The following is a 57,671-nucleotide window of genomic DNA, read 5'->3' on the forward strand; positions in this document are numbered from 1 at the left end:
CTTGACTCGTTAGCAACTAATGGCAGGGGTTGCGCTCGTTATAGGACTTAACCTGACACCTCACGGCACGAGCTGACGACAACCATGCAGCACCTTGAAAACTGTCCGAAGAAGGAGGTATCTCTACCTCTGTCAGTTCCCATTTAAACCTTGGTAAGGTTCCTCGCGTATCATCGAATTAAACCACATGCTCCACCGCTTGTGCGGGCCCCCGTCAATTCCTTTGAGTTTCACACTTGCGTGCGTACTCCCCAGGTGGGATACTTATCACTTTCGCTTAGCCACTCAGATTGCTCCAAACAGCTAGTATCCATCGTTTACAGCATGGACTACCAGGGTATCTAATCCTGTTCGCTCCCCACGCTTTCGTCCATCAGCGTCAATAAATTGTTAGTAATATGCCTTCGCTATCGGTGTTCTGTGTAATATCTAAGCATTTCACCGCTACACTACACATTCCAACTACTTCACAATCATTCAAGACTGACAGTTTCAAAGGCAGTTGCTTAGTTGAGCTAAGCGCTTTCACCTCTGACTTATCAGCCCGCCTACGGACCCTTTAAACCCAATGATTCCGGATAACGCTCGCATCCTCCGTATTACCGCGGCTGCTGGCACGGAGTTAGCCGATGCTTATTCGTAAGGTACCGTCATCAAAGTACACGTACTCCTTATTCTTCCCTTACAAAAGCAGTTTACAATCCATAGGACCTTCATCCTGCACGCGGCATGGCTGGATCAGTCTTCCGACCATTGTCCAATATTCCTCACTGCTGCCTCCCGTAGGAGTCTGGTCCGTATCTCAGTACCAGTGTGGGGGACATCCCTCTCAGAACCCCTATCTATCGTCGCCTTGGGGAGCCGTTACCTCTCCAACTAGCTAATAGAACGCATACTCATCTTTCACCACCGTAGCTTTAATATAAAAACGATGCCGCTCCTATATACCATTAGGTATTAATCCAAATTTCTTCGGGCTATCCCTATGTGAAAGGCAGATTGTATACGCGTTACGCACCCGTGCGCCGGTTTTGGTTACCCGAAGGTAACCTCTCCCTCGACTTGCATGTGTTAGGCCTGCCGCTAGCGTTCATCCTGAGCCAGGATCAAACTCTTCATCGTTAAAATCTTTAATATCTTTAACCGAATTTTAAGTTATTGACTTCAGGTTTCACTCAATTCTTTAAATCTTCTTTTTGTGCTGTACAACATTATGTCAATGTACGTGTTGTTTTTCGCTTTCTGAGAGCGGCTGTCCGTCTCATTTGCGGGTGCAAAGGTACGGCGTTTTTTTTATCCTGCAAATTTTTTGAGAGTTTTTTTTAAGATTTTTTTAATTTATTTTTTAAGTGGTTGAAAATCAATTGAGATTTACAAGAGAATCTCGGAGGGACTGGGAGAAACTCCGAGGGATGGGAGCGGTGAGAGTTGTGGGAGCGGTGGGAGCGGTTGGAGGGATTAGGAGAAACTCGGAGGGACTGGGAGAGGTGGGAGGGACTGGGAGAGGTGGGAGGGATGGGGTGCGAGCCGCACGGGCAAGGATGGGAGTTGTGGGAGGGATGGGAGCGGTGGGAGTGGTGAGAGGGATGGGATAACCCCCGACTCACTTACTCGACAATTGCCGACAACCCCGAAGGGGGACTAGCCGGAAAAGGGATGTGAGTTGTGCGGGCAGGGCGGAATTTTTGGAGGAGAAACTCGGAGGGACTAGGGGGGTGAGAGAATTAAGGAAAGAGAGGGTGGTGATAGAGGTTTGGCGGTTGGAAAACAGAGGGTGGTACATTTTTTTTTGGGTGGGATTAATTTACTAAGGTGATATAAAGTAATCTGCCGCCTTCGTCGTTTGAGAGTATTATCTTTTTCTCATTGGTGAGCTCTACCATTGTACCAATGGGAATGGGTTTGTTTTCGGTAACGTCTTTCATATCGGGGAGGGATTGATTGACGAGCACCCATCTGTTTTGATAGAAGGTGAAATAACCTACAGGTTTTTTGTCGTCGTTAGTGAGATTCTCGTTACGGATGAGTTTGCGCGATACGTGCCACTTGAAAAGGAATTGGTTGTGATATACCATCAGGCGATGGTTTTCGGGTTTCCACACATTGTTACCTGCATTGTAATACAAATCGGCGATGGGGAGGCTACCGCGATGAGGGGTACCACAAAATGGACACTTAGGGCGAGCGGTATTATCGAACACATACCACTTTTGAGTACAACTTGGGTTACTACAAGGTTGTATCAAATCTACAGTTTTGAGCAATGCTGTTTCCCATTCATTGGCGATAGGGCGCAACATTGGGTTGTGCAATCCGTCGATGAAAGCACGGTTGAAAAGTTCGGTGAGGTAGGGACCTGTGATGGTATAAGGCAATTTAGCAGGGTCACCCCAAAAGGCGTCCCATTTGCGCAACTGGTCGGGTTTTACACGATTGGTGGCATCGGTGGGGTGTTCTATAAAGAGTGCCTTCTCCCCCATCGCTAATAATTCATCCTTTTCAGCATCTAAATCCCATACTTTGCTACCTTTGAGCGGGTGGCGGCGCAACAGATACATATATATAAGTACTGCCAAAGCGTGCAAATCAGTTTTTTGGTTAGGCAGTGCACGTTTAGGGTCTTTGATATCTAAATGTTTGGTGCTAAGTACTTCAGGAGCTATAAAATCGGCGGTACCGATAACCTCTGGAGGGAACATTCCAGGTACAACCAAACCATCTAAGTCGATGATATTTGCCGATTTGGTAACGGGGTCGATGAGGATATTATTGTAAGAGAGGTCGGAATGGGCGAGCCCCATTTGGTGCATTTTCTTGATGCCGCGACAGATATTGATAGCGATTTGGAAATAGCTAAGCCAATCGCCTAACTCCGAAGGTGCCAAACAGAGTGGATACTGAGGATCGCGGAAAGAAGGGGTAGTGAACCACTTACCTTTTTTTTCCTCGCCTTTGAGTCCGTCGTCGGCAACACGTCCTTTGGCAAAGAAGAACTTACGGTCGTAGATAGGAACAATCACCCCTGTTTTGCCGTCTTTTTCAACAGCATCGTAGGGCCAGCGGAAAATCTCGTTGAGGAAATAATCGGGGGCGTTACCTTTTTTGATATTCTCCAAATACAGAGAGACGATGCGCTTGATGCGTTCTTTTTGGTTAAAATCTAAGGGGTCGCGGAAGAAAGCTACCACATAACGACGATCGGGAGAGAAGTACACATCTTTCACTCCTCCACGTTTGGGGTTGCCATCATCTACATATTGGTAGGATTTGGATGTATCTATAATTGATTTTACAGTAATTGTATTCATTTTAATAAATAATCGCGAGGGTTCTATCGTCGGAATTGCCTTTGCTCCAGAAGTCGAGCCACTGGAGGAGCTGCTGGTCTATTTGGTTATCGTTTTGGAAATCGACTTGACAACAATCGTCGTTCTCTCCATTGAGGTCGGCTAAGAAATCATTCCAACGTTCTATTTTAGTAAGATTATTTTCCACTACAAACTTAGGGTCGTAGATGCCGTCGGTCATTAGGAATAGTTTGGAAAAATCGTTAAAGCGATGAATACCAAAGCGTTTACCTACGGGTATTTCGGCATCGTTAGAATAAATCTCGGGCATAGTGATGAAACGCGTACCTCCGCCAAATTCACCTATATCTAATAGATTTAGCAATTGCACTTCGGTTTGAGCTTCATTTAGAATACAAATAGGGCAATCGCCCACACCAAAGGTGAGTAGCACGTAGCCAAAATCGTATTTTTTAGCCAAAGCAAAAATAAGTGTTGTATGAAGGTCTTTCAGCGCAATTTCTTCGGCGTTAGCAAAATCTTCTAAATGACGGAAAAGTTCTCGCAACTTGCGATAAATGGCATTTACAATATTGCTCTTGTGCGTAAGGTCTTCCGCTGTTGCGAAATAAGCAACTACCTCTTGGTCGATTGTGTTTAGAAAACCGCTATCATTAAAACTATCACAAATAAAACGAGTGGCTATTTCGGATCCTTTGCGAGCAAACTTAGCTGAGCCTGCCCCATCGGCGACAGCTATCACTTGCCAATCGTTGGGCAAAGGCAAAGTGTAGAAATCGTCGTCACGAGCACCTCCTTGGTGAGCGTGCGACCTACCACGTTTAGAAGCAACTACGAGTTTTTTGTCTAAGAAAGAGGTTTTTAGGGTAGCTTCTTCAGTTTTGTAGAAACGCGCTTCTTTATGTAAAGGAATATTTTGCCAAAGGTCTTTGGGATCGGGATTGATGATGAAAGGCACTCGTTTTACCCGTTCAATCAAATCGGGGTCGGTGGTGCAATAGAAGTGAATTTCCAACTCGGTACTCGCTGCCATAGTAGGTTTTCCCTCGATAGTGCGAGTATCGGGGAAGAAAGTAAGCCCAAACTCTTCTAAATGACTAATGCGAGAGATGTGTATATGTGGAAATTCCTCTAAATTAAAACTGAAATTGTAGTCCTTTTTAGCATTAGCATTGGCAATTGGCAAATGAGCATCTTGAAAAGACTCAATTTCGTAGTGTATTTGGTATTTTTCTTTCACTTCTTCTTGTAGTTGATGTGCTAAACTGCTTATTTTTTCGGATTGAGAGAGTATAGAGAGTACTTTGGCTGCTACACGCGGATTAGGTTGCGCATTGGGATATTCAGCATTGATGATAGTTTGTATAATTTCGTCCATTATCCTAAGGTTCTATTGATGTCAAACTCTTCATCGGACATACCGTAGTTAGCCACAGTGCCACACCACGGACAGCTGTTCTCGCCTTCGCCAGAAATGCAGTGTACCCCACCACAAGAGCAGGTTGCCAAAGCATAGGCATTGCCACAACAAGGGCAAGAAGGGTTACCCATCAACTCGTCCGATGACACTTTGAGAGCATAGTTCGTTTCATTTGAGAATTCTTTATAACTATTCTCGTCTATTTTATAAGCCCCTTGTAGCATATAGATACGGGTTTGCATTCCGTAGATGCCCGAACTGCGAGAGCTTTTTTGGAATTTGATAAGGTATTGTTTTTGGGTATTAGAACACTTTCCGCGAATGACCACGAAGTTTTCATCGGGGACATCGTGGCGCTTGGTGAGGTCGATGCTTTCGATGAGGTGATGATCGGGTTTGGCGAGCTTGATAACATCGGTATTGGTGTTGTTCACCTGCTCGCTGGTGGTTTTGATAGAGGCTGTAATCCACTTAAAAAACTCTTTGTAGGCAGCTGCATTGGTGTTGTTGAACTGCAAGACTTGATCGGTGAGTTGCCCCAAGAGGTTGTAGTTTGTGTTCTCACCTAATGAAATTGCTACTAAGTTCACTTTACGGCGATAATGAGCATTCCAACGCTCGATAGCTTGAGCGGGGTCATCGGTAGGGATACCATCGGTGAAGAGGAAAACGAGAGGTTTCCAGTCGCCTTTGCGTTCGAGGGTAGTTTTCACCACCTCACGGTCGATAGCGTTCATCAGTTCGTTGAGCCCACTAGCGAGGGAAGTACCTCCGCCGATAGGAATCTTGGGTGGATAAAAAGTGATGATATCCTGCAAAGGTGTAATGACCTTGCTTTTGCCCGCAAAGCCAATGATAGAGAGCCAAACAGTTTCGAGTGCAAATGGATCGGCTTTGAGTTCTTTGATGATTGTAGCCATACCGTCTTGCACGTGTTCTATGGGGTCGCCGACCATTGATTCGGAGACGTCGAGGAGGAAATAAATGGGGAGTCTACGCATATTAGTGAAAAGTGAAAAGAATTATACTACTAAATTGAGTTCACGTGGTGGCGGAGGGAGGGTCATTGATTCACCGGTGCCTTGTGATTTGCCACCCATTTCTATAGATGAACTCACCCATTTGAAAAAGGTAGTAAGCATATTGGCATCGGTGGTGTCGAGTTTTACCACATCGGGGGTGAGTTCTTGGAGGTAGGACACTTCGGCTTTGGGTCCTGCGGCACAACCTACAATCACACCAAAATCTAGGGCTTTTACTTTAGGGATATATTCACGATACTTCTGTATATCAGAAGGTTTGCCATCGGTAAAGATAAACAAAAGCGGTTTCCAATCGCCTTTTTGTTGCGCTGAACCTCTGATGAGTTCGGTTTTTACCAAATCACACACCATTTCAAGAGCTTCACCTGTGTGAGTGGGTCCGCTTTCGGGACATTTGATTTCGATAGGCTGAAAAGAAGCTAAATCTATCAGCGGGATGATGTTGCGCACTTCACGGTCGAAAGTAATGACACTCAAATGGAGGGAATCCATCGCCTGAGGGTCGTTGCGTAGCATATTGATGAGCCCATAGAAGCCGTTGTTGAGGGCTTGGATAGGTTCACCGCTCATTGAGCCTGAAGTGTCTAAAAGAAAATAAGCTAAGAGTCGTCTGTTCATCGTTAGGAAACAATTACTAATTCACTTGGTGGAGGAGGGAGTTGGTCTTTTTTGGTAAGGTCGATACCTGTTTCTTCTACTTTGGTAGAGGTAGTAGCAATGGAAGCTGACACCCATTGGAAGAATTTGCCAATGCTATCGGCATCGGTATTGCTAAGGCGCACTACTTGGTCGGATATTTCCTTAAGCACTTTATCATCGGCGTTATTACCAGCGGCACATCCTACTATCAATCCTTTTTTCATGGCTTTAAGTTTTTGGAATCCCGCTTGCCAATCGTCGGTAGGGACACCATCGGTCATAATAAAAACGATAGGTTTCCAGTCGCCTTTTTGTTCGAGAGTTGTTTTGGTTACTTCATTTTCTAATTTATCGGCGAGGAGGCTCAAGGCAGCTCCAAGGGCTGTTGTGCCAGCGGCTTTGAGGTCTACCATTTGGAAAGAAGCTAAATCGGTAAGGGGTATAAGTTGTTTGGCTTCAGAATCGAAAGTGATGATGCTCACAAAAGCAGTTTCGATAGCCTGAGGGTTTTGGCGCAGTGAGTGCACCATCATCTGCACGCCATTTTTCACTGCCTCTATAGGTTCGCCTGTCATTGAGCCAGAAGTATCTAAGAGGAGGTATACGGGAAGTCGTCTCATAGTGTGATATGTTAAGAAAAGAGGCTGCCCTAAAGGGGAGAAACAGCCTCTCAGTTTTATGATATGTTGTATGTTGAATTATTGTTATTCAATCCTGCTCCATAGGTTGAAGCATTTTGGCTTAAGCCTTGCCCATACCCAGAAGCTCCATACTCAGGATCGTTCTGGTTGATAAAGCTCATCACCTCTAAAGTAACATCTTTACCACCAGAAAGCACATTGTATAGGCAACCTATGGTATAGATAGGACCCCAAGGGATACCCCACCACCCTAATATAAGGGTAAGGAAAAACCAGCCTAAACCTTGTGTAACTCTTGATTTACCAGGTTTGATAAAGTAGATGCCACTAGAACGTTTAAGAGTAACGACTACTAGTGAGATACAGTAAGTATAGATTACAAACTTACCTCCTTGATTTACCAAATCGCGAATTTGGTTTGTAGACAAGCCTTCAACGTTGTTAATATCATTCATAATAATACTTTTGAATTACAAATAGTTTTGAACAATACGGTGAATGGTTTGACCAAGGAAAGAATCGTCTACGGGATCACCGATAGCATCGAATTTCCATTCGCCATTTCTCTTGTAGAGTTTTGCCAAAATAAGAGCGCGTTTGCCAGCGTAAGCAGGTTCGGCAGCTACGTTGTAAGAGGCAAATACAGAGTTTACACGCTGTGGAGTACCTTCGAACATACGAATTTTAGCATAAGGAATTTGTGAAAAGTCTTCTTTACCTACGTTGTTGAGGAAGAAGAAGATTTTAGATACATTAGGAGCTACACGATCTAAGTTTACAGTGATAATTTCGTTATCAAGACCGTCGTCACCTCCTTTATCGCCTTGCAAATCGTCACCAGTGTGGTGAAGAGCGCCGTCATTGGAATCTAATTTTCCTTTAGGAAGACCAAATTGTTGCAAGATTTGGATATTGTACAAAGGAGAATAGAGGTGGTCACACACATTGTTATTGTCGTCGATAAGCACACAGCTAAGGTCTAAATCCACATCTTGTTTGTTTTTCATCAAACCAAAGAGAGCTTTAGTTTCGATAGCACCCCAGTTCACTCCAATACAGAAGTTTTGTAGTTTTTCACCAGATTCTTTGCGTAGGTCGATTTTTTGACCTTTTTGTAAATTGATTGCCATAAAAATAATTTTTAAATTAATCAATTAGCAGAGATTTTGCTAATTGAGAGGTTTATAATTCAGTTAATTGTATTTGTTAAGATAGTCTTCCAAGCCACCTTTCATTCCCATACCTACCGCTTCGAACTTCCATTCGCCATTGCGTTTGTAGATACGACCGAACTCTACAGCTGTTTCGATAGAAAAATCCTCTTCCAATTCGTATTTTAGCATTTCTTGATTGGTAACCGAATCGAAAATGCGGATGAATGAATTGCGTACCTGACCGAAATTTTGTCCGCGTTGAGCAGCTTCGTGAATAGTTACCACGATGCAGATTTCGGCTGCATTAGGTTCTATTTTAGAGAGGTCGACAAGGATTTGCTCATCGTCGCCATCACCTGCTCCTGTGCGGTTGTCGCCGGTGTGGACTACTGCTTCATTAGGTGATTTGAGATTGTTGTAGAACACAAGGTGGCTATCTGACAACAATTTTTTGTTTTCGCCTAAGATAAATACCGAGGCGTCTAAATCGAAATCAGTACCTGTAGTAGAGCTGTTCGTATCCCAACCCAAACCTACGGTGAATTTAGGAGCATTGATGCTCTCTCTTTGTCCTTTTTGTAAGTTGATTGCCATAAAATTAATTTATTAATTAGTCAATTAGCAAATTTGCCAATTGGGGTGTTACTTGTTTAGGTTTAAATCGAGCATAGAAGTGAGGATGTTTTTTTCTTCCTCTATATTCAATTGTTCTTCGGTAAGGTTGTTGTTATCAATGGTTTCACGATATTTTGCCAAGAGTTCTTTTACATCCTCGGGGAAACTGTTGCGTATCTCTTTGCGTTTTTCTTCTAAGTCTCTTATTTTGCGTTCCAACTCCCCTACTAACGAATGACCATTGCTCACGTTTTTTTCGCGATTCAGTTGGTGCTTGAAGGCATCTTTTAGCAAATAGAAGCCATTGGTTTGTAGGTTCCAAATAAACTCATCATCGGAGCCGAGAATTCTAAAGAGCTCAAAAATTTGGAAATCTACATTGAAACCACACATAAAACGCACTTTGAAGTTTTTGCTCGCCAAACGGGAGAGCAATAGGCGCTCAATATTCAGCCCTTCTAAGGTGTAGAGTTTCGTTCCTGGCACCACTAATAGGTGTGTGATATCATCGTCGTCGCGAAAATACTCCTCGGCATAGTGATTAGGGAAACTGCGGATTGCTGTGAGGTTGTAGGGCTTGTAGCTACCTGTGAGCGTACTATAAGCGGCTTGAAACACCGCCGATACCTCAGCCTCGTGATAACGCTGATCGGTTTCAAAACGGTTTTCGGCTTTGCCTTGGCGTGCCAGCTGAGCGATATAATCCTTATGGGCTGCTATTTCAGTATCAATATTGGTAATTGCAGCTTCCTTTTGCTTTTTGAGTTTGGTGAGTAGCTCGATAAGGCTATCGGTGTACTGCAAATGGAACAGCTCCAACTTGTTCACATCTAAGGCTTCGGTGTTTTTTTCAAAAAATGAATGGATAATCTCGGTACGTACCACTATACCTACCAAGTCGGTTTGTTTGAAAAAGTTCTCTAATATTTTGAGTTTTTGTAACCTCCGTTTGCTATCATTCAGTATTTTTGTTTCTGTTCCCAAGTGTTATGCCTTTCTATTTTGCAATTGGTTTTTAAGAGTGGTTTCTAAGTTCTGCAATTCGTTATCCAACAAGCGGCGACTTTGCTCTCCTTGTTGTTGGATTTGTTTCACCTCGTTGAGGGTATTGATGAGTGAAGTAGTGGTTTCGCGCAAGGTATCGATAGAGACGATTGTTTGTTCGTTAGCACGAGCGACATTCACGGTATTCTGTTGGAGACGCTGAGCGTTTTTGCGCAAAATTTCTTCGGTAGTTTGGGATACGCGTTGTTGTACCTCAATATGCTGTTGCTGGCGGTGTAAGGCTACAGCCAGCGTAAGTTGGTTTTTCCAAACAGGCAAAGTAGTAGTGAGGATGGTTTGTGCTTTTTCGGCTATAGACACGTTGTTGTTCTGTATCAATCGGATTTGAGGTAACGATTGCAACATAATGAAGCGCACGACTTTCAAATCGGCTAAACGGCGGTCTAAGCGGTTGGCAAAGTCGCGTTTATCGGAAATTTGATAATCTTGATACGCATCGGGGTTTGCTTCCATCAGAGCGAGTTCTTGCTTGGTTTTCTCGTAGCGCAAACTACCTGCAATGATGTACTCTTCAATTTTTTTAATCGCATCAACATTGCTGCTAAAAATAGTTTGCAATACCGCGTTATCTTTAGTAGAATTGATAACTCCTGCATTCACCTTATTGGAAATATCGGTGATGTTGTTCACTATTTTGTCGTATTTGGCAAAAATATTATCTACCGTAGTTACCATACGCCCCAAGAGCGGTATTTTGCGCAAGAATTTTTTAAATCCGTTACCTTCAAGCTCATCTACATCTACATAGTTGAGTTCGACAAGCAGTTTATTGATGAGCTCGCCTACCTCACCAGAGTTAGAGCGGCGTACATTGTTCAAAAAACTATCACTTTGTGAAGCCAATGTGTTTTGTAACTCAGCACCAAAGTTGATTACTGAATTAGGGTTTGTTTCTTCTATATTGGCAGCGATGAGTTCGTACTTAGAGGTATCGGCAGGTGTAAGATTTTGAAGGGTTACATTGCCGTTCTTATCGATTACTTGAGCATTTGTATCGAGTACTTGTAGTTCTAAGGTTTGTTCCATAGTGTTTAAAATATTTTGATGTGAGTTATTAAAAACTCGCACTAATTTGACAAATGAATTATTAATTATATTTGTTAGTTAGTTATTTAATAATTTCGCCTTTGTAGTATTTAGAAAGGAAAAATGCTAAATCTTCTTTGTAGCCAATGCCTGAGGCTTCAAATTTCCATTTGCCATTATGCTTGTAAAGACGACCAAATTCTACTGCTGTTTCTATAGAAAAATCTTCACCTAATTCGTATTTAGCTACCTCTTCGCCGTTAGCGTTATCGACGATGCGGATGTACGAATTACGCACTTGTCCGTAGTTTTGTTTGCGGTTGAGTGCATCGTGAATGGTTACCACGAAAAGAATTTCGGTTACTCGAGGGTCTACTTTCGCGAGATCTACTTGTATACTTTCGTCATCGCCATCGGCACTGTTACCTCCTGTAGGGTCGTCGCCAGTGTGGTGGAGAGCGCCATCGGGGGAATCGGTATTGCCGTAGAACACAAAGAAAGGTTCAGAAGGGATAAGGCGCTGTGCATCTATCATAAAAGCTGAAGCGTCTAAATCGAAATCGTAGCCAGTACCCTCATTAGGATCCCAGCCTAATCCTATAGTTAAATTTTGTAGACCAATGTCTATACGTTGTCCTTTTTGTAAGTTGATTGCCATAATACTGATTTGTTAATTAGTCAATTAGCTAATTAGCTAACTGAGGGGATGTTATTTTATTAATTAATATGGTGCAAAGATAATAATAATTAGGAAATTTGCAAATTTAAAAATTAGCAAATTACGAGAGTCCTGTGATAACGCCTTCATCATCTATATCCATACCTTCGGCAGCAGGCACACTGGGGAGTCCTGGCATACGCACCGTATCGCCTAATATTGGGATTACAAAGCCCGCCCCAGAGGCAAATTCAAACTCGCGCACAGTTACCTCAAAATCGGTAGGACGGGCGAGTTTTTTCTCGTCATCGCTGAGCGATTTAGGGGTTTTCACCATACAAATAGGCATTTTATCAAAGCCTAATTTATTGATTTGCTTTAACTGGTTCACTGCTTTGCCACTGTAGTTCACCTTGCTCGCTCCATAGATTTTAGTAGCTACTGTAGTGATTTTTTCTTCTATACTCGCCTCATTGTTGTACAAAGGTTTAAAATGGCTCTCACCACTCTCAGCTATAGCAACTACCGCGTGGGCGAGTTCTTCAGTTCCTTTACCTCCTTCACTAAACCCTTTGCTCACAATCGCTTGCACTCCTTTTTGAGCGCATACTTCTTTTATATAAGCGATTTCTTCCTCGCTATCGTTAGGGAAATAGTTGATTGCTACCACTGCTTTGAGTCCGAAGAGTTGTACATTCTCAATATGTTTTTCCAAATTGGCAATACCGATTTTCACTTTTTCCAAGCAAGGGGTGTTATACTCTTCTTTTTTAGCCCCTCCGTGATGGCGCAAGGCGCGGATAGTCGCTACAATCACCACTGCATCGGGGGCTAAGCCTGCTGAAGTACATTTGATATTGAGGAATTTTTCAGCCCCAAGGTCGGCGCCAAAACCTGCTTCGGTAACTACATAGTCGCCTAATGAGAGTCCCATTTTGGTAGCCAAAACAGTATTTGTACCTTGGGCAATGCTGGCAAAGGGACCACCGTGCAAGATAGCTGGATTGTTTTCAAGGGTTTGCACGAGGTTAGGTTTGATAGCTTCTTTGAGCAGTAGTGCCATTGCCCCTACTACGTTCAAATCGCGTGCAAATACGGGAGTACCATCAAACTTTTTGCCTACATAGATGTTGCCGATGCGTCTTTTTAGGTCGGAAAAACTTTCTGACAAGCACAATATTGCCATAATCTCGGAAGCTGGTGTGATATTAAAACCATCTTCGCGAGGCACGCCGTGTGTATGTCCACCTAAACCTACTACTATATGGCGCAGTGCGCGGTCGTTCATATCCATCACGCGTTTCCACACCACTGTGCGCGGGTCGATGCCTATAGAGTGGGTTTTGCTCTGGATATTATTATCGATAACCGCTGCCAAGAGGTTGTTAGCCTTCTCAATAGCCGAAAAGTCGCCCGTAAAGTGCAAGTTGATATCCTCCATAGGCACCACTTGCGAATAGCCACCACCAGCAGCCCCTCCTTTGATACCAAAAACAGGTCCTAACGACGGTTCACGCAATACCGCAATCGCTTTTTTGCCTATTTTGTTGAGTCCTTCCGTAAGACCTATGCTCACCGTAGTTTTGCCCTCACCTGCAGGCGTAGGCGTAATAGCCGTAACCAGCACTAACTTACTGTGTTTCATCTTCTCGGCATTGATAAAGTGCAACGGCAGTTTAGCCTTGTATTTTCCATAAGGGTCGAGGTCGTCCTCGCTGATGTTCAATTTTTTAGCTACCTCTCTGATGGGGAGCATCTGTGCCTTTTGGGCGATTTCTAAGTCGGTCATAAATAATTGATAATTTTGTGGCGTAGTTTTATTTTATTGACAATTCTTTGGTAAATTGCAAAAGATGTTGTACTTTTGTACCCGAAGATGAGTTAAAGTCATAGACTCGCTGGGCTAATAACCTAGAAGCGTTATCGGGCGTGTTGAGTAAGGATTTTAACTCATCTTCTATTATCTTCTCTTCTGATTTAACACTATTATACATACTTTTTAACCGTAATTTATTATTTTTACTACCAAATACTTCAATAATTACAACCGTATTATCTTCATTCTTTTTCAAAAATAAATAAGTTTCAGCTTGATGTTTTTCTATATGTCCTAATGAAATAAGTTTATCAGGTTTATCCAAAACGTCTACGATAAGAGAAATGTCTGTATCTGTGAGAGGTTTCCCTTGCTGTGGAGCCTTCTCATTTTTACCATATGTCAGATATTGATTGTAACACCACCATAGCATCTGGTGTAAGTTCTGCAATAAGGTAGTCTTTAGAAATTATCTTGTTTTGTTTTACACTAAACGTGTTTAAACTTTTTTTAGGAACTTGGAGATAAAACCTAATAAAAGCATTCCAATCCAAGTTACATCAAGATACTCGTATCTCATTATCAAAACTTTATATCCGTCAAGCCAACCATTTGCTTGTCCAATTTTAAACCTATTTTTGTACAATTCTTCATCAAAATAAACATCTGGTTGCTCTCCATTTCGGGGATTAGGTTTAATATTTGCTATAATTTCTTTGCTTTCTAAAAACTCTCTAAGAGATTTGCTATCAAATCCTGCATCAGCATTGAGAAATAGATCTTTGTGTTCTATTCCTGCTTCTTCTAATAAAGCTAAGATTTCTTTTAGTACTTCTTCTATTTCATATAAGTCATTGTGATTTCCGGCTTTAGGACTCCCCATTGCTATCATTTACCCTTTATTATCACACAAAAAAATACTATTTGTAGTTACGGATTTTTTTCTTGCTTGATAGCCTGTAGATTCTCCTTTTTGCCGACAACGTGTATGACTACCATCCAATTGAACGCAAGACATATCTAATTTTCTTTTCTTCTTGCTTAATAGATTTAACCATATTCGCTGAAAGCTACCGTCTTTACTTTCCTACACTTAAAAAGGGAATAATCCAATTATTTATTGTATTTTTGCACAAAGTTCCTGAATTTTGGTGTTCTTTTTTTCTCAAACACAAAATTACTAATTTTCGGGAACTTTTATTTTATTATAGGAAAAAGTTTAAACAGCTTCATTTTTTAAAAGTTATTTGGCTATGGGGTGGTCGGCAGGGGCATTATTACAGTCTTTCACACATTCTCCTTTTTGGTTTATATAGAACCATTTGTTATTTAGCTTTACTTGTGCTAATCCTTCTTCTGAAAATCCTTCTGCATAATCATACTTTATAGGAATCACTTCTTTGCCTGTTTTATCTATAAAGCCATATTTATCATTCAATTTTACTTTAGCTAATCCTTCTGAAGGACTTTCAGCATCATCATACTTTATAGGAATCACTTCTTTACCTGTTTTATCTATAAAACCCCATTTGTTATTTAGACTTACGGCTGCTAATCCTTCTGAAAAATACCAAACATCATCATACTTTATAGGAATCACTTCTTTACCTGTTTTATCTATAAAACCATATTTTCCATTCAAACTCACGCTTGCTAATCCTTCTGAAAAACTACTCGCATCATCATACTTTATAGGAGTCACTTCTTTACCTGTTTTATCTATAAAACCCCATTTGTTATTTAGCAGAACTTTTGCTAATCCTTCTGAAAAAAGCCAAATATAATCATACTTTATAGGAATCACTTCTTTACCTGTTTTATCTATAAAACCCGATTTGTTATTTAGACTAACCTTTGCTAATCCTTCTGAAAAATCCCAAACATCATAATCATACTTTATAGGAATCACTTCTTTACCTGTTTTATCTATAAAACCATAACTATAATTCAAACTCACGCTTGCTAATCCTTCTGAAAAACTGCTCGCATCATCATACTTTATAGGAATCACTTCTTTACCTGTTTTATCTATAAAACCATATCTATTATTCAATTTTACTAAAGCTAATCCTTCTGAAAAAACCCTAGCATTATCATACTTTATAGGAGTCACTTCTTTACCTGTTTTATCTATAAAACCATATTTTTTATCTAATATTACTAAAGCTAATCCTTCTGAAAATCTATCTGCATAATTATACTTTATAGGAATCACTTCTTTACCTGTTTTATCTATAAAACCCCATTTGTTATTTAGCCTAACGTTTGCTAATCCTTCTGAAAAACCCCAAGCATTATCATACTTTATAGGAATCACTTCTTTACCTGTTTTATCTATAAAACCATATTTTTTATCCAATCTTACCATTGCTAATCCTTCATAATATTTACCTTTCCAAGCGTACTTCTTTGTTTGTTGCACAGGCTGGGCAGACGGCTCTTTTTTTACCTTTTCTTCAGGTAGCAGACCTTGCGCATAGGTTAGGGTAGCAGTTAGTAATAGAGTGTAAAGTAATATATTTTTCATGTTTGTAATATTTTTAAAAATTATTTGGTTATGGGGTGTCCTGCTGGGGCTTCATCACAAAACTCTGCACACTCACCTTTCTTGTTTATTTCAAACCATCTATCAAGTTTAGTGGGACGAACTAAAGCTACTCCTCCTGAGAAACTTTTTGCATCAAAATATCTTGTAGGAATAACCTCTCTCCCTATTTTATCAATAAACGTGTTTAAACTTTTTTTAGGAACTTGGAGATAAACCCTAATAAAAGCATTCCAATCCAAGTTACATCAAGATACTCCCCATTGCTATCATTTGCCCTTTATTATCACACAAAAAAATGCTATTTGTGGTTACGGATTTTTTTCTTGCTTGATAGCCTGTAGATTCTCCTTTTTGCCGACAACGTGTATGACTACCATCCAATTGAACGCAAGACATATCTAATTTTCTTTTCTTCTTGCTTAATAGATTCAACCATACTCGCTGAAAACTACCATCTTTACTTTCCTACACTTAAAAAGGGAATAATCCAATTATTTATTGTATCTTTGCCCAAAGTTCCTGAATTTTGGTGTTCTTTTTTTCTCAAACACAAAATTACTAATTTTCGGGAACTTTTATTTTATTATAGGAAAAAGTTTAAACAGCTTCACTATCAAATAAATACATTATAAAGTCTTTGACTTTATCTTTTAAAGATTTCATTTTTTTGGTTTGTTTAATTTTGTGCGACAAAAGTAGTGTTTTTAGTTGGATTTTCCAAACACAATACACGTGGGTTTATCTATCTCAATCTCTTCTGGCGTTTCAGTGAGTTCGCCAGTTGCTTCATTGCGCTCAAAAACCTGAATTTTATTATCATCTCGGCAAGCTACTAAAAGGTATTTACCATTAGGAGTAATCGCAAAATTGCGGGGATGAATACCTGTGTGTTGGTAGCCTATTTTAGTTAAACTACCTTTCTTAGGGTCGATAGCAAAGATTGCAATACCGTCTTTCTTTAATCGGTGAGAGGTGTACAGAAAACGCCCATCGGGACTGATATGTATATCGGCACTACCACGCCCGCCACCTTCATCAGCCATTATGCGCTGTATCTCTTTCAGTTTGCCTTTGCGATAGCTGAGCACCACACATTCACCTCCTAATTCGTTGATAAGATAAGCAAAACGACCGTCTTTGCTAAATGTAAGATGACGAGGTCCTTGTATAGTATCACTAATGCGATAAGCAACTTTCATATCACTGAGTACTTTAACACCTTTTAAGGCTTTCCGTGCTTTGTAACGAAAGCGATACACACAATTTTTCCCTAAGTTAGTAACCAACACATAGCGCTTCTCAGGGGTAGGAATGATACAATGGATATGAGATGCACTGCCGTGCAAAGCCTCTACAAAGGATATGTATTGTACTTCAGTTTGCAATCTCCCTGTAGCATCTAATGAGAAAACACTGATATCGCCTCCCGTATAGTTAGCTGTGATAACGTATTTGCTGTAGGCTACGATATGGCAAGGGTCGGCTCCTGCTCGTGGCAAGACTTTTTTAGGAGCCGTAGGTAGGAATACAGGATTGCTTAGCTGTACTTTATCTTCACTCACATCAAAAGAATACGCTCCTTGTCGCCCGTCGTTATACTCGCTTACGGCATATAGATGTTTTCCATCGGGCGATAAGGTTACAAAAGAAGGATTGGCAGCGGTGGCACTGCTCAGTAGTTCAAAAATACCGTTCTCCTGATTGAAATGATAGGTGTAAATTCCTTTAGAATTACCCCCTTCGGTATAGGTGCCTATATACATCATCAAGTTTTTATCTTGGGCAAAGGTGATGAATGTTAATGGTGCAAAGACTATGGTTAAAAACGTTCGTAATTTCTTCATAAGTTCTAATTTTGTGCGCTATTAAAAAAATGTATGGTGTGCTCTATTTGCTTCTTGAGGGTCGTTACTTCCTCATCTGCCATAAAGCTAAGGTATTCTTTAAACAAATCAGAATGATAGTCGAATTGTTTCTTTTTCCACTGCGAAGTAGCCAAAATCAATTCAATAGCTAATATTTCTTCTATATTCTTCACTACTTGTTCACATTTGATAGCCGAACTACCTCCCATTCCTTTTATATCTATCGTTTTTTCAAACAAAATAGGACTTTCGATGCTTGCAGGGGTAGAAAGACGACGGTTTTCATTCAATATTCCTTCTATGATACGCTGGAATATAGGGTAATCTATTTCCGTTTCTATCTCTTTACCGATATTTGAAAGCAAGTAGAACACTCGCCGTTCACTGATATTGCCCAAGCTGGTGAGGGTAATCGCCAAAAAGTCCATTGCCAAGGTGAGGGGCAGGGTATGCGAGTTACCTCCAAAGATAATTTCTTGGCTCTCAGGGAAGAGAATAGGGTTGTCGGTAACCGAGTTCATCTCGGTTTTTATCACTTTGCGAATGGCTGCAATCGACTCGCGCACAGCTCCGTGTATTTGAGGGATAGAGCAAAAGGCTTCGGGCATAGACGAGAAGGCTTGCGCTTGTGTAGCGAGGGTGCTGTCTTTTAGCAGGGTGCGCAAATGCTCAGCTGTTTCTACTAAGCCTCGGTGGGGTCGCACTATTTGCATAGCTTCCGAAAATGCTGAGAGGTTCCCTCCAAAGGCTTGGGTAGAAACTGAGGCTACAAAGTCTGCCCACTGAATGATTTGCAACGATTTGCTGAGGTTGTAAATACCATAAGCGGTGGTAAGCTGAGTGCCGTTGAGCAGGGCATCGGCTTCGCGCATTTCCAAGGACAAAGGTTGCCAACCGTATTTATCTTCCAACTCTTGCGCTGAATAGATTTTGTTGTGTATACACACTTCGCCTTCACCAAAGAGGGGTAGAGCGAGGTGTGCCAGAGCAATGCGCTCATCAGGGATGTCTTTAGAATACACCACTGGCAATACTCCTTTGTTATAAAAATCGATGAGGCGTTGTACCAAAGCCAATCGCACCCCACTATAGCCATAGGAGAACGATTGTATTTTCAGGAAGAGCATCAGTTTGACAATCTCATTGGGGATACGCTCGCCTATACCACAAGCATAGTGGCGCAACAGGGCTAACGAGCCCACCGAGAGTTGATTTAGAAAATTAGGCTCTTTCTGGATATAATCACTGAGAAAGCGGTGGCACGTTTCGATATTTATCACCGCCTCTTCTGAGAGTTTTAGTTGTGTGTCGCCTTCTACAATTGCTATAAGCTGTTCCAAAAGAAGGACTTCGTTAGAAATATAGTGTTCCATATTAGGAGATAGGGGGTTAGGGGTTAGAAATTAGCTACTTCACCATATACAATTGTCCTGTTATAGATAACAATTGATATTGTAGCAGTTGGTTGCTATACAGATCTACTTTTTCAAACTTTTCGAGTTCTTCATTGCCTTTGGTAAGGTAATAAGTAGGAGTTTTTAGAGCGACAGCTTCAGATGTCCACATATAAGTATTAGCTTTAAAGGAGATAGAAGCATTGTTTAAACGCAGTTGCATAAATAGCTTTCCTTCTCCCCCTTCATCAAGAGTTCCTTCTACTAGAAAGTACTGAGGTAATATCTTACGGCGTGTGTATGTGCTTTGAAAATCACTATAATAAAAATCATCATTACCCAATTTCATAAAAAGAGGAAATACGGGGGTGCGCTCAAAAAAAGTATCTTTAAAAGAGGAAATGTAATGAGTAGAACAAATATAATGAGGCTTCTCGTCTTGTATAAACACTACGATACTCTCATTATCAAAAGTAGTATAGTACTTTTGATTATCGGGGCGCCATTCTATTTTTCTAACTCCTATTTTATAACAAGTGGGTGTGGGTAGATGGTTTTTGGCTATATAAGTCTTCACATCGTCTTCTTTCCAAAAATCAGTACCCTCAACGGCTTTCATCGGACGAAATTCGGGGTTGCCATCTATAGCCCAAGTACTGTAAGAAAGTGTATAAGTATCAATGATATATTTATCTTTGATATAAAACTCTCGTTTCTGTTCTTCAGCTATATTGAGAGACAAACTGTCAATTATTTTTCCTGAAGTATCGAATTTTAGGAAATATGGTGGAAAATCAGGATTATCACCGATATAATAATCTTCTTCTCCTTTAGGCTTCACATAGTATGCAAGCAAACAATGTTGTTTATTGAAGAACTTTTCCTTAAGCGAATACTCTCCTCTTTCGTAAAGCGGGGTAATTGTCTTTTTTCCTTCTGTAAGCTCTTTTCTTGAAAGTTCAGGATAGTGTTTGAGATTTTTAGGAAGGGACATCCGTGATTGCCACACTATATAAGTTTCTTCTATTTTGTCTTTGTGATAAGTATAAAGCATTGTTAATACTGTAAGACAAACACTTACCCAAAATATTTTTTTGACAATCTTATAATAGAAACTATAATAACAAAGCAACCCTAAAACAAAAATTACAGGTGTAAATAATAGAAATACATCAATAATTCTTAAGGATAAGGAAGACTCTAAGGATAAGCCTAACCAGCAAATAGTATACAACACTATAAAGCCGAAGCCCGTTAAAATCGCTAAAAATATATTAGGTTTCTTCATTTGTCGTTAGTTTTTAGATGGTTTCACGTTTCCTTAACACTGCATACAAAAACACAAAAAACGCCAAGAAATACGCAATACGGGCAATGTAATCACCCATTTGCACATAGAAAGTTATTTCATCATTTAAGGCAATAGTGCCTTTCAAACTGCCTTGAGTGCCATAAGGTAGTGTTTTGAGCACCTCTCCCCTACCGTTGATAAACGCCGAAATCCCCGTATTAGCACTGCGGGCTACACTCCGGCGGGTTTCAATAGCTCGCAAACGGGTATAACTGAGGAGTTGCTTGTGCCCTTGTGTGTTACACCACCACGCATCGTTGGTAAGAATTGCCAAAAAGTTAGCCCCTTTCTTGATATAGCCCGTTACAAACTCACCGTAAATCGTTTCATAACAGATGATAGGTGCTGCCTTGCCCTCGGTGTCTACCCCTGCAAAAGCGGTGCGATCAGGCTGGGTGGTTTTCAGCGCTACCGTACCGCCTAAATTGATAAGGGTTTCGCCCAATATAGGTTTTAGAATATTTTGATACGGGAAATTCTCTACGGCTACTACCAATTTACTCTTGTGATACAGTGGTATTTCGGGATTGCGATTGAGCAAGAAAGCCGAATTGTAATCGTTGTACCAAATACCATAAGTAGAGAGGTAGTTGCTTTGGGAAGTGGTATGTGCTTCATCTCTCACAAACTCAATCATTGCGGTGCCTCCTACCCAATTGAGCTTAGGATAGCGCGCTACGCTAGTGCGCAACCTATCTATCTCTGGTGCATAAGGCAATTCGTTCAGTTTGATATTCTCGGCAAAGACCGTTTCGGGAGTGAGGACGAAATTTACTTTATCGTCCAACTTATCAGCGACAAGTTGCAACAACAAATTGCTTACTTCTTGATTAGAAAGTGAATATTTCTCGGCATAAGGGTCGATATTAGGTTGCAAGACTATCACATCAACTGTTTTCTTGCCTGCTTCGCTATAATTGATGTATTGAAAATACGAAATCACTACAGGAACAGCAAAAAAGAGCATTGCCACCCCTACTTTTTGAGCAAGAACCTTGCGGTTTTTAGTCGTAAGATAGTTTTCAACAGCCAAAAATAAGATGATATTCACGATCCACACCCATAGTGTGCCTCCAAAAGTCCCCGTATATTCGTACCATTGTATCCACGTAATTTGCTCAGAGAAAACGTTGCCTAAATTGAGCCAGGGCCAAGAAACATCCCAAGTGAGGTGAAATTTCTCAAACGAAAGCCATATCGCTACTAAGAAGATGAGCGACACCTTGCGGTTCATTCGTTTGGCTACAATATGATAGAGGAAGAAAGTAAGGGTCATCAGTAGCGTATTTGCCAAAATAGCAAAAACTGCCCCTATTTGAGTAGAATACCATATCCACCAAGTAGTGGGGATATTCCAAGTGAGGAACGCCAGATAAGAGAGTGCAAACACCTTGCGTTTGGTATGGCGATAATCGCGACGGATGCGCGCTTCCATTAGCAAGAGAGGAATTAAAGCGATGAATATCAAAGCTGTAAATCCGTAGGTTACCCACGCACTTGCGAGTAAAGCCCCTGAGAGCAGGGCAAGAAGTATATTTTTCTTCATATATATATTAAAAAAACGTGCCAAAAATAGTAAATAATTACGGAATAAGCAAAAAAACAAAGACTATTATTTTGATATTAGAACTGTCTCTGCTATAATTCTTACAGTTGTCGCACTTTAGATAAACTAAAAAATTTCATTCCTTTTTCACTCTAAAACTAAACTCAGTGTACAATCTCTCACTAAGTTGCTAATTTTGCTAATTTACAAATTATTTGTACCTTTGCCTTATTATTAAAATTGAGCAAAATGAATGAATTTAACCAACAGTTTTTTCACAAGAAAAATCAAACTGTTATAGTTTTTGAGGTTTTATCCTTAGTGTTAGCCATTATCAACCTTGGGATAGCATTCATACCTTGTGTAGGTATCTTAGCGATTCCTATAGGAATCATATCTATCACAATTTCGGCAATAGGATTATATATAGCTCATAAAGCTAGCGCCCAAAAGGGACTACTCATCGCTGCATTAGCGATAGGATTGGTAGGCACTGCTATTTCAGTTGGGCAGATTGTCCTTATAAAAGTCTTAGGAGAATCTTCTCAAAAAGAATCTCGTTCAGATGCTATCTACCAAAATGACTCTATCTATGATAACGACTCTATTAACGAAAGCGATTCTCTCTCTAATGGCACCTATCGTTATAACAATGAAAATTAACCTTGAAAAATAGATCTTTACATAAATATCTGTTAGTAAATAGCCTATTAATAGCATTGTATTTTGTTGGGATATTATATTTAAAATATTCTCCTACCAAAATACAATGCTATTACAAAACTCATTATGGGTTTGAATGCCCTACTTGTGGGCTTACACGTGATTTTTCACAATTTCTCTCCTTAGATTTTCACTCTCCTCTCAACCCTGCCTCTTACTATTACTTTACAGCTTTTACATTAATTTTCATCACTCGCATTCTTCACAGTTTAATTGTATATCGCAAGCCCCACCAGCTCAAAAGTTTTATTTTTTTAGATGGTGTGGTGTTTATATTTTCTATTTTTTTAATAGTTTTAGGATTTTGGTAGTATTCACAATGAATTGTATAATTTGCTAATTAACAAATTATTCTTATTTTTGTCGCCAAAATTATTATTAGAATGGATACATTTCAGAAAAACAACTCTTTTGGAGCTCCCCGCTCTCAAAGTGTTAAAAAAACTATTATCAACCTCTTAGGAGTGATTACCCTCGTTTTGGCAATTTTTGTACTTATTGCTTCATTTATTCCTATGATTGGTGAAATTGCTTTTATAGGAGGGGCAGTGGTTATTCTGTTGGCTGCTATTGGCTTGTACTTTGCTGCTATATACGGCATAGGCAAAGCTTTACTAATTGCTGCACTATCGCTTTCGATAGCTGGCACGGCTATTTCAGTGAAAAAGTTTATTGATTATAACGAGGCACACGCTTCCGAAATACATTCAGGCGGTTCAAGTGGTGGTCACCACCACAGTTGGGGCGATGATGATTAGTTAATCTCTCAAATTCGCTAATTCGCTAATTATATCTATCTTTGCACTTTAATCATTTTAAATAACTATGGCAGAAAAACACCATTACAAAGGACTTACCGATGCGCAAGTTCTTGAAAGTCGTGCCAAACACGGCGAAAACTCACTCTCATCAGTAGAGGGAGAGCCTCTATGGAAGCAATTCTTAGAGAAATTTACTGACCCTATTATCATCATTTTGTTGGTAGCCCTCGTCTTCTCATTTGGGGTATCTACCTATGAATTTACGGTACACAACGGAGGTATTCACGTATTTTTAGAGCCTGTAGGTATCCTCTTTGCCGTACTTTTGGCTACTGGAGTGGCTTTTTATTTTGAACAGAAAGCTAACAAACAGTTTGAAATCCTCAATCAAGTAAACGATGATATCTACTATAAAGTTATTCGCAATGAGCGTATTACCCAAGTACTCAAAAAAGATATCGTTGTAGGTGATGTGGTTATCTTAGAAACAGGAGAGGAAATACCTGCCGATGGAGAACTCCTTGAAGCGGTATCGTTACACGTGAACGAATCCACACTTACTGGAGAGCCTATGGTACACAAAACTACCAATCCTGCCGATTTTGAAGCCGAAGCTACTTACCCTTCTAACTACATCTGTCGCGGGACTTCTGTATCCGATGGACACTGTATTTTTGAGGTGAAAAAAGTGGGGGACGCTACCGAATACGGTAAAGTGTTTGAAGGTGTACAGATAGACAATAGCGTAAAAACACCACTCAACGAGCAGTTAGACCATTTGGCAGGAATGATTACTAAAATTAGTTATGCAATAGCTGCTTTGGTGATTGTAGGTCGCCTTATTGTATATTTCACCAATCCTGCAAATAGTTTAGACGCTATTGACTGGGTATCCTTTGGTGGTTACCTACTCAACACCGTGATGATTGCCATTACCGTAGTAGTAGTTGCCGTGCCCGAAGGCTTGCCAATGAGTGTTACCCTCAGTTTGGCATATAGTATGCGCAGTATGATGGCTACTAATAACCTCGTGCGCAAGATGCACGCTTGCGAAACAATGGGGGCTACTACCGTGATTTGTACTGACAAAACGGGTACGCTCACCCAAAACCAAATGACCATCTACGAGACTTTCTTCAACGCGGGAACCGACGAGAAACTCATAGCCGAATCTATGGCTGTGAACTCTACCGCTTATCTTGATTTCACCGATAAAGATAAACCCAGCGTATTGGGTAACCCTACCGAAGGAGCTCTCCTTTTGTGGCTCTATGGCAAAGGTATCAACTACTTGCCGATACGCGAAGAAAGCGAAGTATTACAGCAACTCACTTTCTCTACCGAACGCAAATATATGGCTACTTTGGTACAATCGCCTACACTTGGCAAACCTGTGTTGTACGTAAAAGGAGCGCCTGAAATAGTAATGACTTTCTGCCACGAAGGCGGTAAATTCCTTTCAGATATTTCACAAGCCGATTTCGAGGCTAAACTCTTGCAATACCAAAACCAAGCGATGCGTACTATCGGTTTTGCGTATAAAGTGATTGACGACCCTAAAGCAATTATCTCAGAAAACGGCAAGCTCGTAGTAAACGGCTTGCACTTTATAGGTATCACTGCTATTTCTGACCCTGTACGCCCTGATGTACCTGCTTCTATTGAAGAGTGTATGCACGCAGGCATTCAGGTGAAGATTGTAACCGGAGATACCCCTGGTACCGCAAGAGAAATTGCTCGCCAAATACATTTGTGGGACGACAGTTGCACCGACCGCAACCAGATTACCGGTGTAGAGTTTGCCGCAATGAGCGATGCCGAACTTTTAGACCGCATAGGCGACCTACGTGTGATTTCACGCGCACGTCCGCTTGACAAAGCTCGCTTAGTAAACTTACTCCAACAAAAAGGAGAAGTAGTAGCCGTAACAGGTGATGGTACTAACGATGCACCAGCCCTCAAAGCTGCCCAAGTAGGTCTTTCAATGGGTGATGGTACTTCGGTAGCTAAAGAAGCCTCAGATATCACCATTTTGGACAACTCATTCAGCAGTATTGGTAAAGCCGTAATGTGGGGACGTTCGCTTTATTTGAACATTCAGCGTTTTATCCTCTTCCAGATGACCATCAACGTAGCAGCGTGTATCATCGTGCTTATTGGGGCTTTCTTAGGGGTAGAATCACCGCTTACTGTAACCCAAATGCTTTGGGTGAACCTCATTATGGACACCTTTGCTGCTTTGGCGTTAGCATCATTGCCACCAAGCAACCGCGTGATGAACGACAAACCACGTGCGCGTGGCACTAATATCATCAGCTCTCCAATGGCAAAAGGCATCTTTGGGGTAGGAGGATTCTTTGTATTATTGCTCTTTGGTTTCATTCAGTATTTTAAGAATGAAGACATCACAAGTCTCACCGAGTTCTCTATCAGCGATTATGCAAGACATTTCTTCCATTTTGGAGCTCCCGAAGGCAGTTTATCAGCTTATGAACTTTCCTTATTCTTCTCAATATTCGTATTCTTGCAATTCTGGAATATGTTCAATGCCAAAGCCTACCGCACTGGCAAGAGCGCATTCAACAACCTCGGTAAGAGTCAAGGATTTATGCTCATCGCCTTAGCCATTGTATTAGGACAGGTGTTCATCACTACTTTCGGTGGACAGATGTTCAATGTAACGCCTCTCAAATTGGTAGATTGGGCAATTATCATTGGTGCTACCAGTGCAGTACTCTGGGTAGGAGAAATCCTTAGAGCAGTTAAGAGATAAGAGTTAAAAGACAATAAATTTTAAAAGCACAATAGCTAATCATTTTAGTTATTGTGCTTTTTTGTTTTCCAAAGTTTGCTAATTAAAATAATAGCATTATCTTTGTGAAGTTCTTTTAATCATAAAAATGAACAAGAACCCTCAAAACTATGGAACACTTCACTAAAAACTTAGAAACCTTACAAAAACTCCTTACAGAAAGTAATGGCGCTTTTATGCATTTTGGCAATGAACAATATCGTTTTACCCAACAAGCAACTGTTACCCCTGAAGAAATAGCTGATTTTGAAGCTCAGCACCACATCAAGCTGCCCGAAACTTTCAAAACTTTCCTCATTACCTTGGGAGCTTGCACCCTTTTTGAAGACGAACTAGGTTTTGCCTATCAGTTTTTTCCTCCTAATCAATGGGAAGCCTTTTCAGCTGAAGTATTTGAAGGAACTGGTGAATATCTCTTCCCAAAAGTTTTATTAGTGTGTTACCCTAATGTCGGTCATCAAGCGGGATTTATCACTACCCAACCCGATGCTTTTGGCACATTTTATTCGGATATTCCTCTTGAATACTGGGAAGAAGACACTGAATTACTGCCTTTTGCCGATTGGCTAAACGAAGAAATGGCTACACTATGAGAAAAGAAGTCATCACTATTGTTGCTATCATTTTGCTTCTTTTAGCGGGAGCAGGATTACTATTTGTTAAATATGCCCAACAGAAAACAGCTGTTTATTACGCTGAAAAAGAAAGCAGACTCTACCGCTACTACTACGATTATTACTACGCTCATAACAAACGTTTTTCGGCTACTGAATTTTTAAAAGTTCTATCACACAAAGACCCTGAACTATACGAATTGCTGAAAAACGGCAAAATCGTATATTACCCCAAAAAAGAAGGTTTTGCCTACCAAAGATACACATCGTCACAAAATTTTGTAGATTTTGAAGATTTTACCTTTGCTAAATTCCTATTCTCTGATGCCAATATAGCCATAGAACCGATAATGTCTTTTAGCAAAATAGACTATGAAACTGATGTGATATATCAGTACAAAAACGATAGTTTTATAGAAAAAGAGGTATTCAACAAACGGTTACTGATAGATAAATACACTCAGCTATTGCATTGTAAAAAACCTTTTTTAGAAGAAGATTGCCTCTCCTACAACTACAATTTATGCAAAGAGGCAACCACGGTGATTTTCCCCAAAGAAGTCGTTTTTGTAAAATCGAGTTTTGAACCTGAAAGTGAAGCGATTATCAAGCAAGTTTTGCAAACACACTACACTAATACTAACGATACACTTATGGTAGTGGTAAATTTCCCCAACCTCAGTGAAGCAAAATGCTTGAATATCAATTAACAATTGATAATTGGTTAATTGACAAATTATTACTATCTTTGCCCCAATATTAATTTTTTAAGTTAAAAAAAAGAATGAAAAAATCAACTCTTATCCTTATTGGAGCTGTAGTGCTCATAGGAATATTTGCTGTTTCAGCCTATAATGGCTTGGTAAACAAACAAGAACAATTGCACAGTGAGTGGGCGCAAGTAGAAACTCAATACCAACGCCGTTCCGACCTTATTCCTAACCTTGTGGCAACTGTTCAAGGTTATACCAAACACGAAAGCACTACCTTAAAAGAGGTTGTTGAGGCACGCAGCAAAGCGACACAAATCAACATCAACCCCGAGAAGTTAGATGCCGAATCATTAGCCCAATACAATAAAGCACAAGGAGAACTCTCTCAAGCCCTCGGTCGTTTGCTAATGGTTACTGAATCCTACCCTGACCTAAAAGCAAGTGAACAATTTACAGCCTTACAAGCAGAATTATCAGGTTGTGAAAACCGCATTGCTGTAGCTCGTAAAAACTACAACAGCGCAGCAAAAGACTATAACACCTCTCGCCGCCGTTTTCCTAACAACCTCTTCGCTTCAGCTTTTGGATTTAATGAATCTGCTTATTTTAAAGCCGATGAAGGTAGTGAAAAAGCTCCTAAAGTAAGTTTCTAAAAAAAATGAATAACAAGCTGTTACCTCTACTATTTTCGTTTCTCATTGGCATAGGGCTCACCTCTGCCCAAAAGGCTTATACGGTAAAGACAGTCCCTAATGTACAATTGCAGGACAGTCAGCAGTATACTACCGACCCTCAGCACTTGCTCACAGCTGCCGAGACTGAAAGTCTTAATGCTATCTGTAGGAATTTGCGCGCTGAAAAAGGAGTGGAAATGGCAGTGGTAGTCTTGCCTCGCATTACCGACGATTATGCCGATATACGCGATTTTGGTTATGAACTTTTTACTGAATGGGGATTAGGGCGAAAAGACCAAGACAACGGCTTACTAATGCTTTTGATCACCGAACCCGAGCAGCGAGCTATCACTATAGAAGTGGGGTATGGCTTAGAAGGGACTCTACCAGACGGCTTGTGCAAACTCATACAAACGCGCACAATGATCCCTCTGATGAAGAAAGGACAATATGGTGCTGGACTCATTGCAGGGGCTGAAGAAATACAAAAAGTCATCTCAGGTGATTCCGACCTACCACAACTACTGGAAGCACAAGAAAACTCAAGTTGGTGGGAAGAAATAAAAGAAATGTTTTCTGGAATATTCTATAGTGCCATAGCTTTTTTCTTTTTTATTCTTATGATTTTTGGAAAGACTAGAAAAGAAATAAAAGAGCAAATGGCTAATCCTGCTATATCGCCTTATGTGAAGTATTTGACTATAGAAAATGTAAGCATTTCAAAAAAATACATCCCTCTACTGATAATCTTTTTCCCTATATTACCTTTTGCTATCTACTGGCATTACCATTGCAAGCGACTTAAAAAGCAATTGCTCGCCGAGATGATTTGTGAAGAATGTGAGCGTACAGGCACCACCGTTGCCGAAAAAGTAACCCGAGACACAATAGGTGATTACATAAAAATTACAGTGCAATTCCGTTGCAAAAATTGCAACCACCTGCATACAGAAGAAAAGAGCTTCAAGATTGAACACAACCGTAATTACCGACGAGGCATAGGCTTTGGCGGAGGTAGTTCGTTTGGAGGTGGCAGTTTTGGAGGCGGTAGCTTTGGTGGTTCGTTTGGAGGAGGGCGCTCTGGAGGTGGTGGCGCCTCTACAAGATTTTAAAACAATTGATAATAAGCAAAAAAGCTGTCTAACATTTCTTTGTTAGACAGCTTTTTGTATTTCATTTTTTGTCAATTAAAAAAAGTATTCTTTAAAGGTCTTTATATCGAGATAGCCTCGCTTACCACCTTCTTCTATCTCATAGAAATGAAAAGTACATTTTTTAACCTCATTGTAAGAAGGCTCTTTTTGCTGAGGATAGAATCCTTTTTTGTTGTCTTTCTCAAAAAAGAACTGATTATTGCTTTCATAATACAATTTATCATATACTATTGGTAGCAATTCTTCTTCTGTAAATTTTTCTTCTGGAGTAAGTTTACAAAGAAGCAATCCTTTATAACCGTTCTTTTCAACTCTTAAATAATACAAGTTTTTATCGCGATGTATCTCGGTTATTGTTTCACCCATTTCTTTTACAACAGAACGTTTTTTACTGAGATACTCACCCCATAGCTCACCTATATGCAATTGCGTGTTAGAGATAACATAACAGTCATCTCCCTTATTAAGATTAGGAAGCTCTGTTACTTTTTTGCCATAAGCATCGTAGTAAGCCGCTCCACTTTCCTTGAGTACCTCTATCCCCATATCATAGAGATAAAACGCTTTTATATCACCTATATCCATCTTATCCTGATGCAGATTATAAACTTCTATCTTCCCATTATTTTCTGTAACAAATATACTCTCAGAATAGTAAATATTGTCATATTCATCAGGTAATACCTTAGCTCCCAATATGTTTACCAACTCGTATTTATCTGCTTTAGGCTTTTTGAAATACAAGTCTTTATGTCCCATAGCATCAGCTATATAGCCTTTATCAAGCTGAATAGGTTCCAACTCCCCACTGATGTTATATCCCACTAACTCATCTCTATCTTTAAAAGGAAGCAAGGCGTTGTATATACGATTCCAGCTATACCCTTTCCCTAATAGATAAATACACTTATCCTTAGATAGTTGGATTACAATAGGTACGAACGACAATGAAGTAGATTTGTACGCTTCCAAGTACTGTTCAACTATATACGATGTATTGACAAAACTGAGTATTACCCCTCCGCCTAAAGACCATTTTTTCTTATTAAAATCAGCATACGTTGTACTGCGAAGATCTTTGGTATAGAAAACTCCCTTTTCCTCTAATTCCTTTTTAATTTTTCGTTTTTTAATCGTAGCTACTTCTTTTAGAGAAAGATTATACATTTTGTTATTCTGTATATCTCTTTCCTCTTTGCATTCCAATTGATATGCAATATAATCACCCTTCTCTTTTATGTAATAAAAAGTAAAGCCTACCCGTTCATCAACAGCTATAATGTCAATTTCTTTAGGAGTGGAGAGCGTATATTGTGCTTCCACTGATAAACTACAAAAGAATAGAAAAAGAATTGTTATGAGGTGTTTCATATTCGTAATTCGTTATTCGTAGTTTGTCATTACCCTTTGGCGTTTTGCCTCAAAGATGAGTACAGCAGCAGCTACTGATACATTCATAGAATCGATTACACCTTCCATTGGGATGATGATATTCTGGGTACTATGAGTAAGCCATTCATCAGTAAGACCTTGGTCTTCAGTGCCTACTACTATGGCTGAGGCTTCACTAAACGACACTTCGTAGTAAGGCTTAGATGCCGTGAGAGCCGCACAATAACTGCTGATGTTTTTAGCTTTCAGAAAATCAATAACCTCAGCAGTAGTACCAGTGGCGATAGGCACCGTGAACACACAGCCCACACTTGAGCGGATGATATTCGGGTTATAGAGGTCGGTTTTAGGGTTGGCGATAATCACAGCATCTATATGGGCAGCATCGGCAGTGCGGAGGAGAGCCCCTATATTCCCCGGTTTTTCGGGAGCTTCGGCTACCAATAGCAAAGGTTTTTTAGTGCTGAATGCCAAAGTGTCTAAACCGTGTTTTTTTACCTCTACCAAAGCTATCACCCCCTCAGTAGAACTGCGATAGCTAATCTTCTCATAGACTTCTTTGCTGATAGCAATAGGCGTGAGTTTTTGGGTAGTATAACTGAGCAATTCATTAAGTTGTCGCTCACTGAAGATATCCGGCTGATATAGAAGATTTTCAAGGCTATAGCCTCCTTGCAAAGCCAAACGTATTTCGCGCGCGCCTTCTACTACGCATAAACCTTGCTTCTTGCGTTCGCGCGATTTCTCACTCAAAAGAGCTATTTTCTTTATTAAAGGATTTTGAGTACTCGTGATGTTCATTTTTAGATAATAGGTAAGAGATAAGAAAAAGCTACCTACTTACGTAGGCAGCTTTATTATTATTTATCCATAAGCACCTTGCAGTGGGATAGTTCGGGCTTATTTTTAGTGTAGGCATCGAGCCAAACTTTTAGTTCTTCTACTTCATAGGGCAATAGTCTATCTATTGCTTTTTTGAGTTCTTTGTAAAATAAGTTTGGATCGAAACTTACCTTTGATAAAATCATTTTTGTGTACTCAAACATTGCACGTTTCATAATAGATAGGTTTTAATGTTTTATTGTACAAATGTAGCTAATAAAAATGATATGAACAAGTTTTAGGATGTTAATTTTGTGTTAAAGTCCATAACTATTTCAGTTTCACATCATATTCTAAACGGGCTTGTACCCCGCGTTGTTGGGCGATGCGTTTTATCTGCTGATATACTTCATAAGCTTCTACCCCCATTTCGTCACGCAGGTTATTTCCTCTTAACTGAGCACCAAAACGGCGGAACATTGTTTTGAAATCCATCTCGAATACAGGATAAGAAATCGTACGATATTCTTTAAGTCCGTTATCTTTAGCGGCGTAGGCAATAGCATCGTTGAGAGAACCGAGTTCATCTACCAAACCATTAGCAAGGGCTTCTTTACCACTCCACACTCTTCCTTGTGCGATAGAGTCTATTTGAGCTACTGTTTTGCCACGTCCTTGGGCTACACGGTCTAAAAATACAGTATACACTTGTTCAATAGATTCGGTCATTTCTTTTCTGAATTGTTCAGTAGGCTTTTGATAAAGGCTATACCATTGAGCATTAGGGTGAGTGCTTACCGTTTCGGCAGTTATACCCCAATTAGTAGCTAAAGCATTTACGTTAGGAATCACGCCAAATACCCCGATAGATCCTGTAATGGTACCTTCTTCAGCAAAAATGCGATTGGCATTACAAGCTATATAATAACCACCTGAAGCAGCGTAATTACCCATAGACACATATACCTTTTTCTTCTTTTTAGTTATCTCTATTTCTCGATGCATCAACTCTGAAGCTAAGGCATCACCGCCAGGGGAATTGATGCGGAGGACAATTGCTTTTACTTCTTTTTTATCGGCGGCTTTGCGCAAAGCACGGATAATGGTTTCGTTACCCACTACTTCGGCACGACCTTCGCCTTGCATAATCTCGCCATCGGCATAGATAACCGCGATTTTATCTTTAGTTTTATGCTCTGTGGCTTTACCCACCACTGCTTCAGCGTAATCTTCTATATTGATAAAATCTACTTTATCAATACTCTTGCTACCGGTTTTGTCGCAGATAATTTTCTCAAACTCATCACGGTAGAGGATATCGTCTACTAATCCGTTGTTTTTAGCAAGTTGGGCATTACGTCCGTTTACATTTGTAGCAATTTCGTTAAGCTTTTCGACAGAGATGTTGCGGCTTTGAGAGATATCGGCAGCAATCACACCCCACATTGCATTGAGCAATTGTGAGATTTGCAATCGGTTGTTATCGCTCATCTTATTGTCTAAGAAAGGTTCTACAGCACTTTTGTATTTACCGTGGCGAATGACTTCCATTTGCACCCCTGTTTTCTCTTGCAAACCTTTGAAGAAAAGCACTTCGGAAGAAAGTCCCCGCAAAGCAACACTTCCCAGCTGACTTATATAAATTTTATCGGCAACACTTTGAAGATAATAGTCGAGTTGAGAAATTTCATCGTTATAAGCTAAGACGAATTTTCCAGAAGTTTTGAAATCTATTAGGGCTTTGCGCAGTTCTTGAGCAAACGCCAAACCGCCAATATTACCCGTACTTTTGAGGTAAATACCCTTGATACGTTTATCGATTTTGGCATTTTGAATAGCTTTAAGGGTAGTGTTCAGTCCGTTGTAAGACTGAGAGGTATAGTCGAAATCCTTAAAACTAACACGCTCACCATAGTCGGTAAGAGGCTCGTTGAAAGCGAGTTCTAATACTGAATTGTCTTTCACGGTTATTTCTTCACCTGAGGAGCTTCCTACTACTGAACCTATCATCACAGAAATGAAGACAAGGAAAAGGAGGAGACATATCCCCATAGAGATAAAGAATCCTAAAATTGTAGCTAAGAGGGTTTTGAAAAAAGTCATATTATCAATTTGTCAATTTATTTATGTTCGTGGAGACCGCATTCCTTTTTGCTATTGCTTTCCCACCACCAACGACCGGCACGAAAATCTTCACCTTCTTTGATAGCGCGGGTACAAGGAGCGCAACCTATGCTCACAAAACCTTTGTCGTGCAATACGTTGTACGGAATGTTATGCGCTTTAATAAAGGCTTTGGTATCTTCGAAAGTCCAGTGGAGTATAGGGTTATACTTAAAGAGCTGAAAGGTATCGTCCCACTCGAGTATAGGGAGGTCTTTGCGGGCTGTACTTTGGTCGGCACGGAGTCCTGTGACCCATACCTTTTTACCTTTGAGCGCTCTGCCAAGAGGTTCTACCTTGCGGATATGGCAGCACTCTTTGCGGAGTTCTACTGAACGGTAGAATGATAGAGGTCCATTTTTATGTACATACTCTTCTATATCAGTTGTTTTAGGATAATAGGGCAAGATGTGTGTGTTGTAACGTTCATCAGTACTTTCCCAAACTGAATAAGTTTCGTTGAACAAGCGCCCTGTATCTAAAGTAAAAATACTGATAGGGATTTGGTTCGCCAAAATGAGATGTGTAACAGCTTGGTCTTCCAATCCAAAGCTAGTAGAGAAGACAATTTCATTAGGAAATTGTTCAGCTAAAAAAGCGAGACCTTCTATTTCAGTTTTTTGTAAGAGAGCGTTATGGAGTGTTGCTAATTGTTCTTTCATTATATTATTTATGATCGGCGAAAGTGAGGTAAGGCATAATCTCTTTGATAGGCACTTTCACTTCAAAAGGTTTATCTAAATAAGGTGCAATTTCAAAAGGATCGTAGTACAAGATGAGAGCATCGGCAGCAATTCCCATTTTGTTAGGAAGGCAAAATACTCCATCTTCAAAATCTATTTTTTTATCGGCTAATTGATTTTCAGGAGCGTTCTCTTTTGCTTTTTTGAAATAGCGTTCGGCAATTTGAGTTACTTTTTGGTCATCAGTAAAAAGATTTTCATTAGTAATTACCTCACCGTTATCGAGTGCAAAGTGAGTGAACACTTTAGTTTGTATAGGTTGCGCTTCACCAGTAGCAGCATAGCGTTTAGAGACTAAAGATAACATTTTGCTATTCTGCCACATAATGCTATCGGTAACAATAAACTCGAAAGCTGGGAGATCGGGGAAATGACCGTGAAGTTTGTAGTAGTCATTGCTCAAACTATCTAAGGCTTTTTCAATACTGATACCTTCCACTTGCAAAGTATCCTCATTAGAAAGGAGGAAGTTAGAGATTTGCATTTCTATTTCTTTATTGAAATTCTGTGCGAACTCGCTATTGCCTTTGCAGTGCAAATAATTCAAGCTCACTGAGAAGCAATCGTCTTCGCAATTTTCGTCGCTGCGTTCTATTGTTTTCTCTTCAAAACGGAGTTTGCTAAAATAATTATAGGTGCAATAAGCTCCAGCTATTATTACAGCAATTAGGGCTATAATGAGGGTTAGTTTTTTCTTATTCATTTTTCTTTAATATTTCCATTGACATATATATTTCTGCAAACCATTGCAGATAGATTGATATGTTTATCATTTACTAATAGGAACATAGAGTCGTCAAAAGGTTCTTTACTGAGTACTTCTATCTCGTCGCCCAAAGCAATATTCATTTTATTGAGATATACCAAAAACTCCTTAGAGGTGTTCTTTACTGCTACACACACTCCCTTATCGCCTTGCTTGAGTTCGCTTAAAAGGGTTTGGATAGTGGTAGTGAAAACGCCCTCTTTATTAGGAATTGGGTCGCCGTGAGGGTCTTTTTGAGGAAAGCCTAAGAAAGCATCGAGGCGTTCTATCAATTTTTCGGACTGGATATGTTCTAACTCTTCGGCTATTTCGTGCACTTCGTCCCAAGAAAAGTTGAGTTTTTCTACCAAAAACACTTCCCACAAGCGGTGTTTGCGAATGATGCTGATGGCTTTTTGAGTACCTTTTTTGGTAAGGGTAACCCCTTGGTATTTCACGTAGTTGATGAGTTGTTTATCGGCTAATTTTTTGAGCATATCGGTTACCGATGAAGCTTTGTTATTCATCACTTCGGCAATAGCATTGGTGCTGACAGCTTCTTTAGTATCGGCATAGAGATGAAAGATAGCTTTCAAGTGATTTTCTTCTGATAAGGTCATTTTTTCTTTATTTTTAAGACAAAAAACCGCCTTTTACATTGGCGGTTCTACTATTACATCAACTATTTTCTAACTCGGTGAATAGGGCTTTTAGCTCGGTAGCATCGTGAGGAGAGAGTTTGCCGGCAATCACCAAACTGAGCTGGCGACGTTGCAGAGCGCCTTTATATCGCTCTTTTTCGAGCTCGGTTTCGGGTTCTAAGTCGGGTACTTTTACGGGGCGACCATTTTCGTCTACCGCTACGAACGAGTAGATAGCCTCGGTAGCTTTGGTGCGTTCACCATAAGTATTTTCCATCCACACATCTATATACACCTCCATAGAAGAGGAGAAAGCGCGAGAAATAGCAGCTTCTACGGTTACTATACTCCCTACGCGTATGCTATGGGTGAAGGCTACGTGATTTACCGATACAGTAACTGTAGCACGCCCAGAATGGCGCTGAGAGGCAATACTTGCGGCTCTATCCATACGAGCGAGGAGCTCGCCCCCAAACATAGCGTTTAGGTGATTGGTTTCGCCAGGTAGTACGAGGTCGGTGAGTATGGTACGTGAATCAGAAGGGGTTTTCTTGTATGGTATCATTTTTTTAGGGTTGAGTGAGTATCCATCCACCATCGAGTTTTTTCTCTTGTTTGGATGCTTGTACTTCGCGTTGTTGTAGTCTTGCTTCATCGGGAGAATCGAAACCACCATAGCTTACTTGGTATAAACCTTTAGCATTTACGCCTAACACAAAAGCATTAGGGTATCCTATCTTTCTAAGTTGTTGTACACGAGCTTGTGCATTTTTCTCGGAACTAAAAGCCCCTGCAATCACTTGGTATTTTTTGTTAGCCAAAGGAGATGGTTTACTAGGGCTGCTTGGAGCACTTGTGTTAGCAGGTTTGGCACTTGTTGTAGCTTGTGTAGGTTTAGTACCCGCTGTAGCTTGCGTAGGCTTAGTACCTGCTGTGGCTTGCGTAGGTTTAGTACCTGCTGTAGCTTGTGTAGGTTTAGTACCCGCTGTAGCTTGTGTAGGTTTAGTACCTGCGGTAGCTTGTGCAGGTTTAGTACCTGCTGTAGCTTGTGTAGGTTTAGCGGCTGCAGTAGCTTGTGTTGGGGCAGACTCTGGTTTTGTAGGTTTAGGTGATTCGGCAACTGTATTATTAGTTTTAGGCTTTGCCTTACCTTTTTCTGGAGTGAGTGTAATTACCGGCATAGTGATAGGAGGGGTAAACACCGCTGCTTCACTAAGTTGCTGATTCAAACGCTCTTGCACCAAGCTATCAGTAATTACATATTGCTGTTCATCGGAATTACCATTAGCAAGTTTTTCACTAAACAACGCATAAGCTCCATAAGCCAAAATTGCCAATCCTAACATTGCCACGGCAGTATATTTGATATAAGGGCGCAGTTTGAATTGCTTTTTGTTTTTATTAGGCTGAGGAGGAGTTACATTTTGCACCTCGGGCTGTGAAACAGGTTCTATAGGAGGAGCTGGTTGTGAAACAGGACTCTCTATAGCTGCGAGCGATTTTTCTTCAGGAGGAAGAATTGATTGAGGGTCTATTGTAGGTTTTATTTGATTTTCAGCGATTTGAAGGTCGGAAGTAGTAACTTCGTGAGGCACAAAGGGTCCCATACCGAAAGAGTCGGTAAGATAATTCACATCATTAGCAGGTTCAAAAGAAACGCGTCCTTCACGTGTTTGGCGCAAAGTACCTATTCTTTCTAACTCTAAAGGTTGTTCCTGCTGCAAGATGCGTTTCCATCCTTCTACGGCAAGATTTATATAATCTTCTACGAGTTTGTAGTCGATACCAGATTGTTCTGATACATATTTCATCAACAAGCCATCGTTAGAATTGAGGCTTGCGTTGAAACTAAGCTCGCGCTTAGGGGGATCGAAAGTCTTATCGTCAGCCATTTTAGCTGATTTTCTATTAGAGATAAATGCTCCGAATTTAGGGATAATCACACATTGGTGTTTGTAGAGCAACTCTTCGATGTATACATTTAAATCTTTCATAATCTTTACTGATTAAAACAAGTGGTCCTGCCAAGAATCGAACTTGGATCAAAAGTTTAGGAAACTTCTATTCTATCCGTTGAACTACAAGACCCACTCAGTAATTTTTGCAAAGGTAATACTTTTTTTTGAAATAGCAAATTTTCAATAGTAAGACACTGAGTTCGAGGGGATGGGAGTTCTCTGAGTATCAGAGCTCTTGGAGATCTCAGTACTCTCAGAGTTATCAGAGTTTATTTAACGTAAGTTCAAGGTAAGTAATTTCACGAATTTTCACCTGACAGTGAATTATTTTTGTAAATATATTGTGTTATACTACTGTAAATCAATTTTTTGTTATATTGAACTGATGTTATTTAACTTTGGTAAAGGTGTGAGCGCAAAGCATACGATCATTACCAGAAAGATCTTGGCGGAGTATGATTTCGGCAAAGTTTTTTTGGGTTAACATCGCTTGCATTTCGGCTGCTAAATACTGATTGATTTCAAAAAACAAACTGCCTTCAGGCTTTAGATATCGTTGAGCGAGAGAGGCTATTTGTTCATAGAATAACAGTGGGCGCTCGTTGGGAACAAAAAGGGCTAAATGAGGTTCGTAACTAAGCACATTGCTATGCATTTCAGTCTTTTCTAATTCACGTACATAAGGAGGATTAGAAATGATCACATCATACTTTTGTGGAAGTGTTTTGGTTTGTAAAATATCACATTGCAAAAACTGAATTTTTACTCCATTGCGGTCGGCATTGCGCTGTGCCACGGTTATAGCTTTAGGCGAAACGTCTATAGCTGTCACCACAGACTTGGGCAAGGCTTTCGCTAATGAAATCGGAATACAACCACTGCCAGTGCCTATATCTAAAATGTGCAATGGATAGTTTTTATCAGGATAAGTTTGCAATACCCAATCGACTAATTCTTCGGTTTCGGGTCGGGGTATGAGGACGTTTTCATCTACAAAAAAACGATTAGAGAAGAACTCAGTTTCGCCCAAAATGTATTGTATGGGTTTGGCTGTTTGTAATTCTGTAATCGCTTGTTGTATAGATTGTTTTATATCATCTGTAAGGAGTGTATCAGCATTGGCTAATACATCGGCTGTAGTATAGTTAACATAGTGCTCCAAGAGAATAAAATAAAAAGAATTGATTTCACTCTTAGGATACAAAGGTTGTAAGCAGTTGTGAATATGGGCTTTTAACTCGGCAAAAGTCATTAGTTTACACGAATTTGTTGCCCCACTTTTAGATTACTGCTGGCTACATCATCAAAATTGTTGAGTTTCATCAGTTGTTGTACAGGCACTTGCTGCTCACGTGCTATTTTATACAAAGTATCGCCTGTTTGCACTTGATAAAACACTTGAGCAATTGCCTCTTTTTTGACAGGACTCTCTTTAGCAGGTGCTGAAGCAGGTTTAGCTACAGGAGCTTTAGGTGTTTCGGCTTTAGCTATAACTTTAGGTGTTTCTTTGACTACCGATTTTGGTGTTTCTTTGACTACTGGTTTAGCTATTTCCTTAACTACTGGCTGCGCTGCTGGTTGTGTAGTTTCTTTTGCTGCAATTTTAGGTGTAGGTGTTGAAATGACATCGGTATTAGGCATTTTGAGTTCTGCGCCCTTCATTGCAATTACCTGATTGTCGTACAGATGCAAGTTGAATTTCTTGATAAGAGCAATCAATTTTTTAGCATAGGCAGGATCGGTAGCGTAGCCCGCTTTTTTGAGTCCGTGAGCCCACGATTCGTAATCGGTAGGGTCTAACTCAAACAAAGAGCTATATCTACCGCGTTTTACCAAGAATTGAGAGTGATCTTCAAAGGATTCGTAAGCATATTTATAACGGCGGAAGCACTCGCTTTTCTCGTCGTCGTCGTGGGTAATAGTTTTGCCATTCCAAGTAGCGTGACATTTGATACCGAAATGGTTATTGCCATAACGAGCCAAGCGACCTTGCCCTGAACCACTTTCTAAGATACCTTGTGCCAAGGTGATACTTGCAGGAATGTTATAGCGTTGCATTTCCACCATAGCAATATCCTTGTAATCCTCTATATACTTTTGAGTAACCGCCCCTGTTACTTGTAAAGCAGGAGGTACTTCGTGGAAATCGTCTTCCACGAAATCTTTGCGGTTGAGTTTTGAATCCGCGAGGGCTTTGTTCCTTTGTGCAAGCTCAGAATGGGTAGGTTTTTTCACCTCGACACGGGGTGTAGGTCGTTGCCCACGATAAATTACAGAATTAGAATTTTTTCCATTTTTATAATTCTGTTCAGAGCAAGATGATATTATAAAGAGAAATAGTAATAGCAAACTAAATCTTTTCATCATAATTCAATATACTTTTATGTTTTTTAATTCGTTCGTTGTTAAAGCCCTTAATTCCTTGTAAACCACCAGTATGGATGGCTAAAATGCGGGTATTGGGCGCAAAATACCCTTGCTTTGAGAGGGCAAAGATAGCAAAAATCATTTTACCTACATATATAGGGTCCAATAAAATTTTTGTTTGACTGTTAAAATCATTTAAAAAATCTACCAATTCATCGTTCACTTTTGCATAACCACCGAAGTGATAATCGTGTATCAACTCCCAATTTGTTTTGGTAGTATATTGCTTGATTACCTCGCTAAGAAACTCGCCTTTGAGAGCAGGAAACCCTATGACTTTCTGATGATTAGCACTTGCATTAATAAGCCCAGAGATGGTACCACCAGTACCCACAGCACTACATATTACATCAAAAACACTATCTTCGGGGGTAAGAATTTCCTCACATCCCCTCACTGCCAGCGCATTAGTACCACCTTCGGGGGCTATATAAACATTATTACCATAGCGTTTCAGGAGATTCTCCAAGAATTCGGGTGTATGTTTTTGTCGGTAATCTTCACGACTCACAAATAGAAAATCCATTCCACAAGATTTAGCAAACTTTAACGTCGTATTAACATCTACTTTAGATTTTAATTCGTCCCCGCGGATCACACCAATAGTTTTCAAACCTACAATTTGCCCTGCAGCGGCTGTAGCAGCAATGTGATTAGAATAAGCCCCTCCAAAAGTGAGGATGGTATCCTTGCCTTCCTCTTGTGCTTTGGCAATGTTATACTTGAGTTTGCGAAGCTTGTTACCCGACACAAAAGGGTGGTTCTTGTCTTCACGTTTTATAGTGAGGGTAATACCACTGGGCAATGGAATATTTACGGGTTCATTTTCTATATGGAGGTTATTGAACATAAGAGGTATATTCATATTAATACACTTTAAATTCTGTTTCGCCTTTAGGAATATGTAATAAGTAGTCCAATTCAGCACCTACCCATTTTCCTTCTCTTTTAAACTTACACAACAATGCAGAAGCTCCTCGAAAACCTTTGTCTTTCTTTTTGCTTTTTAAGCCCACTAATCTACCCTCTCCATAAAAAACTAACTCATAATTTTCTAATGGAAAGAATTCTAAATTATCAGCACCTGCAATGGAAATAAGTTCTTCCCATCCCTCTTGCACTTCTTCTTCATCAAAATATTGGGCAATGGCTTGGTCTTTCATTTTATTATATGAGAATTGAGCTATTTTGTCTAAATCACGCTCTTTAAATGATTTTTGAATCATTTGATAAGCTTGTAATACTTTTTGCTCCAAGAGCTTCTTATCAAAATTTCTTAAATCTTGACTATCTTTCCAACCTTCTATTTTATAAGGCACATCAGGAAGCGTAAAGGTTACTGTTTGTTCAAAGTATTTTTTCCCTGCAAATTTAAAAAAGCCATTTTCGTCTTCTGGAGTATGATAGGTAAATATTTTGTCTTGTTGTTTTTCAATAGAAAAACGATTTTGATTATCATAACTACCTATTTCTAATACAACAGTTGAATTGTTCAAAAATTCTCCAAATTCTTCTGTAGCATACATCCTTAGCTTTATCGTTTGATTTGAAAAATTCAAAAGATATGGATTTATTGTAAAACTACTAGACCCTCCTTCTCCGTAGTTTTTATAGGCTAAGATATCATTTATATACAATTCAATGTAACAATGACCAAATTTAAAATCTACTTGATAGATAGGTTCATAATTATAGTGTTTAACTTGTTTTGCAATCTCTTCAACGAGATTATCAGCGGTGATGTTTGGATTTTGATTTACGGGGGTGGGTTGTGAACAGCTTTGGAAAGTTAGCAAAGCTACGCAAGCTAAAACGATGTTATGTACTATTTTATTCATATCTCAATGCTTCAACGGGGTCTAATTTTGAGGCTTTCATCGCGGGGTACAAGCCAGAAATTACAGATACTACTACTGCAATAATAATGGCTATTGCTATCACGCCCCAAGGAATAGTAAATTGAAATTTTACGGCTTTGGCTATCACAAATCCTAAACTGATACCTAATATAATACCAGCAATAGCTCCCATTTGTGCAATAAGCAAAGTTTCGGTAAAGAACTGCAAGGTTATGGATTTGCGTTTTGCTCCTAATGCTTTGCGAATGCCTATTTCCTTGGTGCGTTCGGTTACTGAAACGAGCATAATATTCAGTAAGGCTATGGAGGAACCTAAAATGGTGATGAGCCCAATTACAAAACCTGCAATGGTGAGTGTACCTGTGATATTACCTATACGTTGCAAAAGGTCATCACTACGTTCTATGCCAAAATTATTCTCTTGTAAAGGCGCTAACTGACGAAGGTTGCGCATCACGACGATAGCATCATCTACCAATCCGTCGAGTTGATCTTTACTTTGGGCGCTTATTTTTAATTGGAAGTTGGGATTATCTACAGGAAAAGCAGAACGTGCAATACCTAAGGGGATGAGCACTTGAAAATTTTCGTAGTTACCAAAAGAAGAACTCTGCTCTTTGAGCACCCCTATTACTTTGAATTTATACCCACGTATAGAAATAGTTTTTCCGATAGGATTTATATCTTTGAAGAGAGTTTTCTTAAAATCGGGACCTATGACACATACTTTGCTGTTGTTTTGGATATCAAAATCACTAAAATCACGTCCTTCCTCTATTTCTAATCCTGAATTACTGATATAGTACTCATCTACTCCTATTACTACCGCTAACGGGTCGGTTTTTTTGTTTTCGTACTTCACTTCGGCTGCTGAAGCGACATTTATAGAAATGCTTGTTTTGGCAAACGGACTATTGAACTGTTCTTTGAAAGCAGTTGCCTCTTGATAAGTGATATAAGGATGAGGTTTTTGGGTAGTTCCGCTACCTTCAGCACGCTGAGTATACTGATAACGAGTTATAGAGAAGGTGTTTGCTCCCATAGAAGAGAAGTTACCTTCGAGGGTATTGCGCAAAGCGGTAATCACACTGAGGATACCCACCAATGCAGTAATACCAATAGCGATAATGAGCACGGTGAGAATAGTGCGCAATAGCTGTCCGCGAATGCTATCGAGAGCTATTTTTATATTTTCACGAATTACGATCCACACAGTATAATTAGCAAATTAGGGGATTATCAAATTAGAAAATGGTTAAAAACAAAAAAAGGCAATCAATAACCTATCAACTTGTAATTGTTACGTGTTATCTATTGCCTGTTACTTGTTTAGTGGAGTCGGAGAGAATCGAACTCTCGTCCAAATAAGTCATCAAAGAGCTTTCTACATACTTAGTACTCGTTTGATTTTCGTCGTAAAACTGACCGAGCACCGCCCATTTTACGCTTAGCTTCCTAAAATTAAGAACCCTTAGCAGAAGCGTACCGCAGGTTCAATGTTGACTTTTATGGTGCCTCTGTACGAAACGCCGTCAACAAGGGCTTTTCAGAGACATCTCGCTTCCCTACCTTGTAGGGACTTAGCCAGCAATCTTACTAAACTTCAGATTAGGCAGCAAGAGCGTAGTTATTCTCGCCATTTAAAATTTTGAAATAGAGATTAACGAGCATTCATTTCACAGCTCGGTATGCTTACTGTTCAATGTCACTTACTGTCAAAACCGGTCGACCCCAAGTGTTCATTTATGTAATTCGGGGCAAAGGTACAAATAATTTACAAATTAGCAAATTTGCCGATTGGTAAATTTGTAGACACAAAAAAAACTTTGCCAAAGGTGCAAGCTACATAAGCAGGAAACTTTGGCAAAGTCCATACTACAAAAACTACTATTTCTCTTTCTCTACCCTAATAGTAAGTACCGGAGTATTAGAGTGATTTACGAGGTCGCTACTAATACTGCCGTTGAAGAAATGAGCGATACCTTTGCGTCCGTTAGGGAACATACAAATAAGGTCTATTTTATTATCTTTCACGTAGTTGAGAATACCTGTTTCTACACGAATATCGTTGTATACGTGAGTTTCGTAATGCTGACGCACGTGCTCAGCTTCTTTGAGAAACTCTTCCATACGGTGGTTGATTTCGTGAGTAGTAAGGAACTGATAAGGCGTATTCACATATACCAAATCTACTTTAGCGCCAAAGAGTTTGGCTAATTTCAACGCTTTTTCAAAAGGTTTTAAAAATCGTTTAGAGAAGTCGCAACCAAACATTATGTGTTTGATTTTGAGTTTTTCGTGTGGATTTTTAATTACTAATACAGGTACAGAGGCAGAGCGAATCACTTTTTCGGCATTAGAACCGATAAAGAGTTCTTTTGCTCCTGAAGCACCGTTGGAACCCATAAACACAAGGTCGATATGGTATTTTTTCACTACATTTTCCACAGCTTCAGGCAAAGGCGAAGTTTCTACCAAATCAAGAATTTCTACATCGGTATTGAGAGTTTTGTGGAGATCGTTAAAGCGCTGTTTGGTGAGGTTGAGAAAATACATAGCCTCAGGCACAGACACTTGACTCTCGGTCATTAAGCGCACTGGCAATTCTATCGCGTGAAGCAAATAGATTTTAGCTTTGTGTTTCTTAGCCAATTCAATTGCTACGTGAAGAGAAGCGATAGACTTCTCAGAAAAATCGGTGGTTACTAAGATGTTTTTCATAAGACTCTATTTTTTTAGTTATTAATTAAATTTTATGTGTTAGGAATAATTTTATCATTCTCGAATTTCAGACTATATGTTTTTTTATTACCTTCATTATCTTCAAAGAAAATCTCGAATTTTTCGCGAGCTTCTATTATAGGCACTACATCTTCATCGCTGAAAGGAAGTATATAGGTATACTTAGCTATAACCTGCTTATTGTTCATTCTAAAAAGGGTAAGAGTGTTCTTGTTTTTTATAGCATAGAACGTATCATTTTCCCAATAATTACTTTGCCCCCACCCTGCTACTTTACCTAATAGCTGCCACTCTTTATTGTAAGCCAATCGCGGTCTATCGGTTCTAGAATAAATTTGAACAAAGAAACCTAAGTCTCCTTCTTTACTAATACCATATAGTTTTTCAAGAGATACTTCATAGATTTTATCATTGGAAAAGACAAATTTTTTGTGATAATATCTATCTTTATCTTCTCTAAATCCTTGTGGTTCTACCAAAGGTTGTTGTGCAACTATACGACCTACTCGCACCTCATTATCTCTATAGAAATTTAGTTTTAGTTCCTCGGTATTGAAGTTACGTCCATCTATAATCACTTTTTCAGGAAGTGTTTCTTGATGTTGCGCTATAATCTTCTTGTTTCTAATCAAATAAAAATAGAAAGTATTTTTATATTTACCTATAGTATAAGTATTTTCAGGATCGGGATAACCTGATTCTTGACCTTGTATTTCTACCTCTTGAGGAATACCTAATTCTTTTTTAAATTCTTGAAAGGGGTCATTTTTATCAGTTATTTCTTCCTTAGGTTTGGAGGGTTCTTCCTCTTTTAGATGACAAGCTATAAAGGGGAATAGAAATATAGTGTATATTAGTATTTTTCTCATTGTTTCAATTATTTTTTTTCTACAAGTTGTTCATTTTTGAGCACTAATATATAATTTTTCAGATGTCCATCCTTATCTCTAAAAATGATTGTTTTATTAGTGTTAGAAAACTCGGGGATAATTTCTTCTTTAGGAGAAAATGGTAGTTTTTTAGTATATTTAGCTATCACCCGCTGTCCTTCAACTCTAAAAAGTACTACTTCATTCTGTATATCAACTACAAAGTAATCCCAACCGTTTCTACTATCATTTTCAATTTGTGTATATGGATAGAAGAGACCTACATACGACCATTGAGGATCGTAGTAACGATATGGATCACTAGTAAGTCCAGGTGAACTTACAAGGTATCCCATTCCTTCATAAGCCTTAATAGTATTGATATTATCCACTTCTATAGCTGATATCTTATCACTTCCCATTACAAGATGCTCTTTGTAACAAGCCGGTTCAGAAATTCTAAATCCAGGTGACTCCACTTTAGGATAGTCTACTTTTAAAGATGCTAGCACTACACTACCACAATGGCTTACTACTATTTTTGCTTCATTGAAATCAAACCATTTTTCTCGTATTTTCAGTTTCTGGGGCATCGTTTTTTCTCCTTGTGCGATGATTTTCCCTTTTTTAACAGTATAACAACAGAGAGTAGTTTTTCCTTTTACTCCAGCAACATACGTCATATAAGGATGGTAATAATCAGTATATTCAGCTTTTATCACCATATTTTGTTGCTTGGAGTTATTTTTCTCTACCTTAGAAGTAGCCTCTTCTTTTGTACAAGCTATCATTACTATTAAAACCAAATAGGTTACAAGTATTCTCATAGTATTATATATTAACCAAAATTAATTCTTTCCCTGTGAATTTGAAATAGTAATTCTTTTGATGACTAATATTGTCTTCTTTATAGAAATATATTTGGACAATATCTTTTTCTACTTTTAAGCTAGGATAATAACCTGTTATTAGTTCGGGGAGAACTCCTACGTATTTCTTTACAAAAGCATTACCTTGATATTCCAAGAGAAGTATCTCATGTTCATTTTTTAGGACAGCATATTTTTTATTAATATGATAACAATCATAGGTATAGATTTGCATAGGTATTTCACCCCAGAAATCCCAATTAGCATCATACAGCAATTGTTTATCCCTATTTCCTTCTATAGTTACAAAATACCCTAAGCCTTCTTGGTATTTTATGGAGGCTACTTTATAAGGGATATCTACTACTTTTACATTTTCGTCGTTTAAGATAACCTTTTTGTTGTATAGTTCATATTCAAAATCGCCGTCATCTTCGAACTGTACCTTTATAGTTACTACGCTCACATATCCATTGACATACACAAAAGTGGGTTGCAAGCGTTTTGTATCCATTTGGGCTACTTTTTCACCTCTAAACGTTAAACTATCGGGAAGAATTTCTATGTGTTTAGAAAGCACTTTATAGGTTTGAGAATCATATTTATAAAAATAAAACGTATTATTGTGTTTCGCAAGCACATCGGAAGGAAAACCTATTCGAGGAATTGTTTGCTCTATTATTTCAGCTTCTATAGGAATATTAAGTTTTTCCTTTAACAATTCATCTTTTGTCTTTTCTTTTTTAGGTTCTTCTTTTTCTCCAATAATATCATTATTGTCCTTGGTGTTACACCCTGAGAGTGCCAATATAGAAAATCCTACAATAAGTATATATATTTTTTTCATAGCATTATGTATTGACTAACATTAGTTCCTCTCCAGTAAATTTGAAATAGTAATTCTTTTTATTACCATTTTTATAAAGATAGATTAAAATTTCGTTCTTTTCAAATTTTATTTCAGCAATACAATCAGTTTTCTCAGGAAGTGCTGCAGTGTATTTTTTTACTAATTTATTATTTTTAAATTCAAAGAAAATTACTTCCTTATCATTATTCAATACAGCAAATGATTTTTTACCAGAATAGGGATTTTTATGAAAATACAAGGGCACTTTTCCCCACAAATTCCAATTGGTATCGTATAATAGTCGCCATTGATAATTATCTGCCATAGCAATAAAACAACCTATTCCTTCCATATATTCTATTTCTTGTATTTCATAAGGAATATCTACTACTTTTACAGCTTCATCACTTAAAACAAACTTTTTTGAATAATATTCATACTGAAAGCTGGTATAAGAAGGATTTTCTACAATAGCAAATGATACTCTAATGCCTCCGATTGCAATGTTATTTTTTTGAAATAGAATAGGTTCTATACGTTGTGTATTTATCTGACCTACTTTTTCACCTCTAAATTCTATATCTTCAGGAAGTGTTTCAATATGTTTAGCAAGAACTTTGTAATCACCATCATATTTATAGAAGTAAAAAGTTTTTTTATTTTTAGCAAGTAGATAAGATGGATAGCCCACTACGCCAAAAGCTTCATACGTTATTTGAGCTTCAGCAGGAATACCAAGTTTTTCTTTTATAAACTCTTCTCTGGTTTTTTCTTTTTTAGGGTCTTCGTGAGGATTAGCAGGTTCTTCTTTAGCATTGCATCCCAAAAGAACTAACATAAAAACTCCTATCACTATGTTAAGTATATATTTCATTTTTATATATTTTATTCATTTTGATGAGGCAAATGTACGACTTTTATTTTTTATTTACAAGAAAAAAGTTTCTTTTCTTTTCATTTTATTGATAAATTCTTGTGAAATCGGTCTTTTATTACGTTAATTCCTAAAGTTTATTTTGTTACATTACTCAAAATATAATACATAAAGCTATAAAAAACTACATTCAACAATAAAAAGAAATAGGTAACCTTTACAATTCTAAAAACTTTATAATGAGATTTTTGCATTAACCTTAACACTGTTTGATAAATAAGAAATATAGGCGACACTATAAAAGCAGTAAAAAATATAGTCCCCCCTATTATTTCAACCGCATTATTATACCTAAAATCATCACTCGTATGCAAAAAATTATTAAACAACATCTCCCAAAATACAAGAGGGTTGATCATCACACAAATCAAACACCAAATACCTAACAATAAAGTTACATTTCTCATTTCTTATTCATTCTTGATAGCACATTCTATCCATATAAAATAAAAGTTATTATCCTTTTTTTCAAACCAATAAATCCTCAAAAGATCATCATCCTTACCTTCATATTCCTTAAAAACAAGACCATAAAGTTTATGCTCTGTTTCTGGTGTAGTATTATAATCCATAGCTGGATAATAGAACAACTTAAAATCTTTTTCTTTGAGTTTTCTCTCGAAAAACTCATCAAAAATAGCACTAAACGCCTTCTTTACTTTTGCCCTGCTATAGGTAGTAGAGTGATGCATATCTATGGAAGGAATGCAATCAACTGTTACTCTTTTGTCTATCTTAAAACTTTTATCTTTAAGCTGACTGAGCAACATAATAGAATCTTGCTGAGAAAAGCTATTTTCTTGCGCCAAAACAAGAGTACTAATGAATAATGATAATATCAAAAAATATACTTTCATACTTTTAATTTCATTATTCTACTTTTAGCTAAAAAGTAGTGATTTCTCCTTAAAAAAACTTAAATTGGAACAGCCCGAGAGATTAAAATAACAGCCCCAAAACTACCACCTATTTATCTAATTTCCAAAACTTTTTTTACTTTTTTTCTTGTTATTTAGAAAAATCGTTGTATCTTTGCCCCGAAAAACAACATCAGAGGGGACATTTAAGTCCCCTCTTTTTATAGAAAATGAATTTTAAAGACCAAGTTAAAGAGTTAGTAGACAAAGCTTTAAGCAATCACCCCGAACTCTTCCTCACCGATTTAACCGTGGGGACTGATAATACTATCCGCATCACTATCGATGGCGATAAAGGTGTATGTATAGATGATTGTATAGAACTCAGCCGTGCTGTAGAAGGTGCTTTAGATCGTGAAACTGTGGATTTCGCTTTAGAAGTAACCTCTTTTGGCGCTACCGAACCCTTTGTAATGGAACGCCAATACACTAAAAACGCTGGCAGAACTGTGCAAATCACTACCCTCGACGGCAAAACTCACGAGGGGGTACTCAAAGGATTGCAAGAAGGCAAAGCCGTTCTCGAAACGGAAACCCGCGAACCTAAACCCGTAGGCAAGGGAAAAATCACTGTAAAAAAAGAGCAGCTTTTTGCGCTCACCGATATAAAAGAAACTAAAGTAATCATTAAATTTTAATTGAACGTATATGAATAGTCTTGAATTAATCGAATCATTCTCGGAGTTTAAAGATGATAAACTCATCAACCGCGAAACCTTGATGGCTATTTTGGAAGAAGTTTTCCGCAATACCCTTAAAAAGAAATACGGCTCTGACGATAATTTCGATATCATTATCAACCCCGATAAAGGCGACCTACAAATTTTCCGCAACCGCGTGGTAGTGGAAGACGATGCGGTTACTAACGACAACCAGCAAATCGCCCTTTCGGCAGCTCGCAAAATCGAACCCGACTTTGAAGTAGGGGAAGACGTTTCTGAAGAAATTAAAATTAATGACTTAGGTCGCCGTGCTATCTTGGCTTTGCGCCAAAACCTCATCTCTAAAATTCACGAATACGATAGTATGACTATCTATCAGCGTTTCAAAGACTTGATAGGTCAGCTATACGTAGCCGAAATTCACCATATCCGCCACAAAGCCATCATCTTGCTTGACGACGAAGGTAACGAAATTATCCTTCCTAAGGAAAAACAAATCCCTTCCGACTTTTTTAAGAAAGGCGAACACGTGCGCGGTATCATCGAATCGGTAGAACTAAAAAGCACCAAGCCTACCATCATTATGTCGCGTACCTCTCCGGTGTTCTTAGAGCGCTTGTTTGAACAAGAAATTCCAGAGATTGCCGATGGTCTCATCACCATTAGCAAAGTAGTGCGTATCCCTGGTGAAAAAGCCAAAGTAGCGGTAGATTCATTTGATGAGCGCATCGATGCTGTAGGGGCTTGCGTAGGAGTACGTGGTGCTCGTATCCACGGCATTGTACGTGAGTTAGGCAACGAGAATATAGATGTATTGCCATTCACTAACAACCCACAGCTACTTATCACCCGTGCCTTAGCACCTGCACGCGTATCTTCAGTAATTATCAACGAAGAAGAAAAACGTGCCGATGTATATTTGGCTAACGAAGAAGTCTCTAAAGCTATTGGTAAATCAGGGTACAACATCCGTTTAGCAAGTCAGCTTTCAGGTTATGAAATCGATGTATATCGCGAAGGAGTAACCGAAGAAGATATTGAACTTACCGAGTTCAACGATGAAATTGAACAATGGGTAATTGAAGAGCTCCAAAAAGCAGGTCTTGATACCGCTAAAAGCGTACTTGAACTTTCAGCTGAAGAGCTAATGCAACGCACCGACCTTGAGGAAGAAACCGTAAACGAGGTGCTACAAGTACTTGCTGCCGAATTTGAGTAGCAGGTAATTTAGGTAAGAGGTAACAAAAAAGGGGAATTGACAATTATGTAATTGTCGATTGCTAATTGATAACTAAAAACATATATATGAGCGAGGGAAAAACAATAAGAATTAACAAAGTTTTAAAGGATTTAAATATCTCTTTGGCGACTGCAGTGGAAGAACTCAAAAAACACAAAAACATTGAAATTGAGGAGAGTTTGAACACTAAAATTACCGAAGAGGCTTTTGAGTTCCTTTCTAACAAATTTAAAGCCGACAAAAATAAGCGTGCGGTTTCTAAAGAAATTGTAGAAGATAAGCGCAAAGAGCGTGAAGCTATCCGTATGGAACAAGAGAAGGAAAACCAAGAAAAACGCAAGCAACAAGAACAGGAAGTAATTCGTGCCAAAGCTCAATTGGCAGGACTCAAACCTGTGGGCAAAATAGACCTTGATGGGGCTAAAAAAGAGGAAAAAACAGTTCCTGCCGAAGCTCCTAAAACCGAGGTAGCAAGCACCCCTCCTACTCCTGTAGAGCCCGTAGTAGCAAAAGAAGTAGAAGTAACTCCTGCTGCCGAAGTTGTTAAAAACAACGAAAATAAAAATCATAACCACAAAGACCACAAAGAGATCAAAAAGAAAGAATCCCCCAAACCCGACGCTCAAAAAAATAAAACTGTTTATCAAAACCCTTTGATGCAAGCCATTACCCCGCCTAAGAAAAAGGAACAACACACTAAACACAAGGAAGAACCTACTCCTGAGATTTCTATTGGTGTGATTGAAACCCAATACCAAAAACTCACTGGGCCTAAAGTGGTAGGTGAGAAAATTGACCTTAGCCAATTCGAGAAAAAGAAGAAAAAACGCAAACGCAACCGTCATAAAGACAAAGAAAAAGAGGCTCAAACTACTAATAGTACTATTGGGGCTACTGCCGACAGCGAAAAACGCAAACGCAAACGCATTCGCAAAGATGAAGTGAATGTAACCAAAGGTGGCGACACTGCGAAAAAAGAAAAGAAAAACAAGATTATTACCAAAATAGAACCTACTGAAGAAGAGGTACAAAAACAAGTGCGCGAAACCCTCGAACGCTTGCAAGGAAAAGGTACCAAATCTAAAGGGGCTAAATACCGCAAAGAAAAACGCGAAACTCACCGCCAAAAAGCGGAACAAGAACTCGCAGAACAAGAACAACAAGAAAAAATCTTAAAAGTAACCGAGTTCGTTACCGTAAACGAATTAGCTACAATGATGGATGTGCCTATCAACAAGGTTATTGGTGCTTGTATGTCACTCGGCATTATGGTTACTATGAACCAGCGTCTTGATGCTGAAACCCTCTCTATCGTAGCCGATGAATTTGGTTATGAAGTGGAATTTGCAACTGCCAACATTGAGGAGGCTATCCATACTGAAGAAGATCAACCTGAAGATTTAGTGCCTCGTGCGCCTATCGTAACCGTAATGGGTCACGTAGACCACGGTAAAACATCACTTCTCGACTACATTCGTAAAGAAAATGTGATTGCAGGTGAAAGTGGTGGTATTACTCAGCACATTGGAGCTTACGGGGTGAAACTCGAAAGCGGTGAGCGCATTACATTCCTCGATACCCCTGGTCACGAAGCCTTTACCGCTATGCGTGCTCGTGGTACTAAAGTAACTGACATCGCTATCATTGTGGTAGCTGCCGATGACGATGTGATGCCACAAACTAAAGAGGCAATCAGTCACGCTCAAGCAGCTGGAGTGCCTATCATCTTTGCTATCAACAAGATTGACAAACCTAATGCTAACCCCGATAAAATTAAAGAACGCTTGGCAGGTATGAACCTACTTGTGGAAGAATGGGGTGGTAAAATACAATCACAGGACATCTCAGCTAAACAAGGTATTGGTGTTCCTGAACTATTGGAAAAAGTACTCTTAGAAGCTGAAATCCTTGAACTAAAAGCAAACCCTAACAAACCTGCTGTAGGTACTGTAGTAGAAGCTGCTCTCGACAAAGGTCGTGGTTATGTATCTACTGTACTCGTAGAATCAGGAACTTTGCGCGTAGGTGATTATGTACTTGCAGGTACTAACTCGGGTAAAATACGCGCTATGCACGATGAGCGCGGTAGAAAGGTGAAAGAAGCAGGTCCTTCTACTCCTATCTCTATCTTAGGTCTCGACGGAGCCCCTCAAGCAGGTGATAAGTTCTATGTATTTGAAGACGAGAAAGAAGCTAAACAAATAGTAGCCAAACGCGCTCAGTTACAACGCGAACAATCGGTGCGTACACAGCGTCACATCACCCTCGACGAGATTGGACGACGCATTGCCCTCGGCGATTTCAAACAGTTGAATATCATCCTCAAAGGAGACGTAGACGGCTCGGTAGAAGCACTTACCGATTCATTCCAAAAACTCTCTACCGAAGAGATTCAAGTGTCTATCATCCACAAAGGTGTGGGTGCTATCACCGAATCGGATGTATTGTTGGCTTCAGCCTCTGATGCGATTATCATTGGTTTCAACGTTCGCCCAATGACTAATGCACGTGCTTTGGCAGAAAAAGAATCTATTGATATCCGTACCTACTCTATCATCTACGATGCTATCAACGATTTGAAAGACGCGATGGAAGGTATGCTTTCACCAGTGTTCAAAGAAGAGGTAACTGGTACAGTAGAGATACGCGAACTCTTCAAGATTTCTAAAGTAGGAACTATTGCGGGCTGTATGGTAACTGATGGTAAAATCTATCGCAACTCTAAGATACGCCTATTGCGCGAGAATGTGGTGATTTATACCGGCGAACTTTCTTCACTCAAGCGTTTCAAAGACGACGTAAAAGAAGTGAGCAAAGGTTACGATTGCGGTTTGCAAATCAAAAACTACAACGATATTCACGAAGGTGATGTAATAGAAGCCTTCCAAGAAGTTGCCGTTAAAAAGACTCTTAAATAATAAGTAAGAGGTAACAGGTAACAAGTAATAGATAAAAAGCTGTTTAAACGATGTTTAAACAGCTTTTTTATAACTTAATCTTCTCGAAAAACGCCTCTTTGCAGTGTTCGGCAATGGTGATGCGCTGTTTGCCAAATACTACTTGATTGCGCTCTACCACTTCCACTTTATCTAAGGCTACAATAAACGAGCGATGTACGCGCATAAATTGTTCAGGAGGTAAATCTTCTTCTAATTTCTTTAAACTCATCAGGGTGGTAATAGGGGCTGTATCGCCGATGAGGTATATTCTCACATAATCTTTTAGGCTTTCTATATAAAGAATATCGCTGTAGAGCACCTTCACTTGTTTGTAATCAGTTTTTACGAACATATAATCAGGTACTTCGGTAATTTGAGGGGCAGTAGTTCCAGCGATAAGCAAGGCTTTTTCTACTGTTTCCAAAAACTCGGAGTAATCAAAAGGTTTCAGTAAATAGCCTATCGCATTTACTTTATACCCTTCTAAGGCATACTGATCAAAAGCTGTAGTAAAGACTATTTTTGAAGCCGTGGGAAGCTTTTTGGAGAGTTGCAAACCGTTGAGTTCAGGCATCTGTATATCCATATAGATAAGCTCGGGGGCGGGGTTGCTATGCAGAAATTGCAATACTTCTATGGCATTGCTAAACTTCCCCACAAGTTGCAAGGAAGGAGTTTTCTTCACATAACTCTCTAAAAGACAGAGCGCCATAGGCTCATCATCTACTATAATACACGTAAGCGGTTGCATATTGATTTAGAAAGGATAGTTGATACCAAAGTTAAACACCGTTTCTTTTATTCTGAATTTCTTTATCCAGCGATCACCTATAGGTTCAGCAGGATCATAGGTAGGGATCCCCATATCGAGGCGAATGACAAAGAAATTGAAATCATAACGCAAACCTAAACCTGTACTCAAACCTACATCTTTTAGTGATGAAAGATCTTTGAATTTATACTTATCAAATCGAGTATCATCGGCTACATTCCAAATATTTCCTACATCGGTAAAGAGAGCTCCTTTGAGAGCTCCTAAGATAGGAAAACGATATTCCAAATTGAGTGTAATCTTCATATTGGCTTCGTTGTAATCCAAAATTGAACCACTTGCCCCAGGACCTAAGCGGTAGGCTTTCCACCCGCGGTTATCGGTAGTACCTCCCGCAAAATAACTCTGTGAAAAGGGTATATTATCGGAATTACCATACGGAATTGCGACTCCTAAGAAAGAACGAAACGCCAAATAACTCTGTTTGCTAACAGGGAAGTGCTTGATAAAATCGACCTCAGCTTTGGCATATTGGGCGTATTCCACCCCAAAGAGTTTATTTTTAGTACTCCCATCACTATTCACTACCTTGTAGGTCGCTGCAATGGCATTGAGCAAACTGCCTGCTCCTTCTATTTTGAAGCGGAGTTGAGAGAAATTGCGGTCAAAAAACTGTGATTTGCTATTGATGATATACGTAAAACTACTCGCCACGATAAAGTCGTTGTTAGTAATACGGCGATAGCGTTCAGCAACTCCAAAAAGAGGCAAAATATCCTCATCCTGAATAGTTAAAGTCCCTTCAAATATATCATTCATAAAGTTAAAGGTACCTTCGGAGGGGGTAAGATTCCCTCGGCTATCCACATATCGACTGCCTAAGCTATACTTACGAGCAATATCATTGAGCCTTTCATACGTGCTTTGGTAGATATTAAAAAAGTTACCAGGGTTGATATTGTTCACGTACTGTACATTTATCAAATCGAAAATCACCTTATTCTTTTGGTTGCGCGGATTCCACACATAGCGCAATAAGCCCGAAGTAGTGCGTTTATCAAGCCCTATATTAGTTTGGTAACTCATCCCTCCTTGCAAAATAGTTTGAGGGGTCATATAGTACGGAATGAGCTTGCGAGTATTCAGTGGAAAAACGATAGAGGGGAAAATGAGGCGGATATCACCACTCCCTTCCGAGGTATTGAAAAATCGCGTATCCTTAAGTGTAGGCTGTGAGGCAAAAGTCCCTTGGAAGTTCAGTTCTAAAGTTTCAGCCCCTCTAAACAAGTTGCGCGCTGCAAACGAAGTACCTATCCCAAAACCAATGGCTTCAATTTCCGATCGCTTAATCTCATTGGTAAGACGCAATGAAAATTTATCCATAGACGATAGGTAGATATTCGCATCGAGTTTGTTTTGCAAGGTATCGTTGGCGGCGTATTTAAACTCCATATTGGGGTAGCGAAACACGCGTAAGTTATTGAACTGACGATAAGTATTACCGCGCTCCATATCGGAGTAGACCGCCCCTTTTCGCAGCCCCGTAGCGTGGTACAGCACTCGCGGACGATAGCGGAGTTTATCCTTGTAGTAAATAAGCATATCGCGATACTGTATAGAGTCCAAAGTACTCTTATCTACTTTGTTGTCGTAATCGGTGTAGAGGCGTATTTTATTGATGTGGTGTACTTTGTATTTTTTGGTAGTAATCACATCGCCATCGCGTTCTATAAGGTCGCCTATATCGGTGGTTACCTGTAGTTTAGTGTCCTTTTGGGCAGCAACTGTATCGCGTACAATTTGGAAGTTGATAGAACTCTGCTGAAAAGTGTAAAAACCATTGTTGCGGAAGAGTTCGTATAGGCGTGAACGCTCGTTGCTAAAATCGCTAAGCTGATAGGGCGCCCCCGATTTGAGGAAAGTTTTTGATTTGTGCAATTGGTAAACCGAATCAATTTCGGGAGAAGTGATTTTCGTTTTGAGGCTATCCAAATAGTAACGCTCGCCCGTGGTGATGTAGTAGCCTACTTTAGCTTGTTGTTTTTCTTCTTTAGGAAGAGGGAAAATGCTATCGGTTACTTTGTTGTTGAAATAGCCTATACTGCGGAAGTACGCTCCCAATTGTTTGGTAGATTTATGTACGCGGGCTGTATCAAGCACGGCAGGAGCTTCGCCTATGCGTTGCAATTGGTGGTCGATACCCGATACTAAAAACGATTTCTGGAGTCTGCCCACCTGTTTTTCAGACAAGAGTCCTTTGAGAAAACGATGCCAACCTGGGTGTGTGTCAATCCATTGAGCAAAGTCTTTTTCGGCATTAGGATTGCCCAAATTGTAGATATACAAACTGATGGGCATTCCTAAAATATACGAATTAGGCTTTTGTAACACAAAATTGTTTATCTTTGCATCGTCGGTTTTAGTGCCATTCACGTACACGAGATTTTCTCTGAGCAAATGGCGGTCTTTAGGCACACGCTTGGTAGCATCACACGCGCTGAGTGCAATGGTCAAGACGAGTAGTATACCGATAAGGCTTAGTGGGGAACGCGTATTTCTCACAAGTTTTTGTTTTTAGGGCTCAAAA

General features: G+C 39.4%; 52 protein-coding genes, 1 tRNA gene, 1 rRNA gene and 1 other RNA gene. 11 read left to right on the plus strand and 44 right to left on the minus strand.

Translation table 11 applies throughout. The features are described from left to right. The 20 genes from DR017_RS06330 to lnt form a co-directional block, all read right to left on the minus strand. Window positions 1-1,122: ribosomal RNA gene (locus DR017_RS06330) — 16S ribosomal RNA — on the minus strand; the annotation flags it as partial. Window positions 1,123-1,799: 677 nt separating this feature from the next. Continuing rightward, a complete protein-coding gene (locus DR017_RS06340; RefSeq protein ID WP_002679255.1) occupies window positions 1,800-3,308 on the minus strand; it encodes a helix-hairpin-helix domain-containing protein in 1,509 nt (502 codons plus the stop codon). A 1-nt stretch (window position 3,309) separates the two neighbouring features. Next, complete coding sequence (locus DR017_RS06345) at window positions 3,310-4,686, minus strand: PP2C family serine/threonine-protein phosphatase (protein ID WP_002679250.1); 1,377 nt, start codon at window positions 4,684-4,686, stop codon at window positions 3,310-3,312. After that, entirely contained in the window at window positions 4,686-5,729 is a 1,044-nt protein-coding gene (locus tag DR017_RS06350; RefSeq protein ID WP_002679481.1) for a TerY-C metal binding domain-containing protein, read from the minus strand. The genes DR017_RS06345 and DR017_RS06350 overlap by 1 nt, the downstream gene beginning before the upstream one ends. A gap of 21 nt (window positions 5,730-5,750) precedes the next feature. Beyond that, a complete protein-coding gene (locus tag DR017_RS06355; protein ID WP_002679473.1) occupies window positions 5,751-6,389 on the minus strand; it encodes a vWA domain-containing protein in 639 nt (212 codons plus the stop codon). Window positions 6,390-6,391: 2 nt separating this feature from the next. Continuing rightward, window positions 6,392-7,030 (minus strand): vWA domain-containing protein, encoded by a 639-nt coding sequence (locus DR017_RS06360; protein WP_002679227.1) that lies wholly within the window; start codon window positions 7,028-7,030, stop codon window positions 6,392-6,394. Between the two features lie 56 nt (window positions 7,031-7,086). Continuing rightward, entirely contained in the window at window positions 7,087-7,506 is a 420-nt protein-coding gene (locus tag DR017_RS06365) for a hypothetical protein (protein WP_002679408.1), read from the minus strand. Window positions 7,507-7,521: 15 nt separating this feature from the next. Further along, entirely contained in the window at window positions 7,522-8,181 is a 660-nt protein-coding gene (locus DR017_RS06370; protein ID WP_002679499.1) for a TerD family protein, read from the minus strand. Window positions 8,182-8,244: 63 nt separating this feature from the next. After that, window positions 8,245-8,799, minus strand: a complete 555-nt coding sequence (locus DR017_RS06375; RefSeq protein ID WP_002679420.1) for a TerD family protein — start codon at window positions 8,797-8,799, stop codon at window positions 8,245-8,247. A gap of 48 nt (window positions 8,800-8,847) precedes the next feature. Next, a complete protein-coding gene (locus tag DR017_RS06380; protein ID WP_040361178.1) occupies window positions 8,848-9,804 on the minus strand; it encodes a hypothetical protein in 957 nt (318 codons plus the stop codon). 3 nt (window positions 9,805-9,807) lie between these two features. Beyond that, on the minus strand, window positions 9,808-10,911 hold the full coding sequence (locus DR017_RS06385; RefSeq protein WP_002679427.1) for a toxic anion resistance protein: 1,104 nt from the start codon (window positions 10,909-10,911) through the stop codon (window positions 9,808-9,810). An 82-nt stretch (window positions 10,912-10,993) separates the two neighbouring features. Beyond that, on the minus strand, window positions 10,994-11,569 hold the full coding sequence (locus tag DR017_RS06390; RefSeq protein ID WP_002679292.1) for a TerD family protein: 576 nt from the start codon (window positions 11,567-11,569) through the stop codon (window positions 10,994-10,996). A gap of 121 nt (window positions 11,570-11,690) precedes the next feature. After that, the gene (locus DR017_RS06395) at window positions 11,691-13,358 is read right to left on the minus strand and encodes a formate--tetrahydrofolate ligase (protein ID WP_002679478.1); all 1,668 of its coding nucleotides are present in this window, start codon (window positions 13,356-13,358) and stop codon (window positions 11,691-11,693) included. A gap of 28 nt (window positions 13,359-13,386) precedes the next feature. Beyond that, window positions 13,387-13,818: a PBECR3 domain-containing polyvalent protein gene (locus DR017_RS06400; RefSeq protein ID WP_227002964.1), complete on the minus strand. Its 432-nt coding sequence runs from the start codon at window positions 13,816-13,818 to the stop codon at window positions 13,387-13,389. Window positions 13,819-13,884: 66 nt separating this feature from the next. Beyond that, window positions 13,885-14,277, minus strand: coding sequence for a DDE transposase (locus DR017_RS14315; RefSeq protein WP_081450865.1), 393 nt, complete (start codon window positions 14,275-14,277; stop codon window positions 13,885-13,887). A 351-nt stretch (window positions 14,278-14,628) separates the two neighbouring features. Further along, window positions 14,629-15,912 carry a WG repeat-containing protein gene (locus DR017_RS06410; RefSeq protein WP_002679335.1) on the minus strand — a complete coding sequence of 428 codons (1,284 nt, stop codon included), beginning with the start codon at window positions 15,910-15,912 and terminating at the stop codon, window positions 14,629-14,631. A gap of 725 nt (window positions 15,913-16,637) precedes the next feature. Next, window positions 16,638-17,777 carry a lactonase family protein gene (locus DR017_RS06420; protein WP_002679501.1) on the minus strand — a complete coding sequence of 380 codons (1,140 nt, stop codon included), beginning with the start codon at window positions 17,775-17,777 and terminating at the stop codon, window positions 16,638-16,640. Between the two features lie 5 nt (window positions 17,778-17,782). Further along, complete coding sequence (locus DR017_RS06425; RefSeq protein WP_002679406.1) at window positions 17,783-19,171, minus strand: aromatic amino acid ammonia-lyase; 1,389 nt, start codon at window positions 19,169-19,171, stop codon at window positions 17,783-17,785. A gap of 34 nt (window positions 19,172-19,205) precedes the next feature. Next, window positions 19,206-20,246, minus strand: a complete 1,041-nt coding sequence (locus tag DR017_RS06430) for a hypothetical protein (protein WP_232501552.1) — start codon at window positions 20,244-20,246, stop codon at window positions 19,206-19,208. A gap of 247 nt (window positions 20,247-20,493) precedes the next feature. Continuing rightward, complete coding sequence (gene lnt, locus DR017_RS06435; RefSeq protein ID WP_002679298.1) at window positions 20,494-22,089, minus strand: apolipoprotein N-acyltransferase; 1,596 nt, start codon at window positions 22,087-22,089, stop codon at window positions 20,494-20,496. A 249-nt stretch (window positions 22,090-22,338) separates the two neighbouring features. Here lnt and DR017_RS06440 point away from each other — a divergent pair, with 249 nt between their 5' ends. The 8 genes from DR017_RS06440 to DR017_RS06475 all read left to right on the plus strand — a co-directional run bounded on the left by DR017_RS06440 (window position 22,339) and on the right by DR017_RS06475 (window position 29,498). Beyond that, window positions 22,339-22,752: a hypothetical protein gene (locus DR017_RS06440; RefSeq protein ID WP_002679523.1), complete on the plus strand. Its 414-nt coding sequence runs from the start codon at window positions 22,339-22,341 to the stop codon at window positions 22,750-22,752. Between the two features lie 56 nt (window positions 22,753-22,808). Next, the gene (locus DR017_RS06445; protein ID WP_002679234.1) at window positions 22,809-23,123 is read left to right on the plus strand and encodes a DUF2752 domain-containing protein; all 315 of its coding nucleotides are present in this window, start codon (window positions 22,809-22,811) and stop codon (window positions 23,121-23,123) included. A 72-nt stretch (window positions 23,124-23,195) separates the two neighbouring features. Next, entirely contained in the window at window positions 23,196-23,570 is a 375-nt protein-coding gene (locus DR017_RS06450) for a hypothetical protein (protein WP_002679504.1), read from the plus strand. Window positions 23,571-23,637: 67 nt separating this feature from the next. Then, window positions 23,638-26,346 (plus strand): calcium-translocating P-type ATPase, PMCA-type, encoded by a 2,709-nt coding sequence (locus tag DR017_RS06455; protein WP_002679487.1) that lies wholly within the window; start codon window positions 23,638-23,640, stop codon window positions 26,344-26,346. 149 nt (window positions 26,347-26,495) lie between these two features. Then, window positions 26,496-26,978, plus strand: coding sequence for an SMI1/KNR4 family protein (locus DR017_RS06460; RefSeq protein WP_002679401.1), 483 nt, complete (start codon window positions 26,496-26,498; stop codon window positions 26,976-26,978). Beyond that, window positions 26,975-27,709: a hypothetical protein gene (locus DR017_RS06465; protein WP_002679448.1), complete on the plus strand. Its 735-nt coding sequence runs from the start codon at window positions 26,975-26,977 to the stop codon at window positions 27,707-27,709. Before DR017_RS06460 ends, DR017_RS06465 begins: the two co-directional genes overlap by 4 nt. A 74-nt stretch (window positions 27,710-27,783) precedes the next feature. Beyond that, on the plus strand, window positions 27,784-28,365 hold the full coding sequence (locus DR017_RS06470; protein ID WP_002679465.1) for a LemA family protein: 582 nt from the start codon (window positions 27,784-27,786) through the stop codon (window positions 28,363-28,365). Between the two features lie 5 nt (window positions 28,366-28,370). Then, window positions 28,371-29,498, plus strand: coding sequence for a TPM domain-containing protein (locus DR017_RS06475; protein ID WP_002679300.1), 1,128 nt, complete (start codon window positions 28,371-28,373; stop codon window positions 29,496-29,498). Window positions 29,499-29,573: 75 nt separating this feature from the next. Here DR017_RS06475 and DR017_RS06480 read toward each other — a convergent pair whose 3' ends face one another. The 22 genes from DR017_RS06480 to DR017_RS06590 form a co-directional block, all read right to left on the minus strand. Beyond that, window positions 29,574-30,911, minus strand: coding sequence for a hypothetical protein (locus DR017_RS06480; RefSeq protein ID WP_002679375.1), 1,338 nt, complete (start codon window positions 30,909-30,911; stop codon window positions 29,574-29,576). 12 nt (window positions 30,912-30,923) lie between these two features. Next, the gene (locus tag DR017_RS06485) at window positions 30,924-31,733 is read right to left on the minus strand and encodes a TrmH family RNA methyltransferase (RefSeq protein ID WP_002679509.1); all 810 of its coding nucleotides are present in this window, start codon (window positions 31,731-31,733) and stop codon (window positions 30,924-30,926) included. A gap of 59 nt (window positions 31,734-31,792) precedes the next feature. Further along, window positions 31,793-31,990: a hypothetical protein gene (locus tag DR017_RS06490; protein WP_002679358.1), complete on the minus strand. Its 198-nt coding sequence runs from the start codon at window positions 31,988-31,990 to the stop codon at window positions 31,793-31,795. 94 nt (window positions 31,991-32,084) lie between these two features. Beyond that, a complete protein-coding gene (gene sppA / locus DR017_RS06495; RefSeq protein ID WP_002679451.1) occupies window positions 32,085-33,857 on the minus strand; it encodes a signal peptide peptidase SppA in 1,773 nt (590 codons plus the stop codon). A 17-nt stretch (window positions 33,858-33,874) separates the two neighbouring features. Beyond that, complete coding sequence (locus tag DR017_RS06500) at window positions 33,875-34,579, minus strand: phosphoadenylyl-sulfate reductase (protein WP_002679403.1); 705 nt, start codon at window positions 34,577-34,579, stop codon at window positions 33,875-33,877. A 4-nt stretch (window positions 34,580-34,583) separates the two neighbouring features. Beyond that, window positions 34,584-35,363: a DUF3298 and DUF4163 domain-containing protein gene (locus tag DR017_RS06505; protein ID WP_002679521.1), complete on the minus strand. Its 780-nt coding sequence runs from the start codon at window positions 35,361-35,363 to the stop codon at window positions 34,584-34,586. Continuing rightward, the gene (locus DR017_RS06510; protein ID WP_002679248.1) at window positions 35,360-36,025 is read right to left on the minus strand and encodes a metal-dependent transcriptional regulator; all 666 of its coding nucleotides are present in this window, start codon (window positions 36,023-36,025) and stop codon (window positions 35,360-35,362) included. The genes DR017_RS06505 and DR017_RS06510 overlap by 4 nt, the downstream gene beginning before the upstream one ends. Window positions 36,026-36,083: 58 nt before the next feature. After that, entirely contained in the window at window positions 36,084-36,611 is a 528-nt protein-coding gene (locus tag DR017_RS06515) for an acyl-CoA thioesterase (RefSeq protein WP_040361219.1), read from the minus strand. A gap of 4 nt (window positions 36,612-36,615) precedes the next feature. Further along, window positions 36,616-38,040, minus strand: a complete 1,425-nt coding sequence (locus DR017_RS06520; RefSeq protein ID WP_002679224.1) for an HU domain-containing protein — start codon at window positions 38,038-38,040, stop codon at window positions 36,616-36,618. A 22-nt stretch (window positions 38,041-38,062) separates the two neighbouring features. After that, window positions 38,063-38,134: transfer RNA gene (locus DR017_RS06525), tRNA-Arg, on the minus strand. A 258-nt stretch (window positions 38,135-38,392) separates the two neighbouring features. Next, window positions 38,393-39,256: a peptide chain release factor N(5)-glutamine methyltransferase gene (gene prmC / locus DR017_RS06530; protein WP_002679370.1), complete on the minus strand. Its 864-nt coding sequence runs from the start codon at window positions 39,254-39,256 to the stop codon at window positions 38,393-38,395. Then, window positions 39,256-40,371, minus strand: coding sequence for a glucosaminidase domain-containing protein (locus DR017_RS06535; RefSeq protein ID WP_002679285.1), 1,116 nt, complete (start codon window positions 40,369-40,371; stop codon window positions 39,256-39,258). The genes prmC and DR017_RS06535 overlap by 1 nt, the downstream gene beginning before the upstream one ends. Continuing rightward, on the minus strand, window positions 40,355-41,296 hold the full coding sequence (locus tag DR017_RS06540) for a 1-aminocyclopropane-1-carboxylate deaminase/D-cysteine desulfhydrase (protein WP_002679336.1): 942 nt from the start codon (window positions 41,294-41,296) through the stop codon (window positions 40,355-40,357). Before DR017_RS06540 ends, DR017_RS06535 begins: the two co-directional genes overlap by 17 nt. Window position 41,297: 1 nt before the next feature. After that, on the minus strand, window positions 41,298-42,269 hold the full coding sequence (locus DR017_RS06545) for a hypothetical protein (protein WP_002679474.1): 972 nt from the start codon (window positions 42,267-42,269) through the stop codon (window positions 41,298-41,300). Then, window positions 42,262-43,503, minus strand: a complete 1,242-nt coding sequence (locus DR017_RS06550) for an ABC transporter permease (RefSeq protein WP_002679379.1) — start codon at window positions 43,501-43,503, stop codon at window positions 42,262-42,264. The genes DR017_RS06545 and DR017_RS06550 overlap by 8 nt, the downstream gene beginning before the upstream one ends. Window positions 43,504-43,620: 117 nt before the next feature. Continuing rightward, window positions 43,621-44,023, minus strand: a transfer-messenger RNA (tmRNA) gene (ssrA, locus tag DR017_RS06555). A 154-nt stretch (window positions 44,024-44,177) separates the two neighbouring features. After that, window positions 44,178-45,011: a universal stress protein gene (locus DR017_RS06560; RefSeq protein WP_002679390.1), complete on the minus strand. Its 834-nt coding sequence runs from the start codon at window positions 45,009-45,011 to the stop codon at window positions 44,178-44,180. A gap of 32 nt (window positions 45,012-45,043) precedes the next feature. After that, window positions 45,044-45,901 carry a hypothetical protein gene (locus DR017_RS06565; RefSeq protein ID WP_002679497.1) on the minus strand — a complete coding sequence of 286 codons (858 nt, stop codon included), beginning with the start codon at window positions 45,899-45,901 and terminating at the stop codon, window positions 45,044-45,046. A gap of 8 nt (window positions 45,902-45,909) precedes the next feature. Beyond that, complete coding sequence (locus DR017_RS06570) at window positions 45,910-46,728, minus strand: hypothetical protein (RefSeq protein WP_040361185.1); 819 nt, start codon at window positions 46,726-46,728, stop codon at window positions 45,910-45,912. Window positions 46,729-46,732: 4 nt separating this feature from the next. Then, entirely contained in the window at window positions 46,733-47,617 is an 885-nt protein-coding gene (locus DR017_RS06575; protein ID WP_002679488.1) for a hypothetical protein, read from the minus strand. A gap of 4 nt (window positions 47,618-47,621) precedes the next feature. After that, window positions 47,622-48,494, minus strand: a complete 873-nt coding sequence (locus DR017_RS06580; protein WP_002679345.1) for a hypothetical protein — start codon at window positions 48,492-48,494, stop codon at window positions 47,622-47,624. Between the two features lie 470 nt (window positions 48,495-48,964). Then, entirely contained in the window at window positions 48,965-49,411 is a 447-nt protein-coding gene (locus DR017_RS06590; RefSeq protein WP_002679359.1) for a hypothetical protein, read from the minus strand. Window positions 49,412-49,641: 230 nt separating this feature from the next. On the opposite strand from DR017_RS06590, the gene rimP reads away from it, so the two are divergent. The 3 genes from rimP (at window position 49,642) to infB (ending at window position 54,291) form a co-directional block, all read left to right on the plus strand. After that, on the plus strand, window positions 49,642-50,109 hold the full coding sequence (rimP, locus tag DR017_RS06595) for a ribosome assembly cofactor RimP (protein ID WP_002679480.1): 468 nt from the start codon (window positions 49,642-49,644) through the stop codon (window positions 50,107-50,109). A gap of 10 nt (window positions 50,110-50,119) precedes the next feature. After that, entirely contained in the window at window positions 50,120-51,352 is a 1,233-nt protein-coding gene (gene nusA, locus DR017_RS06600; RefSeq protein ID WP_002679495.1) for a transcription termination factor NusA, read from the plus strand. An 86-nt stretch (window positions 51,353-51,438) separates the two neighbouring features. After that, window positions 51,439-54,291, plus strand: a complete 2,853-nt coding sequence (gene infB / locus DR017_RS06605; RefSeq protein ID WP_002679437.1) for a translation initiation factor IF-2 — start codon at window positions 51,439-51,441, stop codon at window positions 54,289-54,291. Between the two features lie 67 nt (window positions 54,292-54,358). Here the strand turns inward: infB and DR017_RS06610 are convergent, their stop codons facing one another. Beyond that, window positions 54,359-55,063 carry a LytR/AlgR family response regulator transcription factor gene (locus tag DR017_RS06610; RefSeq protein ID WP_002679491.1) on the minus strand — a complete coding sequence of 235 codons (705 nt, stop codon included), beginning with the start codon at window positions 55,061-55,063 and terminating at the stop codon, window positions 54,359-54,361. A gap of 6 nt (window positions 55,064-55,069) precedes the next feature. Further along, on the minus strand, window positions 55,070-57,646 hold the full coding sequence (gene tamL / locus DR017_RS06615) for a translocation and assembly module lipoprotein TamL (RefSeq protein WP_040361190.1): 2,577 nt from the start codon (window positions 57,644-57,646) through the stop codon (window positions 55,070-55,072). Between the last annotated feature and the right edge of the window lie 25 nt (window positions 57,647-57,671).

Origin of the sequence: Capnocytophaga sputigena (genome assembly GCF_900446695.1) — a bacterium.
In the GTDB taxonomy this organism is placed as follows: Bacteria; Bacteroidota; Bacteroidia; order Flavobacteriales; family Flavobacteriaceae; genus Capnocytophaga; species Capnocytophaga sputigena.

Bases quoted from the DNA above. Each gene is read 5' to 3' on its own strand.
- DR017_RS06340 (WP_002679255.1), bottom strand. From the start codon at position 3,308: ATGAATACAATTACTGTAAAATCAATTATAGATACATCCAAATCCTAC.
- DR017_RS06345 (WP_002679250.1), bottom strand. From the start codon at position 4,686: ATGGACGAAATTATACAAACTATCATCAATGCTGAATATCCCAATGCG.
- DR017_RS06350 (WP_002679481.1), bottom strand. From the start codon at position 5,729: ATGCGTAGACTCCCCATTTATTTCCTCCTCGACGTCTCCGAATCAATG.
- DR017_RS06355 (WP_002679473.1), bottom strand. From the start codon at position 6,389: ATGAACAGACGACTCTTAGCTTATTTTCTTTTAGACACTTCAGGCTCA.
- DR017_RS06360 (WP_002679227.1), bottom strand. From the start codon at position 7,030: ATGAGACGACTTCCCGTATACCTCCTCTTAGATACTTCTGGCTCAATG.
- DR017_RS06365 (WP_002679408.1), bottom strand. From the start codon at position 7,506: ATGAATGATATTAACAACGTTGAAGGCTTGTCTACAAACCAAATTCGC.
- DR017_RS06370 (WP_002679499.1), bottom strand. From the start codon at position 8,181: ATGGCAATCAATTTACAAAAAGGTCAAAAAATCGACCTACGCAAAGAA.
- DR017_RS06375 (WP_002679420.1), bottom strand. From the start codon at position 8,799: ATGGCAATCAACTTACAAAAAGGACAAAGAGAGAGCATCAATGCTCCT.
- DR017_RS06385 (WP_002679427.1), bottom strand. From the start codon at position 10,911: ATGGAACAAACCTTAGAACTACAAGTACTCGATACAAATGCTCAAGTA.
- DR017_RS06390 (WP_002679292.1), bottom strand. From the start codon at position 11,569: ATGGCAATCAACTTACAAAAAGGACAACGTATAGACATTGGTCTACAA.
- DR017_RS06395 (WP_002679478.1), bottom strand. From the start codon at position 13,358: ATGACCGACTTAGAAATCGCCCAAAAGGCACAGATGCTCCCCATCAGA.
- DR017_RS06400 (WP_227002964.1), bottom strand. From the start codon at position 13,818: ATGCTATGGTGGTGTTACAATCAATATCTGACATATGGTAAAAATGAG.
- DR017_RS14315 (WP_081450865.1), bottom strand. From the start codon at position 14,277: ATGATAGCAATGGGGAGTCCTAAAGCCGGAAATCACAATGACTTATAT.
- DR017_RS06410 (WP_002679335.1), bottom strand. From the start codon at position 15,912: ATGAAAAATATATTACTTTACACTCTATTACTAACTGCTACCCTAACC.
- DR017_RS06420 (WP_002679501.1), bottom strand. From the start codon at position 17,777: ATGAAGAAATTACGAACGTTTTTAACCATAGTCTTTGCACCATTAACA.
- DR017_RS06425 (WP_002679406.1), bottom strand. From the start codon at position 19,171: ATGGAACACTATATTTCTAACGAAGTCCTTCTTTTGGAACAGCTTATA.
- DR017_RS06430 (WP_232501552.1), bottom strand. From the start codon at position 20,246: ATGCTTTATACTTATCACAAAGACAAAATAGAAGAAACTTATATAGTG.
- lnt (WP_002679298.1), bottom strand. From the start codon at position 22,089: ATGAAGAAAAATATACTTCTTGCCCTGCTCTCAGGGGCTTTACTCGCA.
- DR017_RS06440 (WP_002679523.1), top strand. From the start codon at position 22,339: ATGAATGAATTTAACCAACAGTTTTTTCACAAGAAAAATCAAACTGTT.
- DR017_RS06450 (WP_002679504.1), top strand. From the start codon at position 23,196: ATGGATACATTTCAGAAAAACAACTCTTTTGGAGCTCCCCGCTCTCAA.
- DR017_RS06455 (WP_002679487.1), top strand. From the start codon at position 23,638: ATGGCAGAAAAACACCATTACAAAGGACTTACCGATGCGCAAGTTCTT.
- DR017_RS06460 (WP_002679401.1), top strand. From the start codon at position 26,496: ATGGAACACTTCACTAAAAACTTAGAAACCTTACAAAAACTCCTTACA.
- DR017_RS06465 (WP_002679448.1), top strand. From the start codon at position 26,975: ATGAGAAAAGAAGTCATCACTATTGTTGCTATCATTTTGCTTCTTTTA.
- DR017_RS06470 (WP_002679465.1), top strand. From the start codon at position 27,784: ATGAAAAAATCAACTCTTATCCTTATTGGAGCTGTAGTGCTCATAGGA.
- DR017_RS06475 (WP_002679300.1), top strand. From the start codon at position 28,371: ATGAATAACAAGCTGTTACCTCTACTATTTTCGTTTCTCATTGGCATA.
- DR017_RS06480 (WP_002679375.1), bottom strand. From the start codon at position 30,911: ATGAAACACCTCATAACAATTCTTTTTCTATTCTTTTGTAGTTTATCA.
- DR017_RS06485 (WP_002679509.1), bottom strand. From the start codon at position 31,733: ATGAACATCACGAGTACTCAAAATCCTTTAATAAAGAAAATAGCTCTT.
- DR017_RS06490 (WP_002679358.1), bottom strand. From the start codon at position 31,990: ATGAAACGTGCAATGTTTGAGTACACAAAAATGATTTTATCAAAGGTA.
- sppA (WP_002679451.1), bottom strand. From the start codon at position 33,857: ATGACTTTTTTCAAAACCCTCTTAGCTACAATTTTAGGATTCTTTATC.
- DR017_RS06500 (WP_002679403.1), bottom strand. From the start codon at position 34,579: ATGAAAGAACAATTAGCAACACTCCATAACGCTCTCTTACAAAAAACT.
- DR017_RS06505 (WP_002679521.1), bottom strand. From the start codon at position 35,363: ATGAATAAGAAAAAACTAACCCTCATTATAGCCCTAATTGCTGTAATA.
- DR017_RS06510 (WP_002679248.1), bottom strand. From the start codon at position 36,025: ATGACCTTATCAGAAGAAAATCACTTGAAAGCTATCTTTCATCTCTAT.
- DR017_RS06515 (WP_040361219.1), bottom strand. From the start codon at position 36,611: ATGATACCATACAAGAAAACCCCTTCTGATTCACGTACCATACTCACC.
- DR017_RS06520 (WP_002679224.1), bottom strand. From the start codon at position 38,040: ATGAAAGATTTAAATGTATACATCGAAGAGTTGCTCTACAAACACCAA.
- prmC (WP_002679370.1), bottom strand. From the start codon at position 39,256: ATGACTTTTGCCGAGTTAAAAGCCCATATTCACAACTGCTTACAACCT.
- DR017_RS06535 (WP_002679285.1), bottom strand. From the start codon at position 40,371: ATGATGAAAAGATTTAGTTTGCTATTACTATTTCTCTTTATAATATCA.
- DR017_RS06540 (WP_002679336.1), bottom strand. From the start codon at position 41,296: ATGAATATACCTCTTATGTTCAATAACCTCCATATAGAAAATGAACCC.
- DR017_RS06545 (WP_002679474.1), bottom strand. From the start codon at position 42,269: ATGAATAAAATAGTACATAACATCGTTTTAGCTTGCGTAGCTTTGCTA.
- DR017_RS06560 (WP_002679390.1), bottom strand. From the start codon at position 45,011: ATGAAAAACATCTTAGTAACCACCGATTTTTCTGAGAAGTCTATCGCT.
- DR017_RS06565 (WP_002679497.1), bottom strand. From the start codon at position 45,901: ATGAGAAAAATACTAATATACACTATATTTCTATTCCCCTTTATAGCT.
- DR017_RS06570 (WP_040361185.1), bottom strand. From the start codon at position 46,728: ATGAGAATACTTGTAACCTATTTGGTTTTAATAGTAATGATAGCTTGT.
- DR017_RS06575 (WP_002679488.1), bottom strand. From the start codon at position 47,617: ATGAAAAAAATATATATACTTATTGTAGGATTTTCTATATTGGCACTC.
- DR017_RS06580 (WP_002679345.1), bottom strand. From the start codon at position 48,494: ATGAAATATATACTTAACATAGTGATAGGAGTTTTTATGTTAGTTCTT.
- DR017_RS06590 (WP_002679359.1), bottom strand. From the start codon at position 49,411: ATGAAAGTATATTTTTTGATATTATCATTATTCATTAGTACTCTTGTT.
- rimP (WP_002679480.1), top strand. From the start codon at position 49,642: ATGAATTTTAAAGACCAAGTTAAAGAGTTAGTAGACAAAGCTTTAAGC.
- nusA (WP_002679495.1), top strand. From the start codon at position 50,120: ATGAATAGTCTTGAATTAATCGAATCATTCTCGGAGTTTAAAGATGAT.
- infB (WP_002679437.1), top strand. From the start codon at position 51,439: ATGAGCGAGGGAAAAACAATAAGAATTAACAAAGTTTTAAAGGATTTA.
- DR017_RS06610 (WP_002679491.1), bottom strand. From the start codon at position 55,063: ATGCAACCGCTTACGTGTATTATAGTAGATGATGAGCCTATGGCGCTC.